The 57,671-nt window shown below is 41.5% G+C and carries 56 protein-coding genes and 2 pseudogenes (1 of these 58 running past the window's edge); 5 read left to right on the forward strand and 53 right to left on the reverse strand.

Annotation, left to right across the window (positions count from 1 at the left end):
* Window positions 1–131 precede the first annotated feature (131 nt).
* From ABLT31_RS25095 to ABLT31_RS25125, 7 genes are all read right to left on the reverse strand, one after another.
* Window positions 132–296 (reverse strand): tryptophan RNA-binding attenuation protein, encoded by a 165-nt coding sequence (locus ABLT31_RS25095; RefSeq protein WP_367756948.1) that lies wholly within the window; start codon window positions 294–296, stop codon window positions 132–134.
* A 154-nt stretch (window positions 297–450) separates the two neighbouring features.
* On the reverse strand, window positions 451–972 hold the full coding sequence (locus tag ABLT31_RS25100; RefSeq protein ID WP_367756950.1) for a hypothetical protein: 522 nt from the start codon (window positions 970–972) through the stop codon (window positions 451–453).
* Between the two features lie 169 nt (window positions 973–1,141).
* Entirely contained in the window at window positions 1,142–1,696 is a 555-nt protein-coding gene (locus ABLT31_RS25105; protein WP_367756952.1) for a hypothetical protein, read from the reverse strand.
* A gap of 105 nt (window positions 1,697–1,801) precedes the next feature.
* Window positions 1,802–2,161, reverse strand: a complete 360-nt coding sequence (locus tag ABLT31_RS25110) for a hypothetical protein (RefSeq protein ID WP_367756954.1) — start codon at window positions 2,159–2,161, stop codon at window positions 1,802–1,804.
* Window positions 2,162–2,313: 152 nt separating this feature from the next.
* On the reverse strand, window positions 2,314–2,778 hold the full coding sequence (locus ABLT31_RS25115) for a hypothetical protein (protein ID WP_367756956.1): 465 nt from the start codon (window positions 2,776–2,778) through the stop codon (window positions 2,314–2,316).
* Between the two features lie 169 nt (window positions 2,779–2,947).
* Window positions 2,948–3,340, reverse strand: a complete 393-nt coding sequence (locus tag ABLT31_RS25120) for an MFS transporter (RefSeq protein WP_367756958.1) — start codon at window positions 3,338–3,340, stop codon at window positions 2,948–2,950.
* Between the two features lie 325 nt (window positions 3,341–3,665).
* A complete protein-coding gene (locus tag ABLT31_RS25125) occupies window positions 3,666–5,027 on the reverse strand; it encodes an MFS transporter (RefSeq protein ID WP_367756960.1) in 1,362 nt (453 codons plus the stop codon).
* Between the two features lie 286 nt (window positions 5,028–5,313).
* Here ABLT31_RS25125 and ABLT31_RS25130 point away from each other — a divergent pair, with 286 nt between their 5' ends.
* Genes ABLT31_RS25130 through ABLT31_RS25140 form a run of 3 tightly spaced genes read left to right on the forward strand, consistent with a single transcriptional unit; the run spans window position 5,314 to window position 7,894 of the window.
* Complete coding sequence (locus ABLT31_RS25130; RefSeq protein WP_367756962.1) at window positions 5,314–6,258, forward strand: fumarylacetoacetate hydrolase family protein; 945 nt, start codon at window positions 5,314–5,316, stop codon at window positions 6,256–6,258.
* A 2-nt stretch (window positions 6,259–6,260) separates the two neighbouring features.
* Complete coding sequence (locus ABLT31_RS25135; RefSeq protein ID WP_367756964.1) at window positions 6,261–6,758, forward strand: DinB family protein; 498 nt, start codon at window positions 6,261–6,263, stop codon at window positions 6,756–6,758.
* Window positions 6,759–6,775: 17 nt separating this feature from the next.
* Window positions 6,776–7,894, forward strand: a complete 1,119-nt coding sequence (locus tag ABLT31_RS25140; protein ID WP_367756966.1) for a cupin domain-containing protein — start codon at window positions 6,776–6,778, stop codon at window positions 7,892–7,894.
* Between the two features lie 64 nt (window positions 7,895–7,958).
* Here ABLT31_RS25140 and ABLT31_RS25145 read toward each other — a convergent pair whose 3' ends face one another.
* The 5 genes from ABLT31_RS25145 to ABLT31_RS25165 all read right to left on the reverse strand — a co-directional run bounded on the left by ABLT31_RS25145 (window position 7,959) and on the right by ABLT31_RS25165 (window position 11,751).
* A complete protein-coding gene (locus ABLT31_RS25145) occupies window positions 7,959–8,756 on the reverse strand; it encodes an IclR family transcriptional regulator (RefSeq protein ID WP_367756968.1) in 798 nt (265 codons plus the stop codon).
* Between the two features lie 155 nt (window positions 8,757–8,911).
* Window positions 8,912–9,202 (reverse strand): hypothetical protein, encoded by a 291-nt coding sequence (locus tag ABLT31_RS25150; RefSeq protein WP_367756970.1) that lies wholly within the window; start codon window positions 9,200–9,202, stop codon window positions 8,912–8,914.
* A 26-nt stretch (window positions 9,203–9,228) separates the two neighbouring features.
* Window positions 9,229–9,627 (reverse strand): riboflavin kinase, encoded by a 399-nt coding sequence (locus tag ABLT31_RS25155; protein WP_367756972.1) that lies wholly within the window; start codon window positions 9,625–9,627, stop codon window positions 9,229–9,231.
* A gap of 10 nt (window positions 9,628–9,637) precedes the next feature.
* The gene (locus ABLT31_RS25160; RefSeq protein ID WP_367756974.1) at window positions 9,638–10,597 is read right to left on the reverse strand and encodes a 3,4-dihydroxy-2-butanone-4-phosphate synthase; all 960 of its coding nucleotides are present in this window, start codon (window positions 10,595–10,597) and stop codon (window positions 9,638–9,640) included.
* Window positions 10,598–10,677: 80 nt separating this feature from the next.
* On the reverse strand, window positions 10,678–11,751 hold the full coding sequence (locus tag ABLT31_RS25165; RefSeq protein ID WP_367756976.1) for an LLM class flavin-dependent oxidoreductase: 1,074 nt from the start codon (window positions 11,749–11,751) through the stop codon (window positions 10,678–10,680).
* Between the two features lie 327 nt (window positions 11,752–12,078).
* Between ABLT31_RS25165 and ABLT31_RS25170 the strand changes: the two genes are divergently transcribed.
* A complete protein-coding gene (locus tag ABLT31_RS25170; protein ID WP_367756978.1) occupies window positions 12,079–12,531 on the forward strand; it encodes a PNPOx family protein in 453 nt (150 codons plus the stop codon).
* A gap of 175 nt (window positions 12,532–12,706) precedes the next feature.
* On the opposite strand, the gene ABLT31_RS25175 is transcribed toward ABLT31_RS25170, so the two are convergent.
* The 7 genes from ABLT31_RS25175 to ABLT31_RS25205 form a co-directional block, all read right to left on the reverse strand.
* Window positions 12,707–12,991, reverse strand: coding sequence for a hypothetical protein (locus ABLT31_RS25175; protein ID WP_367756980.1), 285 nt, complete (start codon window positions 12,989–12,991; stop codon window positions 12,707–12,709).
* Window positions 12,992–13,138: 147 nt separating this feature from the next.
* Window positions 13,139–13,846, reverse strand: coding sequence for a DNA alkylation repair protein (locus ABLT31_RS25180; RefSeq protein ID WP_367756982.1), 708 nt, complete (start codon window positions 13,844–13,846; stop codon window positions 13,139–13,141).
* A 139-nt stretch (window positions 13,847–13,985) separates the two neighbouring features.
* Complete coding sequence (locus ABLT31_RS25185) at window positions 13,986–14,828, reverse strand: tyrosine-type recombinase/integrase (RefSeq protein ID WP_367756984.1); 843 nt, start codon at window positions 14,826–14,828, stop codon at window positions 13,986–13,988.
* 636 nt (window positions 14,829–15,464) lie between these two features.
* Entirely contained in the window at window positions 15,465–16,955 is a 1,491-nt protein-coding gene (locus tag ABLT31_RS25190; protein WP_367756986.1) for a tripartite tricarboxylate transporter permease, read from the reverse strand.
* A 31-nt stretch (window positions 16,956–16,986) separates the two neighbouring features.
* Window positions 16,987–17,388 carry a tripartite tricarboxylate transporter TctB family protein gene (locus tag ABLT31_RS25195; protein WP_367757133.1) on the reverse strand — a complete coding sequence of 134 codons (402 nt, stop codon included), beginning with the start codon at window positions 17,386–17,388 and terminating at the stop codon, window positions 16,987–16,989.
* 114 nt (window positions 17,389–17,502) lie between these two features.
* On the reverse strand, window positions 17,503–18,522 hold the full coding sequence (locus tag ABLT31_RS25200) for a Bug family tripartite tricarboxylate transporter substrate binding protein (RefSeq protein WP_367756988.1): 1,020 nt from the start codon (window positions 18,520–18,522) through the stop codon (window positions 17,503–17,505).
* Window positions 18,519–19,400, reverse strand: coding sequence for a prolyl oligopeptidase family serine peptidase (locus ABLT31_RS25205; RefSeq protein WP_367756990.1), 882 nt, complete (start codon window positions 19,398–19,400; stop codon window positions 18,519–18,521). Before ABLT31_RS25205 ends, ABLT31_RS25200 begins: the two co-directional genes overlap by 4 nt.
* Before the next feature lie 285 nt (window positions 19,401–19,685).
* On the opposite strand from ABLT31_RS25205, the gene ABLT31_RS25210 reads away from it, so the two are divergent.
* Window positions 19,686–20,669 (forward strand): LysR family transcriptional regulator, encoded by a 984-nt coding sequence (locus ABLT31_RS25210; protein WP_367756992.1) that lies wholly within the window; start codon window positions 19,686–19,688, stop codon window positions 20,667–20,669.
* 322 nt (window positions 20,670–20,991) lie between these two features.
* Here the strand turns inward: ABLT31_RS25210 and ABLT31_RS25215 are convergent, their stop codons facing one another.
* From ABLT31_RS25215 to ABLT31_RS25380, 34 genes and pseudogenes are all read right to left on the reverse strand, one after another.
* Window positions 20,992–22,407 (reverse strand): Na+/H+ antiporter NhaC family protein, encoded by a 1,416-nt coding sequence (locus tag ABLT31_RS25215; RefSeq protein WP_367756994.1) that lies wholly within the window; start codon window positions 22,405–22,407, stop codon window positions 20,992–20,994.
* Window positions 22,408–22,683: 276 nt separating this feature from the next.
* The gene (locus ABLT31_RS25220) at window positions 22,684–23,154 is read right to left on the reverse strand and encodes a CBO0543 family protein (protein WP_367756996.1); all 471 of its coding nucleotides are present in this window, start codon (window positions 23,152–23,154) and stop codon (window positions 22,684–22,686) included.
* A 4-nt stretch (window positions 23,155–23,158) separates the two neighbouring features.
* Window positions 23,159–23,326 (reverse strand): AbrB/MazE/SpoVT family DNA-binding domain-containing protein, encoded by a 168-nt coding sequence (locus tag ABLT31_RS25225; protein WP_367756998.1) that lies wholly within the window; start codon window positions 23,324–23,326, stop codon window positions 23,159–23,161.
* A 582-nt stretch (window positions 23,327–23,908) separates the two neighbouring features.
* Window positions 23,909–25,194: pseudogene (locus ABLT31_RS25230) on the reverse strand (IS110 family RNA-guided transposase).
* A 311-nt stretch (window positions 25,195–25,505) separates the two neighbouring features.
* A complete protein-coding gene (locus ABLT31_RS25235) occupies window positions 25,506–25,964 on the reverse strand; it encodes a CBO0543 family protein (protein ID WP_367757000.1) in 459 nt (152 codons plus the stop codon).
* 68 nt (window positions 25,965–26,032) lie between these two features.
* Window positions 26,033–26,182: a hypothetical protein gene (locus ABLT31_RS25240; RefSeq protein WP_367757002.1), complete on the reverse strand. Its 150-nt coding sequence runs from the start codon at window positions 26,180–26,182 to the stop codon at window positions 26,033–26,035.
* A gap of 355 nt (window positions 26,183–26,537) precedes the next feature.
* Window positions 26,538–27,629 (reverse strand): tyrosine-type recombinase/integrase, encoded by a 1,092-nt coding sequence (locus ABLT31_RS25245; RefSeq protein ID WP_367757004.1) that lies wholly within the window; start codon window positions 27,627–27,629, stop codon window positions 26,538–26,540.
* A 159-nt stretch (window positions 27,630–27,788) separates the two neighbouring features.
* Entirely contained in the window at window positions 27,789–28,625 is an 837-nt protein-coding gene (locus ABLT31_RS25250; protein WP_367757006.1) for a hypothetical protein, read from the reverse strand.
* Window positions 28,626–29,159: 534 nt separating this feature from the next.
* Window positions 29,160–30,902: a phosphoenolpyruvate--protein phosphotransferase gene (ptsP, locus tag ABLT31_RS25255; protein ID WP_367757008.1), complete on the reverse strand. Its 1,743-nt coding sequence runs from the start codon at window positions 30,900–30,902 to the stop codon at window positions 29,160–29,162.
* Window positions 30,903–31,206: 304 nt separating this feature from the next.
* Window positions 31,207–31,980: a Cof-type HAD-IIB family hydrolase gene (locus ABLT31_RS25260; protein ID WP_367757135.1), complete on the reverse strand. Its 774-nt coding sequence runs from the start codon at window positions 31,978–31,980 to the stop codon at window positions 31,207–31,209.
* 24 nt (window positions 31,981–32,004) lie between these two features.
* Window positions 32,005–32,754 carry an SDR family NAD(P)-dependent oxidoreductase gene (locus ABLT31_RS25265; protein WP_367757010.1) on the reverse strand — a complete coding sequence of 250 codons (750 nt, stop codon included), beginning with the start codon at window positions 32,752–32,754 and terminating at the stop codon, window positions 32,005–32,007.
* A 23-nt stretch (window positions 32,755–32,777) separates the two neighbouring features.
* A complete protein-coding gene (locus ABLT31_RS25270; RefSeq protein WP_367757012.1) occupies window positions 32,778–33,536 on the reverse strand; it encodes an SDR family NAD(P)-dependent oxidoreductase in 759 nt (252 codons plus the stop codon).
* A gap of 28 nt (window positions 33,537–33,564) precedes the next feature.
* Window positions 33,565–34,590, reverse strand: coding sequence for a zinc-dependent dehydrogenase (locus tag ABLT31_RS25275; protein ID WP_367757014.1), 1,026 nt, complete (start codon window positions 34,588–34,590; stop codon window positions 33,565–33,567).
* Between the two features lie 43 nt (window positions 34,591–34,633).
* Window positions 34,634–35,065: a hypothetical protein gene (locus ABLT31_RS25280; protein ID WP_367757016.1), complete on the reverse strand. Its 432-nt coding sequence runs from the start codon at window positions 35,063–35,065 to the stop codon at window positions 34,634–34,636.
* An 84-nt stretch (window positions 35,066–35,149) separates the two neighbouring features.
* Window positions 35,150–35,437 (reverse strand): PTS sugar transporter subunit IIB, encoded by a 288-nt coding sequence (locus ABLT31_RS25285; protein WP_367757018.1) that lies wholly within the window; start codon window positions 35,435–35,437, stop codon window positions 35,150–35,152.
* 103 nt (window positions 35,438–35,540) lie between these two features.
* Window positions 35,541–35,828, reverse strand: a complete 288-nt coding sequence (locus tag ABLT31_RS25290; protein ID WP_367757018.1) for a PTS sugar transporter subunit IIB — start codon at window positions 35,826–35,828, stop codon at window positions 35,541–35,543.
* Between the two features lie 41 nt (window positions 35,829–35,869).
* Window positions 35,870–37,273, reverse strand: coding sequence for a PTS galactitol transporter subunit IIC (locus ABLT31_RS25295; protein ID WP_367757020.1), 1,404 nt, complete (start codon window positions 37,271–37,273; stop codon window positions 35,870–35,872).
* Window positions 37,274–37,301: 28 nt separating this feature from the next.
* Window positions 37,302–37,790 (reverse strand): PTS sugar transporter subunit IIA, encoded by a 489-nt coding sequence (locus ABLT31_RS25300; protein ID WP_367757022.1) that lies wholly within the window; start codon window positions 37,788–37,790, stop codon window positions 37,302–37,304.
* 2,039 nt (window positions 37,791–39,829) lie between these two features.
* Window positions 39,830–41,209, reverse strand: a complete 1,380-nt coding sequence (lpdA, locus tag ABLT31_RS25305; RefSeq protein WP_367757024.1) for a dihydrolipoyl dehydrogenase — start codon at window positions 41,207–41,209, stop codon at window positions 39,830–39,832.
* Between the two features lie 15 nt (window positions 41,210–41,224).
* Window positions 41,225–42,550 (reverse strand): dihydrolipoamide acetyltransferase family protein, encoded by a 1,326-nt coding sequence (locus tag ABLT31_RS25310; protein ID WP_367757026.1) that lies wholly within the window; start codon window positions 42,548–42,550, stop codon window positions 41,225–41,227.
* A gap of 14 nt (window positions 42,551–42,564) precedes the next feature.
* Entirely contained in the window at window positions 42,565–43,548 is a 984-nt protein-coding gene (locus tag ABLT31_RS25315; RefSeq protein ID WP_367757029.1) for an alpha-ketoacid dehydrogenase subunit beta, read from the reverse strand.
* Between the two features lie 55 nt (window positions 43,549–43,603).
* Window positions 43,604–44,590, reverse strand: coding sequence for a thiamine pyrophosphate-dependent dehydrogenase E1 component subunit alpha (locus ABLT31_RS25320; RefSeq protein WP_367757031.1), 987 nt, complete (start codon window positions 44,588–44,590; stop codon window positions 43,604–43,606).
* Between the two features lie 61 nt (window positions 44,591–44,651).
* Window positions 44,652–47,807 (reverse strand): HPr family phosphocarrier protein, encoded by a 3,156-nt coding sequence (locus ABLT31_RS25325; protein WP_367757033.1) that lies wholly within the window; start codon window positions 47,805–47,807, stop codon window positions 44,652–44,654.
* 321 nt (window positions 47,808–48,128) lie between these two features.
* Window positions 48,129–48,305, reverse strand: coding sequence for a hypothetical protein (locus ABLT31_RS25330; protein WP_367757035.1), 177 nt, complete (start codon window positions 48,303–48,305; stop codon window positions 48,129–48,131).
* A gap of 122 nt (window positions 48,306–48,427) precedes the next feature.
* Window positions 48,428–48,556 (reverse strand): PDDEXK family nuclease, encoded by a 129-nt coding sequence (locus tag ABLT31_RS25335; RefSeq protein WP_367757037.1) that lies wholly within the window; start codon window positions 48,554–48,556, stop codon window positions 48,428–48,430.
* A 120-nt stretch (window positions 48,557–48,676) separates the two neighbouring features.
* A pseudogene (ribB, locus tag ABLT31_RS25340) lies at window positions 48,677–49,264 on the reverse strand (3,4-dihydroxy-2-butanone-4-phosphate synthase); the annotation flags it as partial.
* Window positions 49,265–49,299: 35 nt separating this feature from the next.
* Entirely contained in the window at window positions 49,300–50,073 is a 774-nt protein-coding gene (locus ABLT31_RS25345) for an SDR family NAD(P)-dependent oxidoreductase (RefSeq protein WP_367757039.1), read from the reverse strand.
* Between the two features lie 55 nt (window positions 50,074–50,128).
* The gene (gene lpdA / locus ABLT31_RS25350; protein WP_367757042.1) at window positions 50,129–51,508 is read right to left on the reverse strand and encodes a dihydrolipoyl dehydrogenase; all 1,380 of its coding nucleotides are present in this window, start codon (window positions 51,506–51,508) and stop codon (window positions 50,129–50,131) included.
* Between the two features lie 15 nt (window positions 51,509–51,523).
* Entirely contained in the window at window positions 51,524–52,849 is a 1,326-nt protein-coding gene (locus ABLT31_RS25355; RefSeq protein ID WP_367757044.1) for a dihydrolipoamide acetyltransferase family protein, read from the reverse strand.
* A 14-nt stretch (window positions 52,850–52,863) separates the two neighbouring features.
* Window positions 52,864–53,847 (reverse strand): alpha-ketoacid dehydrogenase subunit beta, encoded by a 984-nt coding sequence (locus tag ABLT31_RS25360; RefSeq protein WP_367757046.1) that lies wholly within the window; start codon window positions 53,845–53,847, stop codon window positions 52,864–52,866.
* A gap of 56 nt (window positions 53,848–53,903) precedes the next feature.
* Window positions 53,904–54,890: a thiamine pyrophosphate-dependent dehydrogenase E1 component subunit alpha gene (locus tag ABLT31_RS25365; protein WP_367757048.1), complete on the reverse strand. Its 987-nt coding sequence runs from the start codon at window positions 54,888–54,890 to the stop codon at window positions 53,904–53,906.
* Between the two features lie 69 nt (window positions 54,891–54,959).
* Window positions 54,960–55,943: an ABC transporter permease gene (locus tag ABLT31_RS25370; protein WP_367757050.1), complete on the reverse strand. Its 984-nt coding sequence runs from the start codon at window positions 55,941–55,943 to the stop codon at window positions 54,960–54,962.
* Between the two features lie 22 nt (window positions 55,944–55,965).
* Window positions 55,966–57,456, reverse strand: coding sequence for a sugar ABC transporter ATP-binding protein (locus ABLT31_RS25375; RefSeq protein WP_367757052.1), 1,491 nt, complete (start codon window positions 57,454–57,456; stop codon window positions 55,966–55,968).
* Between the two features lie 78 nt (window positions 57,457–57,534).
* Window positions 57,535–57,671: the final stretch of a sugar ABC transporter substrate-binding protein gene (locus tag ABLT31_RS25380; protein WP_367757054.1), read on the reverse strand. The gene runs 955 nt beyond the window's last position; 137 of the gene's 1,092 nt are visible here — the last part of the coding sequence; the start codon falls outside the window, past its right edge — the gene reads right to left on this strand; the stop codon is at window positions 57,535–57,537.

A 57,671-nucleotide genomic window follows, 5' to 3' on the forward strand; every position in this document is an offset into this window, starting at 1 on the left:
ACTGTCTGTCTGCTAGTGTTTCCGGCCGTCGGCACACACGGGACTTGAACCCGATTAGTAAGATGCGCTGCCAAGCGCACAAAAAAAGACCTCTTGATGAGGTCTGCACAGAGTGTTGATTTATGAATTTTTCATTTTTCTAAATACCTCTTAAAAAAGTCTAACAATGTTTGACCTAAAGCAGTAGCAATATATCCTTTACCATCGCATTTGGGACAAGCTTCTTCGCTTATCTTGCCTTTCCCATTACATTCCCAACACTGCTGTTCCAAATCGTCCATTGCAATGATACTCATTATAGATCTACACCTCAGTTAATGTTTTTCTTAATATATCATAAATTTTACACCATCGTTTTCTCACTATCCTTCTCTTTAGAGCAATAAAAAAGCAGGGAAGAGATGCCCATCTCGTTCTCCGCTATCGAGTCCCGTTAGCACAATAACCATTTTATCTAATTACTATTTCGGCAGGAGTGAAGGCTTCCCACTCGTTGTATTTCGTTGTAATTTCGGTTATATACCAGTGGGGTGTAATTCGATTTGGATTCTTTTCCACTGTAATAACCTTTTGTCCTTTTTTATCCCATTTCCAATTAGAGGTTAACAAATCGTATTCGATTGTATATTTTACCTTGTTATCGCTAATCTTTTCTTCTTTAATGATACGGACATTATCAACCCATGGACTTGATTGACCCGTACCCCAAGATCTTTTCTCAAATTGATATCTTGTTTTTTGTTTTAAATTTGGTGATAGCGTTGCGTATTGAACAGCACCACTACGATTTTTAACGCCTAGAATCCATAGTTCAACAGCTTGTTTTGGTGTCTCGGCTTCTAATCCAGATAGAAATGAATCAACCATTGACGCTTGTTCGCGCTTCGGGGGAGTTTCTGGTGCAGCATAAACATCACTTACTGAAAACAGACATAAAGTGAGAAGTAAGAGGCAAATAATGATCCTGAACATTGTTAACCCTCCGATTTATTTTTCTCTGGAGGATATTCTTCCCGTAATCATATAATACGAATCGTTTCTTACGTTAAACTACGCATTAGGGCTGCATCCAAGTGCTGCCGGATGCAGCCCGATTTTTCGAACTATCGATCTCCGTTAGCAACAAGACCTACTTCTTTACCTACTTCTTTATATACTCCATCAAATGCATTCCGTTAATTTCAACTTCTAATTCCTTTGAATTTTTGAAGTCATCTTTATGAATGAAGATCGCTACTTCATTATCTTTAATGCCTTTACCTTCCATTAATCTCTGACCGTTTTCATCATTAACCTTGATATCTACATCCGATGAGATAACTCTTGAAACATTTTCTTCCGTTTTAAACTCATATGGACTTAAAAATTTCCCTTTCATTGAATCAATGTTACTTTTTAATTTAATAATTACAAGTACGTCCTTTTCCCTAACATACAATTTATTTAATATTACATCTGTATCTTCAAGCTTTCTAATAAATTGATTGACTTCTATTTCTCTTTCTTCTTCCAAAGGGAAGTCCTTAGTCTGAATTGTGAAATCTATACTATCTTTGTACTCTTCTGGTGTGACAATAAATGATTTATTCCCTTGAAATTTTGTAATTTCACTGTCTTGGTCATTTGTACAAGCTGATATAAAAAGCGTTAGAAATAACAAGCAAATTATTGAAAAAGATTGTTTTTTTATGCACATCTCAATTCCACCTCTCCTCTCGTTGTATTTTACCATATATCCCCTAATACCTTGGATAAAGTAAAGGTTTATACACGTTTATTGAGCTATCCTCCTGCCCGATACTTAAACAAAAAAAGCGGAGGAGAAGTACCTCCTTCGCTCTCCATATTCATATTCATCTAATAACCATTCTTTTTCAGAGGGTAATCGTCCGAATGATATTCTATTGGGCAAATCCTTATCTTTAAATTTCTCATAGAGACTTCCTATATCGTCTGTTACATTTTCTCTTGTCATAATCATGCCACCGATTGTTGATTGAATTGTTTTTAGGTCTTTTTCGTCCAGTTGGGATAACTCGGTCAAAGAGAATTCTATTTGTTTGCCAAAATACTTTTCGAGTGCAATAGATAGGGAATCTTTATCCTTATCAGATAACCGTTCAAATTCAGTAATCACTTCTTTTGCTTTCTCAAACTGCATTAGAATATCCTCCCTGATTACGACTAAATTTACCTAAATTTTAACACAAACATACCACTGAATATGAGTTTATTTAATTTCACTAACCTGCCCAATAGCGGAATGACTAATAAAGGCTGCCGAAGCAGCCTTTATGGAGCTAACGATCCCCGTTAGTAATTATGTACCTCATTAGTTTTCCAGTTCACTAGCTTTGTTTCTCCATTCACCTCGTCAATGTGAATTGACCAATGACCTTGCATTTCTTGATCTTTAAAGCCTAGTCTGAATTGGAAAGCTTCCGCCTCAGGGAATAAAAGCTTCACTTTTTCAAAAACTTCTCTTGCTTGATCGCTTGTGACTTCGTTGAATCCTTTTACATTGAATCCGATTGTAACCACGCGCGTTAATCCTTTGTGTTCCTCGTTATCGCTAATCCCTTTAACAAGGTTCATACTTCCTTCCACTTCTAAACCAACAGTAGAAACGATAGCAGAAATTTCATCCGCATACTCGTTTAACTCTATGAAGTTTTTTCCAGCTTCCGCATGTTTGGGGTCATCGTTTCCACCAAAGTAAGCAAATCCACCAAAAGCCAAAATTCCAACAGCTAATGTGGTTATCATTATTTTCTTCAATTTCTAACACCTCCTTATATATTGACGCTTCGCTTGCAAGAAGGTTGTATTTTTTCCAGTCCTTAACAATTTTTTTACGATTACTTACCTGTATAAAATCATTCAACAATCAAAAATGAATCCACTATTCTCCCCAATACTTCAATAAGACCCAATTGTATGGACAACATTAAGTGCTGCTGGAGCAAAAGTGGAAGCGCAAATCCTTGAAGAGAGCTCTAAGTATAATAATCATATAAACACTTTCAGTAAAACTAATAGCCAACGTAACGATGGATAATGCGCCTAACCCGTATACAATAACCTGCCATCTTCCCCATCGATCCGATAAAGGTCCAAAAGCAAGAAAGCCAATGGAGTAAAATAACGTAAAGGAACTTGTAGCCCAACTCAGGGTTACTTTGGAGACTTGAAACTGGACAGCGAGATCTTCTATGATGGGTATCATAGTATACACATTACAGACAACAATAAATCCACAAAAAGAAAGAGCCAATCTTACTAAAAAAAAGTTAAATTGAAGTCCAGTACTCGGCCTATCTTCTTGAACTTTTAATACCATTCATTATCCTCTTCCCATTTCTCTATATATTGCATTTATCCACACTGTTCCACCAGATCTTTGATCATTTGGTTGGGTCTTTCCGTGTGGAACCGTATTCAATTGGTTTGTCCGTTAACGTAAAATATCATATTTTCATCTGTGATCTCTTCTGGAGGTTCACAATTAGTAAATAATATTTATTTATTATTTACGATATTTACTTTAGCAAACGCCTTCCCTTTTTGTAAATAGTGATATTACAGATCTTACAAAAAAATCAATTTGATCCAAATAATAAAACCGCAGATCTCCTAAAAAGCAGATTTGCGGTTTATATGCCAATCTAGTTAGCTAATGAATCGATGTTAGAACCATTTTTTTCAGTAGGATCTTCAACCATTGTTAGAGCAGCATATTTTTCCTGAACAAACCCAATTGTAATGGCGGCCAGAATTCCTGGAATCGCAAACGCAAGGAAATTCAGATGTAAGGGTAAATTCAAGGTAAGCAAAACGCCACCCATCATTGGACCTATAATGGCACCCGTCCGCCCTACTCCCAAGGCCCATCCGATCCCGGTTGAACGCATTTCGGTCGGATAATATTGAGAGACATACGCATTGGCAATAATCTGTGTCCCGATCGTCGCACCTCCCGCAATGGCAACGAGCACATATAGAATCAAAGTATTGGCCTTAAAACCCAATAAGGTTAAGGATACCCCAGCCATAATGTAAAATAGGATCAACACTTTCTTAGCATTCCAGTGATCTGCTGCCCAGCCTCCGAATACAGCCCCAAAAATAGCCCCTAAATTTAACACCAATAGGAACATGAGGCTTGATCCCAGAGGATATCCGGCTTGGGCCATTAATTTGGGCAACCATGTATTTAATCCATAAACCATTAACAAACACATAAAGAAGGAAATCCAGAACATGACCGTACTTAAAGCGCGACCTTTTTCAAATAGCTTTACAACCGCAATCCCTGCTTTTTTAGGAAGCACAATTTCATAATGATCATTTTTCTGAGGTCTATATGCCGGGTCAATTGTAGCCAGCAGTTGCCCCATTTTCTCCTGTTGGTTTCTCACCAAAAGAAAACCCGGGGAATCCGGTAACCATTTGTACATGAGCGGCAAGCTAAGTAGTGGCAAGGCGCCCACAAAAAAGACAGACTGCCATCCAAATCGAGGGATCAGCACAATGCCAAGTCCGGCAGAAAGCATTCCCCCTACGGAATAGCCGCTAAACATGATCGAAACTAAGGTACTCTTCATTTTTCTTGGGGAGTACTCTGTCATTAATGCCACCGTGTTTGGCATAACTCCGCCTAACCCCAGTCCCGCCAAGAAACGATAGATTCCAAATTCAGTAGGCCCTTGAGCCATTCCGATGAGTGCGGTAAACACGCTGAAAATCGCAACACATGCCATAATGACATTTTTGCGCCCCAGCTTGTCTGCCAATGGACCAAAAATGAGTGCGCCCAGCATCATCCCAAATAAGGCATAGCTTCCAAGAGTACCTGCCTGAATCGGTGTTAAGGACCACTCTTTCATCAATACAGGTACGACCGAGCCATATACAACTAAATCAAAGCCGTCAAAGACAATAATAAATGCACACCAAAATAGTACCATTGCATGAAAGCGGTTAAATTTTGATTCATCAATTACTTGGTTAACGTTGATAGAGCGCATACGTATCCCCCTTATCCCCTTGAGACTAGAACAAAACCCGATAAATGAACCCAGCTAAATTATTGTCTCTCTACTTCACCTCTTCATATTATTCACAATTAATAAACATCATTTATCAATTGTTTGTATTGTTAATATACCGAACTGAACTTTTTTTGTAAATAGTTTCTTTTCTAAAGATTTAATTAAAATTAGCTATTTACAGCTCACAATATAATTGGTATATTTTCATTGTAAACAATAAATAAATTATATTTATCAATAGTGAACAAAGGAGAGAATTTAAATGCATTTAGTAACCTATCTTCATGCTGGTGAAAGTCGAATCGGGGCCGTAGTAGATCAACAAGTGGTTGATTTAAACTACGCTTACCGTGCTTTATTGGACTCCAAGGGTTCGCTGCGTGCGAAACCTATTTCGGATGCTTTTATTCCAACTAATATGGTGGAGTTTCTCCAAGGTGGAGATGAAAGCCTTTCCTACGCTAAGGAAGCTATCGAATTTGTGTTAAATTCTTCAAATACTTTTTCATATCCTATCTTCCATGCATGTTTAGATGTGAAATTACAAGCGCCGCTTTTAAATCCTGGAAAAATGATCTGTGTAGGCCATAACTATCGGGAACATATTTTGGAAATGGGAAGAGAATTGCCTACCATTCCGGTTGTATTTGCAAAGTTCAGCAATACGATACTCGGACCTCAAGACGATATTCCTTTTTTCCCTATTTCTGATCAACTGGACTACGAGGCAGAATTTGCGTTTGTAATCGGAAAAAGAGCAAGAAATGTATCTAAAGAGCAGGCTCTGGATTATGTGGCAGGCTATACGATCGTAAATGATGTAACCTATCGTGATCTTCAACGGAGAACCATTGAATGGCTTCAAGGAAAAACGGTAGAAGGAACGGCACCGATGGGTCCGTGGTTAGTAACCACAGATGAAATCACGAATCCTTCTGGTTTAGAAGTGGTCTTAACGGTAAATGGAGAAGAACGTCAACGTTCCAATACGGAGAATCTTGTTTTCACCGTTCCCTATTTAGTAGAGTTTCTATCCACTCTGATGACGCTTGAACCAGGCGATATCATTTTGACAGGAACACCAGGCGGTGTAGGGGTGGCGCGCAATCCTCAAGTATTCCTGAAGGATGGGGATGTCGTCCGCATAGAAATCGACCGGATTGGTGCACTGGAAAACAAAGTAAGAAAAAACAATGAGGGGATTTAATTATGAACAACATTCAAGAGGCTATTCAATCGATCCATCAGACGACAGATCAGATCATTGAAGCTGTACAACCACTCGAGGCGAATCTGATTGAATGGAAACCAGCTGACGAGGTGTGGTCGATCATGGAGGTCCTTTGCCATGTGGAGGAAGCCACACCCTATTGGTTAAACGAGATTAAGCAAGTGGCGAAAACACCAGGAGTCGAATGGGGACGCGGGTTGCAGCATGAGGGAAGGCTAGCAGCCGTAGCGAGTGCCCCTCATCGATCATTGGACGCGGTACTAGAGGGGATTCGGAATTCAAAAGAAATGGTACAGAACGTGTTAGGCTCATTAGAAGAACAAGATCTCACCACAGAGTCTCCCAGTCGGAATCCACGCTTCGGAACAAAACCATTAATCTTTATAATAGAACATTTACTGGTGGAGCACCTAGATAAGCATTTAAAGCAAATTGAGAGAAATATTCATCAATATAGTATGAAACAAACGTCTTAGAGGGGGAGTGAAAAGAAATGGCTGAAAAAAACGATTATTTTTTGAGTAAAGAGGTTCAGGATTTTAATCGGGAGATCCAAAAGTATCACTTAGGTCCCCTATGGAATGCTATCCCTGATTTAATGCACATGCAGCCTACCCCTCAGGCCGTTCCTTATCTATGGAAATGGGAAACCTTATCCAAAAAGCTGATGGAAGCCACGGAAATTTTCACACCGGACCGCGGTGGGGAAAGACGTGCGATATATTTGCAAAATCCTGGGTTAACCGATAGAAAGCCTTGGGGTTGGGCCTCCACGACACAGACCCTTTATGCTGCCGTTCAGTTAATTTTACCGGGTGAGACTGCCCCATCACACCGACATACCCAGAGTGCTCTTCGTTTTATTAACCAAGGACACGGTGCCTATACGATCGTCCAAGGTGAAAGGATCTATATGGAGGAAGGGGATTTTCTGACTACCCCTAAAGGGCTGTGGCATGGGCACGCCCACCCTGGAAAAGAACCAATGATTTGGATGGATTGTTTAGATATCCCGACGATCTACGCCATTGGAGGTACCTTTTTTGAGCCCTACCCGGAAAGGATTGAACAGCCGACTGTTCCGGACAATTTCGGAGCCCAGCGGTATACTGGCGGCATGGTACGACCGATTTCAGATCGACAACCTAAAGTTGCACCCCTTGGAGCTTTCAAATGGTCGCAGACTCTAGCAGCGCTTGAAGGATTAAGCAAATTGGAGCCAGATCCTTATGATGGATATGCGGTAGAGTATATCAACCCGTCTAATGGAAAAACAGCGAATCCTAGCATTGCTTCCTGGATGCAAAAATTGCCCAGCGGCTTCCGCTCCAAGTCTCACCGCCATACCCATGCAACGATTTACCACGTCCATAAAGGATCTGGTTATTCAATCATTGACGGTGTAAGGTTTGACTGGTCACAGGGAGATTATTTTGTTGTTCCGAATTGGGCTTGGCATGAACATCATGTATCAACTGCCGGTGATGCTTATTTGTTCTCTTGCAGTGACCTTCCCATTATGGAAAAATTCGAGGTGCAAAGAGAAGAAGTATTTGAATTGAATCAGGGACACCAACCCATACTCAGTGAATTTGTTCCGCTTCTCCCATAGTAATAGCAAAACCGCTTTCCATTTTTTAGGGAAGCGGTTTTATCCTTGCCTGAACATTGCCATTCTAAACCGGCTTTAGAAGAGACTTGGTACTTTCCCCGTTCCACCCAAGAGCCTTCGATAATTCCTGGGACTTCTCCTGGAGCATTTTAATGTCTTGGGAATCTTCCGTCGTGTCTAACATCCCAATCAAGCCTACAATCGTAAGGGCAGCTGTTAGGTCACCATTTTGATTCCATATCGGACAGCTGATCGCAGCAACGCCTGGCAATAGTCGGCCATTCGTCACAGCATAGCCACGTTTTCTGATACTCACCATCTCATCACTTATCCACTCTTTGTTTTCACGTGCAGATAGAGTTGTTTCTTCATTCATCAAGCCTTCGATCCGATCTTCAGGAAGATACGAAGCAAATATCATTCCGGTAGCACTCCCTGTCAAACTAAGTTGACTGCCAACTTTAATTCCAACATTAATGGGCCGATTGCTCTCTTCCCAACGAATAAAGAAAGGGCCTTTTTCTCCCCAAACGGCTAAGCCGACAGACTGGTTTAGCTTTTCCTTCAGTTCGATTAAATAAGGGGCAGCAACCTCCTTTACATTAATCTGCTCAGAAGCCTTAAGGCCCAGTAAATACAAGTCCGTACCCAGGGTATACCTTAGGTCCTCACTCTTATTCAAGAAACCCACTCGGATGAAACTCGTTAAATAACGATGCAGTTTACTTTTAGACATATCACATAAATTTGCTATTTCCGTAATATTTAAAGGTCGACCTGCTCGAGCAATTCTCTTTAATATATCAATGCCTAATTCTACCGATTGGATCCCGTTCCCCTTTTGATCATCATTGCCTGTCATACCTTTACACCCTCTATTAGTTTTTTCTACATGAATCTTATCACTGATTGGGTTATTATCCAAGTCACTAGTGAATATAAAAAACCTCCATTTCCAGACCGTAGAAATGGAGCTTCAATATATACCTTTGGCTTTGGAATTCAGATTTTTTGTCATCATGAAGTTAAAGACAAATACTTTTGATTCATCATAAATTCATTTAATTTAGGAACAAGTCCGCCGTGACCAAACCGAAGCTTACCGCTTTTCAGGGCTTCTTTTCGTGATAACTCAAGAAAATGTATGATGGTTTTTCTCCTCTCTAAAATATCCACATACCCCTTGTCATAGAACCAGGACTCAATGGTATTATAAATTCCCTTATTTATCCCGTACTGATTTTCGCAAAACGTTATAAACAATAAGTCCGGAAAATGAATCACGTGATCTTCCTTATTGGCTTTCATAGTCAAGCACCCTACCTTTTCTTTCATTATAATGCCATTTTATACCTATGGAATTCAAACTTCTCTTTCGTATAGTGAACATCTTGCTTGATTTGACTTACCAAATGGTCTATACCGGAAAAGGCTGTCTCTTCTCTAATGAAGAAACAGACCTCAACATGAAGGAGTTGATTATAAATGTCTTGGTTGAAATTGAATATATGAACTTCAAAACTAGTATGAAAACCATCATCAAATGTTGGTCTATTCCCGATATTCATAATACCATCGTACCATTTGCCATCTGTTAAGACCCTTACTCCATAGACCCCATGAGGAAGTGAACAGGTTGCTTGAATAGGCTCTATATTTGCGGTTGGAAAACCGATTGTCCTTCCTAACTGTCTACCCTTCACTACATTTCCTCTTAAAAGATTAGATATCATATTTCCACTCCTATACCAAAACGGTTTCTACGCTATCCTTACTCCATAATTCCTCAACCATTTTCTCTAATTGATTCTTAATTAGCATGAATTGGTTTTCTTTAACTGGAGACTGGGGGTGAATGTGGTGATGGATCAAACAAGAACTAAGATTATGAGATATTTTCTGAAGAACATCAGCAAAATGTTCCTTGCACGAGCACATGTGGGAGACTCCCAATACATCCCCCCATTTGCAGGTTTCATAATAGATGAAAGGTTTAGCAACGAGAGCATTGCGATTCAAGAAGACCGTAAAACTAGAGGAGAACAATCGGTTTTCAAATTCATATACCTGAATCGTTTGATTGGAGAGCATTTGTTCCGAGTGGCCAATTCGTTTTAACCAGTTGATATTTTCATACTTCATGTCCACTAATTCACTTAATAATATGATTCTTACATCATGAAGTTTAGCTATTTGGTTAACTTCTTCAAGGTTAGCCACTTCCCCGTATGCAGTCAAAATCTCACACATATATCCAGCAGAGTTGCCCGATATTAACTTAGATAACTCCATTACTCCTTCTACAATCCCTATTTTTTCGAGCAAACCGTTAGTTTCACCTACTAAGGGAAACATGTGGCCAGGCTTCCTAAAATCAGCGGCTCTTGTACTTTCCTCGGTGAATGCTTTAATGGTATCCGCTCGCTCAAAGGCTGAAATTCCTGTTGTATTGGTTTTAAAGTCAACTGAAATGGTGAAATTTTGATGCATTTCCTGATGTTGATCGTTAGTCATGGGGAGTAACTCTAAATGTTTAGCCTGTTCTTTAGTGATACATACATAGACTAACCCTTTGCCTTCTTTAATCATGAAGTTTACGGCTTCGGCAGTAACATCCTTGGCTGCTCCTATGAAATAACCTGTATTCGTATGGATATCATCAAAAATGACCATCAGCTTACCCGGAGATATAGAGCCAATCATACTTGAACACCTCATCAATCATCAAAGTTAGCAGGTTTGGGAATCCGTTTAAAGATTCCCAAACCCGTTGCAATCCAACTTTACCCCTGTAAAGATACCTCTTTCTTAAAGTGAGGCATAACGCGAGTAGCAAAGCGTTCCATGGCTACAATTGTTTCTTTGTGCGAAAGACCACCAAAATCAAAATATAGGATAATTTCATCAAGACCTGCGGCTTCGCAGCGCTTTAAGGCTTCCGTTACGTATTCCGCATCGCCTACGATAATGCTCTTATCACTAAGGTCATCTGTCTTCATGTTCTTCAGCTTTTCAACGATATCAACAAAATAGCGAATATGAGGCGGGGCTGTCGTTGGATCGGATGGGAAGGCAGGAACCAAACCAGTAAAATAACGCAGCATTCTTTGTTTTGTTTTTTCTGTTTCTTCTGGGCTGTCTGTCACATTAATGAAATAGGAGCAGGATGCTTTCTTCCCTTTAAATCCAGCCTTATTAGATAACTGATTAAAATGGGAGACAGCGCCTTCAAGACTTCCAAAAACCATATTGGCAGCAAACGGAGCAAAGATAATATGTTCACCCATTTCGGCAGCCTTTTGAATGGATGGTTCACTGAATGCGGCTACATAAATAGGCGGATGCGGATCCTGTACTGGACGCGGAGTTAACTCAATCTCAGGGAATTGATAAAATTTCCCTTCGTAGGAGAACGCTTTTTCGGTCCAAGCTTTCTTGACAATATCGAGTCCTTCGAAGAAGATCTCGCGACTCTGATTAAAGTCAGCACCAAACACATCGTATTCCCGCTTGTCATAGCCACGGCCGGCGGAAAAAATCGCTCTTCCATTACTCAACAAATCCAATAAGGCATATTCCTCGGCAATGCGAACAGGGTGGCTAGCTGGAAGTAAAACGGTTGCAGGAGCGAGTTTGATTTTTTTCGTCTTTGCTGCAACATGCGATAAAAACATAGAAGGTGAAGGAAGAACCCCCAGAACGCTGAAATGATGCTCTGGAACCCAAACAGAATCATATCCTAATTCCTCAGCGTAAACAGACTGCTCGACCAAATCTAAAATCATTTGGTTTGGATCTTTTCGGTTCGGTGCGTATTCAATGGGATTGTCGGTTAGAGTAAAATATCCTATTTTCATTTATAATTCCCTCCAATAATTTTGTTCACAATCAGTAAATATTATTTATCGATTGTTTATATTGATAATATAGCAAGTAAAAATCATTTTGTAAATGCAAATCTTCAAAATTTTTATATGGTGGAATTACTGGAAGAATCCCTTCCTATATATCCCCCTTCACTGATGGGCATGTGCACATTGTTTTAGGGATCATTCATATTTACATGGTTAAAGCTTTCTGGTATATTAATATTACTAATTAGTAAATATCATTTATTAATAGTGAATACTTATGAAGACTTGTTGTCCTAATTTTTAATCTATTCATTTTCTTAGGGGGTTTATATGAAATCCACAGGAGTTACTTTATCTCAAGAAGTCGTTGGGCAATTACAAGGGGAAAAACTGTTATTCATAATCAGCAGCAATACCAGTGGGGAAACTTATACAACAGCTATATCCTGGTTGGCAGCGGTAAATGAGAGTCTAATCCGATTCGCCATTTCGCCCAAATCTCCACTTCTTGCAAACATCAAGGAACTTCCAGAAGTTGAAATCATCGTCATCATTCCAGGGAATGTCTTATCAGTAAGGGGTACAGCTAAAGTTAATGAGGAACTCATCACCGATTTGCCTTTCCCTATGAGCTGTGTAGAAGTGGAAGTTAGTCGTGTTGATGACATCATGTTTTACGGTGGTTTAGTTACAGAGGAGCCTCGTTACGAAAAAACCTATCCTGCTGATCTATCGAAGAAGTTAGATACCGCAATCTATAGATCGTTACGAGAGCCCATTTAATAAAGGAATACTTCGAGGATGATCAAAAACACTCTTCGGTACTCTTACCTATATTAGCGCCCATGACAAGGCGAAAACTGAAACAAGCACCCTTCCTATTAGGGTGCTTGTTAATAATATTTTTCCTTTCCTTGCCTCATCTTCCAATTCCAAAGGGTTGCTAACTCGGCTCAAGTTATGTCAGTCTCCACTTTAAGTTTCTAGGCTGTGAAGGTTCCGTGTCTTCATAACCTTTTGCTATTTTTATCGCTGTTTCTTTATCAAATTTAGGTTCAACGGTTGGGGTATCTAAGCATATAACAACTTGCTCCAATTGCCATTTGTGTTTGAAAGGTGTAGAATTTTCACTATTTGAACATCCTGCAAAGGTGGTAATCTCAAACCAAAAGAAATTTACTAACGATGCAATACCACCGAATATTATCCCTAGAGTTGCGAAGATAATTAAATTTTTTTTCATTTACGCCCCCCCCCTCCTCATATTACCCATCTTTTACCTTACCATAAGATTCCTTATTCTTGAACTATCCTGTCCGTTAGTTCAGTAACTTCAACAAAAAAGAGCGTCAATCCTTCTTGGATTAACACCTCGATGCGAAGCTAATTTTTAACATCTTACATATTTACGTTTGAAACCAATCCTCCCCCTATCAATTTCTTTTTGAATACTTTCGTAAGCGTTTAGGAAACTGCTTTTTTTCTTGTCCCGTTTGACTTCTACTGTACCTACTTCCTTAGCGGTCTCAACTGCCTTTTCATGTAGCGGCAAATATGAAATCCCTACAGTGTATAGAAAATTATTCATAGCGGATTTCGTTCGTTCTGGCGAATCATGAATCGTATTTTTCACAATATCAAGCATATTGGAAATCTTACTTTCGGAAAATTCATTGTCTAGGCGATTCCCTAAAAGCCAGCAGTAGCAACTCCAGCCTGCTGACATTCTCAGCTCGTCACCTCTTGCAATCCATTTATCAGCAATGTCTTGTGCAATATCTGACTCTGATAAAGTTACTGCCACCACAAAATCGGACAGCATATAAAAATACGCTCCATCCATCCATCGATTAAAATCCGACTCAGTCATGGCTTTTGGGTCTGCAATAATGCCTGCAAAGTACATTGCATCATAGTTACCTGTGGCATAAAGTTCTTCAGCTAAACGTTGATTTATTTTTATTTTCTTTACGATTGGTTTCATAGCACCTGTAGCTACGCCAAAAAGCGGCTCGTGCGCACCATTGGAAATGTAAATTTTCTTAATTCGTTCCTTGCCGAGGGCTTCAAGCTCCTGCATAACTGTTTCGAACTCCATTTTTTGCACTCCCTTCCTTAATATTAATACCCATTTAATTGTAACCAACTAGTTTATATACTTTATCAAGTCTTCTATACTTCCTAATTTTACAATTATATGATTCAAGTATTCTGACCTATCGAGAGTCTCTAAGCTCTTAAAAAAATCGTTTATATAGTTCTCTTCTGCGCTCTCCACGTAACTGGGCATATATTTGGGTTGTTGATGCCTTTTCATGTCCTAACATCCCCTGAATAAAATCTAATGGAGCGCCGTTATCAAGCAACTGGCAAGCGTAGGTGTGTCGAAAGCGATGAGGATAAACATTAACAGGAATCCGGCCACGGGCTGCAATCAATTTAACAGCGTAACGGAGGGTCGGGATCGTCATCCTACGAATCGGGTTACGCCCGGTTACAAATAATGCCTCACAATTATCTTCCCGGCTATCTAGATACTTTCTAAGCCATACTTTGCATTCTGTCGTAAAATAAACCTCACGTTGTTTAGAACCCTTCCCATTAACAATAGCAGACCCATTTTCCCAATTGATATCCTCTATGTTTAATCGATGAACCTCTCCCACACGACAACCAGTGGAGTACAAGAATTGTAACAGTGCATGATCTCGGAGGGACTGACACGATATTTTAAGATGAATCACATCTTCTTCGATAAGAAATTTTGGGATTCTCTTATCTGACTTTGGTTCCTTTAATTTGAGGGTTGGATTACGGGGTACATAGCCTTCTTCGAAAGCATACCGAAAAAGGGATCTGATGAATCGAATACGATGACCTAAACTACTGGGCTTGAGACGTTCGGACTGTTTAGCCAAATATTCTTTTAGTAATGGCAAGGTAACGTCTTCTAGTTTCAGATCACCTATTTCACGTGTGAGGACATTCAATTGAAGAGAATAAGCCTTCAATGTGTGAGGACTAAACCCCAGAATCCGTTTATCAGCCTTATATAAATTCCACAATTCACTTAGATACAAGACGAACCCCTCCCAAGGATTTTTCTTCTTGAATCCAGCATTACTGGAATGAGAGGGGGTTAATCATTTTATGTTATTCAGGTAGCGAAACCCGTCTTTAGTTGAACAACTACTCCAAATTAAGTTTTCTCTTGGTTTCCCTCTTACTCTTATGCTCCAAGCTTTTTCCTTGGAAGAGATCATTTATGAATCAGAGTGTTTTTACTTTAAGGACAGGACACGCAAGTCGTTTTTTAAACCCTTCACCTTTCGCAATTTCCATGCCAATTAAGTGCACCTTTATTTTATAGCAATTTGAAGATACAGACTGTTCCGGAATGGAACAGCTGCTCTCCTTTCTAAATGGAACAAGTTCTATTAATTCATTCTAGAGATAAAAATAAGAATTATAGTAGTATAGAAGAGAGCCCCGCCTTGGAAACGAAGCTTTTATCCCGGTAGTTTTGCAAATATGATATACAGTAGGAATTCTGGATACCTCTTAATGAGTTTTTGTCAATTATATTGTTCTGTTTGTCATTGTAATTGAAATACAAGTTTTAGTTCCCCTAAAATCGACTGATCTAAAGAAACACTTACACTGAGTGGAAATTTCACTTCCACAATAATCGATCTCCTTGCGGGATCAATAATTTTTTATAGATGATCCTTTACATCACTAGAACCAGCAGCTCTCTCATTCCATGTTCGACGAATAGAAAACCCAATAACAATTAAGATTAGGATAATTAAGACAATACTATAGATGCTAGTGTAAAAAACACTGTAATCCCCTTGAGATAACATCAATGAGCGGCGGAAATATTCCTCCGACATCGGACCAAATATTAATGCCAATACAAACACAGCAGGTGCGAAATCCAGTTTTATTAACACGAAAGTAATAATTCCAGCTATAAGAACAATCCATAGATCAAATTCGTTCCCATGAGCAGCATACGCACCAATTAAGGAGATAAAAAGGATACCGGGAGCAAGCCTATAGTTGGGTATCATTAACATTCTGGCCATTATCGAAGTCGTATATCTTCCAAAAAAATAAGACAAAATAGTAGCTCCTAGGAAACCCCAAAAGATCGCGGCAATTAAATCAAAATTGGTTTCAAAGATCCTTGGTCCCGGTTGGATCCCATGAATTAAAAATGCGCTTAATACAATGGCCATTGTAGCTGAACCGGGGATCCCGAGACTTAGTAGAGGAACAAGCGCCCCACCAACAGCTGCGTTGTTAGCGGCATCCGGTGCTACAATTCCACCTGGTTCACCCTTCCCAAAGTTCTCTGGATTTTTTGAACTTCTTTTGGCATCCATATAAGCGAACCAGGAAGCTGCACTTGCTCCCAAACCCGGAAGAATTCCTATAAAGGTACCTATGACTGAGCTTCTCACTATATATTTTTTTACGTCGGTGAACTCTTTCCAAGTAATGCCTGTCTTTAAATTTTTTATATCCGTAACATACTTCTTATTCAAATCTGTTGAAACCATATTCAGCACTTCAGCAATGGCAAACATACCTATCAATAAAGCTATGGCACTAAGACCATCCATTAGATGTATACTTCCAAAGGTAAATCGGCTTTGTCCAGTTAAAGTATCTAACCCAATCGTGCTCACCAACAATCCTAACAGAATGGAAATAATGCTCTTCGGAAGATCTTTTGTACCTAAACTACCGACACATAACAAGGCCAATACCGAGATTAAAAACATTTCAGGATCGGAGAAGCCCATCGCAAAGCTAGAAATTGGCTTGGCCAGGAACATTAAAGCAAGAACACCAACTACTCCTCCAACTAAGGACCCCGTCATGGAGTAACCCAATGCTTTTCCAGGGAACCCTTGTTTAGCCATCGTATTTCCGTCCATAATAGTTGGTACTGCAGCCGGAGTACCTGGAACTCCCATGAGAATGGCTGTAACAGAATTTCCATACTCCGAAGCCTGATACACGGTTACAAGCAATAAAATAGCTGCCACGGGTGACAAAGAGAAGGTTACAGGAACAAGAAGAGCAATCGCTATTGCTGCACCCAATCCAGGTATAGCACCCACTACAAGCCCTACTAAAACACCAAAAATAATAACAAATAAGTTTTCTAACGTAAATAATAGGGATAAAAGCAAAGAATTCCACGCTGTACCTCCTTCTAGAATACTACAATGATATCTTCAATAATTGATCAAACACTAGATAAACAAAAAAAGTCAGGATTAGGGAGAAAGCTAAAGATCCCCCCACTTTTTTAAAAGAGTGTTGTGCTGGGTTGTAAACATATGCCAAAATGGATATAAACAGGACGGAAACAATATAAAATAGGCCAATATATATCCAAGCCAAAATGAACAGGAATATAAAACCAATGGTATATCCTATATACCGAAGGTTTGGTAAATCAATATGTTGGTCACTTTGTCTTCTGGTCTTAATGATACTGATCAAACAAGAAATGACCAGCAGAACGCTAAGGATTTGCGGAAACGTCTCCGGACCCACATATTGTGATAAGGAAGAGGAAAAATTCAAAGAAGCCGTAAAAAATAATATTGCTATACCCATGATAACTATCAAAGATATATAGGTCGCTGTCTTGTAACTCAACTTTTTCACCTCACTACATTCATTCTTTGTGATGAACGGGTTGGCTTTCACCAACCCTTCTCTGGAGATCCATTACTTTTTGCTTTCTAATTTTCCAAACATTTCTTTTCCTAATTCATAGGATTTACTAAAAATCTCCTCAAATTCCTTATCGGTTTTAAAATATTGTTCTTCACCCGTTGTTTCTAGATATTTTATCCATTCCGGGTCTTCGTTCACTTGTTTTACAATCTGATTAAATTGATCGATTACTTCTTGAGGAGTACCCGGTTTAACTCCAAACCCCCTGTATGTGAAATCGTTGGTTTTTACGATCCCTAATTCGCTAAAAAGAGGAACATCAGGGTATTTTTCCATTCGCTTGTCTCCTCCAATGGCTAGAAAGCGCATGGATCCTTCATCCACCATGGCATAAGCACCTGAGACATTGGCAACGCCGGCATCACCATTTCCGCTTATTAAAGCTTTAGTTGCTTCACCAGCATTTTTGTAGGGAATATACTGCCCTTCAATTCCCAATTCATCCATAATAGCTAATGCTGTTAAATGATTATTATTAAAGGTACCAGCTGAAATCATCTGCGCCTTTCCTGGATTTTCAAGTCCGTATTTCTTAAAGTCTTCAAATGTTTTGAAAGGACCATTTGCTGAAGCAAACACAGATGATCTGCCTGAAACTAAAGAGGTGATGGGCTTAATATCTTCCATTGTGTTTGGAATATCACCATGTGCAATGGCGTATGGTTCCGATTGAGTAATGCCGAGAATGGTATGGCCATCGGCCTCACGATTCTTCATTTCATTAATTGCCAACGCACTTGCGCTACCTGCTTTATTTTCCACAATAATCGGTTCATCTACATATTTTTCAGCTATCCTTGCAAAAGTTCTATAAAATGTATCTCCTCCTCCCCCTGCTGCATACGGAATGACAATGCTAATTCTCTTGCTTGGATAATCTACTGTCTTTTGATCTCCGGAACCTTGTGATATGGTTTCCGTTCCATTTGATTCCTGTTTGCCAGTACTACATCCTGTAAGCAATCCAAACACTAACACAATCGAACTGAATAGAACACCCGTTTTCCTCATTTCACAATCTCCTTCTTCTCATTAGTTAAAAGATTAAGACCAAGATGCCTATTAAAAAATTCAAAGACAATAGAGAGTGCATCTGTTCTAGTAGAAAATTGGAGAAAGCTATGTTCTCCACCTTCAACTACAAAGTACTCAACCTCTTTATCCTTTTCTTTTAAAGCTTGATACAGCAGTTCACTTTGTAATAATGGAACCACTTTATCGGAATCGCCATGCATAATCAAAAATGGAGGGGTATGTTCATCAATATGTGTAATTGGATTTGCATTCTTCGCTTTTTCTAATTCTTCAGTAACCGGTCCGCCTATAAATAAAGAGGAATAAGAATCTGAACGGGTATCCGGCATTTTTAGCATATCAATGACACCATACCAATTTACTACAGCTTTCACCTCACTGGAAACATTCAAATATTCTCCTTTTCCTTCAAATTCAGGGTTTCTATTCGTTGTTCCTAATAATGAAGCTAAATTTCCGCCCGCGGAATTGCCCCAAACACCAATATTATCGGGATCGATATTATATTGATTTGCATGAGCCCGAAAATAACGAACGGCTGCCTTTACATCATAAAGCTGACTAGGAAATTTTGCTTCATTGCTTGTTCTGTACTCAATGCTGGCAATAGCAAATCCCTTTTGAGCAAACGAAATCAGTTGCGGCAGATATTTTGACTTAAACATGTTTACAAATCCGCCGCCTTTAATGAAAATGATTAAGGGAGTACTCCTATCCGTTTTAGGCTGCAGAAAATCAAATTTTAGTTGTTTGTTCCCAGGCAATGGACTATTATTTTCAAACTGCCGAAAAACAATATTAGTATAAAGCTCTACGAAATAATTTGACGGTATATTTTGTTTTAACTTGTACATTTCTCCACCCTTTAAGTTCTTGATTATTAACCCATACATAAGTGATAAATTTCGATAACAAAGTTTCATATCAAACAAAAGAAAAACTCTAATGAAATACATTCCCTAATACCGTCATTTAATTCCCGTTTACTCCCCCATTCACATAGAATATTTTAAATTTACAATATGTTAACGCTTTATTTCTTGTATTAGTTATACCATAGGCTATACTATATATGATAATATTGATATCACAATAAATAGTATAGGTTTTTATCTATATCTCTTGAAGGAGCTGATGCAATGAATTTCCGCCACTTAAAATACATCCTCGCGGTCGCTGAAGAAAAAAGTTTTTCGAAGGCGGCTGAAAAATTATTTATTGCACAGCCATCGTTGAGTCAATTTATCAAAAAGGTAGAAAGTGATTTGCAAGTCAATATTTTCGATCGTTCAAAAAATCCAATTGTATTAACAAAAGAAGGAAAAATTTTTGTTGAAAGTGCAATGAAAATACTGGCCATCTATGAGGAAACAAAACAAGAAATACAGAATTTATCCAATGGTACATTAAACAGGATTACTATAGGCTCCACTTTTACATTGAGTAACATTCTTTTGCCAGATCTCTTAAATGATTTTAAAGAGGCTGCACCACCTATTGAGGTTACCCCAATTGAGTCATTTTCTAAAGAACTTGAGGAACTAATGGAAAAAGAACAAATTGATTTTTCCATTGTATCCGTCTCCTCTAATAACTACAATTTGCATTACGAGCCCATAGTTTCTGAACCATTTATTTTTGCAATTCCTCGAAATCACTCTCTTATAGAAAATGAAGATGTATCTTTTCTAGCAAAAAACATCCGGATAGCCAGACTTAATGATCTTCCGCTAATATTGCCTAAAAGTGGGGGAATGCGCACTGTATTAGACCGCTACTTTACAAAGAACAATATCGAACCAAACATTGTTATGGAAAGTCAAAGTTTAGACACCATTCTTTCCCTTGTAAGCGCTGGCTTAGGAATAAGTATTGTCCCTAAAATGTTAATCGGCAGTGTAGGAAAGTGGAAATCCTTTAAAATTGACTATGCCTTTTTTAAAGACAACCCGCCTACTATTACATTAGGTATTGTTTATAAGAAAAATATAACATTGTCTCCGTTAGTTGAAAGATCCATTCAGATTACTAAAAGGAATTTACTGAAGAAATTTGCTGTGATTGAGAAAGAAAGTTATTATACGAATTCGGTATCCCACACTGAAGGAATGGACAACCCGTGAATGGAGAATACACTTATCTGCTATATGCCTTATTCCGCGTTCCTGCCCAATACTTCAATAACAAAAAAGAGCAGCGATGGCACACTGCTCTTCTTCAACTATCGATTTCTGTTAGCAGAACAACAAAAAAGATGCCGAAGCAACCTTGTCAGGTAACATCTCCATCCTTAATATTTGAAAGTTATCGCATTAATACTTCTGTAAAAATGGTCATTGTAGCCACTTCCTTACTCTAGCCTAAATTTAGTGTTTTCTTCTATCGGCCTTTCGCCGGCTAGATTAAGGGAACCGGATACTGATTAACTTTTTTCATCCGATAGGCTTATAACCATAACCCTACGAGAATATAAGCTGCTATGGAGATGGCTGCACCAATCAAAGATATTTTAAGCTTATATTTTGCATATTCAATGATGGACATTTCCATGATCGATGCCGTGGTAATCGTAGTATCACCTATTGGCGATGCAAATGCACCAAAGGTCCCGCTGGCAAATACGGCGCCAACCGTCATGGGAATACTTGCCCCCGTTGCTGCTGCCAAAGCCACTCCCAATGGCATGAATAATCCCCAAGTTCCCCAGGAGGTGCCGATAAAGTATGAAACAAGTGAGCCCAGAGTAAACACAATAGCAGGAACCGTAAAACCAGGCAAAAAAGTGCCTAACGTCGAAGAAACAAACTGTGAAAAACCCAGATCCTCAGCGGCCAAGGAAAGTGACCATACAAGGATTAGAAGCAAAATGGCCGTCATCAGTTGATTGCCTCCATCAAAAAAATGAAACATGATTTCCGGCAATTTTTCTTTCCGCAAAAGGTAAAATAGAAAGGTGAACAAGAGAGTGATAAAGATGGCCAACAACATCACAAAGGTGGCATCCGCTACTGCAAAGGCTTCTAATAATGTTTCTCCCCCTCTCCTTTGTCCATCTTCCCACAATAAAAACAACGTAAGCGATAAAAGCAAAATTAAGGGAACGATGAGGTTCCAAGGCTTAGCATCTACTAAGGAGAGCTCTTTCTTGATGCCGGACCGGTGCAGCTCATTTCCCTCTCCGTTCTTAGATTCGCCGGCTGATTCCTGTTTCACCGTTGATGTGGAACGAAAGGTTGTGAAAAGGCCAATAATAAGCATGATAATAGCATAAAAATTAAAGACGATGCTGAATAGAAAAACCTGGTAAGCGGAACCGGAAATGGCATTTTGCTGCATAGCTCCACTGACAACAGAGACCATGAAACCGACAAACGCGGTAGCAACCGGGAGCATGACGATGATGGGTTCTGTTGAGACATCCAGAGCATAGCCCACCCTCATCTTGCTCATATTGATACGCTCAGACAATGACTTCAGAACGGGTCCAATCATCATGATCCGAAACATCGGAGTCATGAAGGTAAATGGAATGGTAAGCCAAATCAGCAGCACCACCCCTCGTTCAGAACGTACCTTTGAGCCAATCCATTGGGAAAATCCCTTTATTCCCCCGGATATCTGCATTGCGCCAATAAGTCCCCCAAAAAGATAGAGAAACGAAATGATTTTGATATTATCCGAGTTGGCCATGGTCTGAATGATATATTGTATAGATTTTTTTAGACCTCCTATTATGGTTGGATCTAAACTGAATGATCCGATGAGCAGCCCTATAATCAAACCAGGCATAATTTCCTTCAACCATATGGCGATGGGAATAACAACTAAAAAAGGTAACACAGAAAGCCAGGAATATTCCATGATGTACTCCTCCTTTATTCGTGTTACCAGCTTGACCAATTTTCCGTCTCACTAAAATCCAATCACCATTACAGACGTAAATGAAAACAGACGACCTTAATTGTCGCCTGTTTGTCACGCTATCGAATCCCGATAACTTAATAACTTTTTCTTTCCACGGATGTAAAAAGCCTCTCTAGGTTACATTCCGAAGGGCTTAAACATGACTAATCTTCTCTTTGTAATTAAAAGGTTAATAACCAATATGGTAAACGGAAACCAGTATTTGTGCATGTTTCAATTGGTCCCTGTATTATCCGATAATTTATTAAACCTTAAAATTTTATGGTATTTATAAAACAACCAAAACAAAAACCAATCAGCGGCATATGAATGCCATAACTTCCACCATTTAATGTGTTCGATATGTTTTGTCATAAGAAAAATAGTCTCTATGGAAATGGCTATCGCTGTCCAATAAAAAAAGTATCGTATCATCCGCCAAAATGATTTTTTTTCAGGTAGCCATTGTATAAAAAGATAAACTACGACCACATAAATACCAAAATCATCAAGCATATAAGGCATTAGTGTTTCTTTACCGTTTGCTTTATATTCCCAAACTGGGTAATAGGTCACAATAGTATCTGTTGTTGCACCTAAAAATCCTGCAAAAGTACAAACAGGGATTATTTCTCTCCACCGTTTTTTATCAGCAAAGATAAACCATACAACCCATGAAATAACAAACCAACCTATAAAGAACACAGGACTATTCCTCTATGGCAGATTTTAATTTTTCTATATCTACTTTTCGGATAGAAATTTTACCATCCTCAAAAACAAAGGCAAGTTTGTCACCTTCCGAAAGATATAGGACTTCACGAACGAACTTCGGTATCGTTATCTGCCCTTTTGAACTGATCTTGGCTACTTGCACCCTTACTTCACCTCGAAATTCTTTATCTTTCCTTACATTTCCCATCAAATGGGAAATTAATTCTTTTAACCGAATCGTAGCTTTGTATTGAAGTATTCTGCCCGTCCCTCGGTATTAAGGGTTTTTCTCACGTATGCTCACTGATTCGCAGGATTTCATCACCTTAGCAGACATTGATCGGTTGGATCATAGGCTGAGAGAACCGATGATCTCGGTTTTTGGGCATGCGGGAATAGAAGAAACATTGGAATATTTCTCCAATAGGTAATCTTCTGCACGCATTCCACTAAATCCTTGGAGGTTCACCATCCCATGTCTCAACGGGTCTAAGCCCTTACATTCCATCGTTATACCTGACCAAGGTGTGGAGACCGATAGCGTTTAGCGAACGGGTCTAGGCCCTTCTTGGGCAGAAACTCGGTTCTCCGTGCTTTCTTTGTTAAATCCTGCGAATGAGTCAATCTACGTTGGGTACAGTAACTGTTCTAAAGGTATAATGACGGTTCTAATCCGGGTAGTAGAGGATGTAGCTCCGTAGTGAACCTGACCGAAGGGAAGGTGAACTAGGAGAACATCTTTATTCTATGCAGCCTGATCATAGATAGGAGTAGCTTTATCTGGAGAAAATCTTTCCCCTCGTTGAACGATTCCGATTAGGATTCGTGCTAGTTTTCCTAGCAGCTTTAATACGGACTTTTGCTTCTTCATATGCTTGTCTTGAACGTTTCTTTCATGTAACTCTCGAAAGACAGGATTATTTGCTATAAGTTGGAGAGTAGCGAGATACAAATACTTTCGTAAAGTGGCATCCCCTCGTTTCGAGATCACAATTTGCCCTTTTCGTTTACCCGACATGCTTTCGGCTAGATTTAAGCCCGCCTTACGTAGTAGCTGACGTCCATGGGCGTATTGTTTAAGATCGCCTGCTCCCGCCAAAATTGTTGCTATAAAGATAGGACCAAGACCTTTAATGGTTCGAAGTTGACCGGCCACTGGAATATCTTCGAGCAATTCTATGACTTGTGCTTCCATACTCTCCAGTATTTGAACGACACGCTCGTATTCATCAATTAACCGCTTAAAATCCTGCTTAGCCTCATGAAGGCCGTTCTGTCACCTACACTCCGATTCGCTTGAAAGAGAAGCTCAGCGGCTTTTTGTTTACCCGTAATGCCTCCTGCTCTTTGCATATGCTTCCTCCACCTTGTAATCACTTCCTCTACCGATTGAGAAGTAAGATCCTGCGGGGTTGGAAACTCTTTGAGGGTCGCCATCGAACGTTTACAGGTCCAATCCTTAAAAACCGACGTATACTCAGGAAAACGAATATCCAACCAGCGGATAATTCGGTTTTGCAACCGGACACTATGGGTAACCCAAAATTCACGATCACTCATCATCGTACGAAGCCGTTGAAAGACAGTGGCTTGCTGGGTATAGTCGTAATAATAGCCGCGGCTTACAACGTCTGCAATGACGAGGGCATCCTTCGGATCACTTTTAGAAGGGCAGTTGTCGCGGTTCTCCTTATTTCTTTTGGTAGTAGCCGGATTGACTAACACGACTTGTATGTCCTTGTTTGTAAGCCAATTCGCCAAGTTCCACCAATAGTGACCCGTAGGTTCCATTCCAATGATGAGGCTCTTCAATCGGTGCTTTTGCAGTAAACCATCCATCCACCGCTGTAGTTTTTCAAATCCTTCAATGGAGTTACTAAACGATAAATGCCGATTCGTGAGAACAATCCCTCGATAATTCGTAGCTTGTGCTACATGAGTCTCTTTTGCCATATCGATACCCACAACGAGATGAGAAGTGGTAATTCGTTCAATTCGTTGATTTTGAACATCAGATTTCTTATACTTCATAATAAGAGCGCCTCCTTGATGGTGTTGAGTTTATTAACTCGTCGACAAACCCATCATACCGAGGCGCTCCTTTTTTGGCAAAGGCTATTTCTTAGTCTCTACAGGAATGTTTAACACAGTAAATAGAAAGACGGATGCCTCAAGCAGCCGTCCGTCATACATTATCGATTCTCGTTAGTTCAGTTAGCTCATGTCTTTTTTCGTTATACTGCGCCTTTACTTGAGCAAAACAAAAAGGGATCGAGTAGCTGTGTAAAGCAATCGAATCCCGATTGTTAAGTTAACAGGGTTAATAGCGAAAAAATCCATAATCACTTTGATGATTTGGATAGTCGTCTTATGAGCATAAAATTCCAATAAAGAATAGTTACAATAACTGGATACAACAATAATGAATACCATATATTCCATTTACCGTAGTGTAGAAACTCCCCTATGTTTACCGCCCCCCACTCATAGAAAGTAAGAAATAAACTCCATAATGCGATATATGTAATTTTCTTTGAGTAGCGGGCATCCAAAGGGAAAAAGTTTAAAACCATGATATTTATCGCTGGATATGTACCAAAAAATACAATTAAACTAATCCAGTCCACTTCCTTATTAAAATACCAATACAATAGATATTTGTGTTCCAAAAATAAATCAATTAAATTTGCGAAGAACAAAGCAAAAATGGATGTTGCATACATTTCTAGTTTTGTTATTCTTTTAGGAATGAAATATGCAACCACATTAAATATCACAACGGAAACAACAAGGTAAATCATTTTTTATCCCCATTCGGCTTTTTTAGCTGAAAACCCCTTATGAAATTGATGTTTTAAAATATGAATCTTTAACCTCCTCGTTTCATTTGGTCATAAGCTTCACGAATTAAATTTTCAACAATTTGTTTTACAGATTGACCACTTTTTTGCTTTATTTCTTCCACCATTGCCTTTACTTCTGGGTCAGCGTCAATCACGATTCTAGCAGTAGTTTTCACTCTAACAACCTCCACTGAATAGCTAATTTCAAGTATGGTCAAACGTACGAACGTACATACATATTTCGAATGCTCTATTCAGGAATGCTGCCCGTTAGCTTAGTAAGTATCGAGTTTTCACCAGAAATATTGGCATGACTTTTGCTATCTATATAAAAAATCCTTATATAAAAGACTAATCTCTTTGAGTTTTAAGTAACTCGGCTTACTAGTAACGCCGAGTCATATTGACGTCTGCATGTCCGGCCAGTTCGGCAACCGTGAAAATATCCACGCCGGCGGGCAACCATTTCACACACCCCACTTCCTTCTTTGAAAAAAACATCTTCTACAAAGGACTGATTTTTTCCTCTCTTTAAAGTTCCTCCACTATCTTCGCCGCTACTTCCGATGGCGGATTCGTATAGGTTTCCAGATAACGCTCATTACGGTGGATCAATTCACGCTGCAGGATCGTTCGGTCCCCCTGGGTAGCCTGAGACAAAAGAAACGCATAAGTATGGCGTAAATCATGAGGTCGTAACGGCGAAATCTGCCGGTCCGGCTGGAGTTGCTCGGCATCATGCCATTCACCAATCTGCTCCAAGATCCGGTTAATAGACCGGACGTGCAATCGACCACCCGTCTTACGATCCGGAACCCCCAGGGCTGTCAGAAATAACGCTTGAGAATCCGGATCCACATCTTGAGGGCGCTCGAATTCTAAATAGTCGGCCAGTGCCAGTCGTGCGTCTTCATTCAAGTATTTGACCGCCTCCGTTCTCCCCTTCCCCCGAACACGTACCAGCCTGGCACGGCGAGCGACTCGCAACTTTTCTGGATCATTGGGCTGCAGTTGGTCTACGTTCAGGTTGACCAGCATTTCCCGACGGATACCGGTAGAGAGTAAGAGGAACACAATGGCCCGATCCCGTTTTGGCCGCGCCTGTTTTTTCAATGGGGGAATCTGTCCTTTCCAGCGACGTCCCTTCAGTTGATGGAACCGTTCGAGCCGGTCGCAAATGTTTTTGAGGGATCGAACCTGCTCCTCCGTTAGGGCACGCGGCTCCGGTGCCGGAAGCAAAATATCCTTGAGTCCTTTGCCCTTAGTCGGATCTTCCGGCAGCAAATGTGGTACCTGCTGATGGAGCCAGCCCATAAAGAGTGACAAATGCGCTTTATGATTGTTCACCGTGGCCGCTGCCAATCCCAGACCATTTTCCTCGTCATACAAAAAGTCCATCCAGGCTTTCACATCTCGTTTCACCACAGCACTCACTCGATCATGTCCGTATCGTTCTTGAAAAAAATCGATGAAGCGCTGCAGCTGCAGCTCAATTTTTTTCTCGGTATCTGGAGACCGATCCCCCCGGATCTCCGATTCCAAAAACCGGTCTTTCCAAACGGAAAGATGGTCCTCTTCCGGATCGTAAGCGGTTATTACCTTCCGTGACGTGTTTTGTTTCACTTATGGTCCCTCCTAAAGTATGTATTACCCCTATTCTAGCATATTTCACATCACAGAAGGGACATTCTGTGACGTTTTTTAAGTGCGCTCATATTCTTCGCTCTAAAGCAAAAACCGATGGTGCTTTACCATCGGTTTACTGTAGGATATTCCGTCAACTTATTCCGGTTTTTGATCGTTCTCTCCAGAAATCATATTTCCCCCTAATTCCACGGAATCCGAATAATCATAATATCCTTTCCCCACTTTCTTAATTTGCATATTAATTTGGCAATAGTAATGCAACTTGTTCCATGGATTATTTCCCCATGGTATAGTATCTATGGCATTCACCAATTCTTTAGCTTTCATCTTGCCGTTTTCCCGTAAATATTGAGCAACTAAATCCGCCTGTTCTGGAACTGTCATCCTGATCACTTGATTATTCTCGTTATCAGGTATCTCAACTTCCTCGATTTCTAGGTTAGACCCCTTTTTAGCCGACTCCTGTTTTCTTTTATTAAATAGCTGTTCAGAGAGGGGTTCCACCGTTTCTTCTGTTTCTGTACGTTCAATTTTTCCAGTTATGGATGGATTGATAATCAAAGATAATTTCCTAGGCCACGGTTCATTATCTTCTTTATCCCTATTAGATTCTCTATTCAAATTCATATCAACAGCCTGTTGTTGCTGATCTATCTGCTCCATAAATTGACGTATCTTAACCGCAGCAACCTCTAATACTTCCGCCAATTTCTTTTCAACGGCTTGCTCTACTACAACTGCCAGCCTACTATCGATAGCGTTTTCAATACTATTGGTAAAAAGCTTTGAAAAAACCTGTAGTCCCTCATGAGTAAAGACGGCTGCTGCCTCCTCTAAACGTCCTTCCTTCATGAGACTCTCTTTTCCAGGTAGTTCCTCACGGTTTCTTTGAAGTGAAGCTTGTCCAAGAACATGTGTGTCAGATTCTCGCTTTCTCAACTTAGCATTAAAATTTCCAATGGACTTCTTCATATTTCACTCTCCAACATTACATTCTCATATTGTATATTTTCGAATGAACACCCCATATTTTGTCTTAGAAGATTGTATCATACAAAAATAATCAGAGAACTATGTTCGTCAAAGGTTATCACAGAACGACATTCTTTTCTTTGGTACCTAGTTTATGTAAGGAACGGACAGCAAACACTAGATGGCCGATTGAAATAATATATTGATTTTTCTAGTACTTGTCGAGAGAATTAGAGCAGAACAAGAGTGGGGGCTAAATTATTTATACACTCATTTATTACCGTTACAAGGTTTTGTTACGGTTTTATATAATCTTATCAAACTCGAATTTTACGAGATTATGTAGGGTTGCGAGAACACCTTTCCTACCATCTACCTACACCCCCTCAGTAATGAGAATTAAATAACCCCGCTGTTCCAAGAAAGTATCTAAGCAATAACACCCCGGTTGGCAGCCAACGCAGCTGCATTTCCCTTACCTCCTCAACATGTAACAGAGGCCGAGTTACACTCCAGCCCCTGTTTATACTTTTCTTATTTAACCGTTACTAAATTCTGTTTGAATACGTTTTCTTCTATATAAGCTTTAATTTCCTCGCCACTCTCCAACGACAGAACATATTGAGTCACTTCTTTCAATCGGCTAGAATCTAGTTGCTTGATTAAATGGCGAGCGCGAAGGATTGATGTGGCACTCATGCTGAATTCATCTAATCCCAATCCAAGCAAGATCGGAATGGCCGTTTCTTCTCCAGCCATCTCTCCACACATCCCAACCCACTTTCCTTCTTGATGAGCTGCTTGAATGACCTGGCGAATGAGGCGCAAGATAGCCGGGTGGTATGGTTCATATAAATAGGAAACTTGTTCGTTCATTCGATCCGCGGCCATCGTGTATTGGATCAAATCGTTTGTGCCAATACTGAAAAAATCAGCTTCCTTAGCTAATTGATCAGCAATCATGGCAGCAGCCGGGACTTCAATCATGATGCCCACTTCGATTTCTTCATTAAAAGCAATGCTAGAGCAGCGAAGATTCTCCTTGACCTGTTCCAAAAGCTGATTAGCCTTTCTCAATTCGGAGAGTGTCGCAATCATCGGATACATGATTTTGATATTTCCAAAAGCGCTTGCACGCAATAACGCTCGCAATTGAACTTTGAATAATTCCGGATTTCCAAGACATAGTCGAATTGCACGATAACCGAGAAACGGATTTAATTCCTTTTGCAAAGAAAGGTAAGACAGCTCTTTATCTCCGCCAATATCTAATGTTCGGATGACGACAGGACGCTCTTGACCCATCGTTAAGGCAACTGATTTATAAGCTTCGAATTGCTCCTCTTCAGTAGGGAATTGATCTCTCTCCATATACAGGAACTCCGTCCGGAACAAACCGACTCCTTCTGCTCCCTGATCAAGAGCCTGAATAGCATCCTGCGGTGTTCCAATATTAGCAGCCAATTCCACGCGATGACCATCCGCCGTTACGGTCGGTTGCTGGACTAATTTCGTCCATTCTTCTTTCTGTTTGAGATAATTCTTGTCTTTCTCTTCATAGGTTTTGATCAACTCGCCATCAGGGCGTATGTGTACTTCTCCAGTAAACCCGTCGATGATCACCATATCCCCTGTTCGCAGTTCGCTCGTAATGGTAGATAGTCCGACAACGGCTGGGATCTCCATCGTACGAGCCATGATCGCGGAATGGGAAGTACGGCCGCCAATATTGGTCGCAAAACCTTTTACTTTGTCCTTATCCAACTGTGCGGTATCCGAAGGAGTCAAATCATGTGCCACTAAAATGATAGGTTCGTTCGCGCCTTCCGGCATTTCATCATTGATGCCCAACAGTTTCTTTAAGAGTCGCTGGCACACATCCCGCAAGTCAGCGGCTCTTTCCCTCATGTACTCATTATCCATACTTTCAAAAATGGCAACTAATTGATCCTTCACATCCTCCAGGGCAGCTTCTGCATTAATCTTCTCGCTGGCAATTTTTCCTTCCATCTCTCCGACGACCTCTGGATCTTGCAAAAACATTAGATGGGCCTCGAAGATTTGTGCCTCTTCTTCCCCGATTTCCCGCTTGACTTTTTGTTTGATGGCTTCTAGCTCTTTTTCTGCTGCTTGCACACTTTGCTTCAAGCGTTGTACTTCAGCCTCCACGTTTTCCTGTGATATCGGTTGGCGAGAAAAGGTGATCTGATTTTCTGCTTTGACAAACGCGCGACCCATAGCAAATCCTGGCGCAGCGGCAATTCCATTGCGTAACATATGAACAACTCCTCTTCGGAAAAAAGTATGGTGTAAAACTGCAATTTTTGGGAAGAGACGGGTCTTACTTCGAAAAGACACTCTCCTTGGATAAACTAAATCCTGCCTTAATCTTAAGAAAGACCATGTGGTGTAACATAGAAGGAACCAGGCAACGCCTCCGCTGGCGCTTCCGTAAAGTAAATGGATATGTGTCAGATTGACAACACATTTATGGTACGCACTGAACCTAGGCTATTACCTGGTATTCTTGGTTAACCACTACCAATCGTTCACCGGTAGCAATCGATGTTTTGTATCCTTCCTAAATCAGTCCGATCTCCTGCAATCCGTACCGGATACCACCTTCATTCACCGGCTTGGTAATAAAGTCAGCGAACGGCTTCAGTTCTTGATGGGCATTCCCCATGGCAATGCCCATGCCGACATACGAAAGCATCTCTCTATCATTCAATGCGTCACCGAATGCCACCGCTTCCTGCGGAGATATTTCCAGGTGCTGCAAGACGGCCTCTATCCCTTTTGCTTTAGAACCACCAGCAGGTATAACATCCAACGAAACACGATGCCATCGAACAAAATTGAGCCCTAAAAAGCCTTTTAGATAATACTCTTCCTCAAAATCTTGGCATTTCAACATCGCCTGGTAGACTTTTGCTTCTTTCCAATAATGAGGATGGTAGCTTGGTATAGTAACTCTCAAAGATTCAAAGGATTCCTTTACATGAGGATGCAGATGATTGCTTGTATGGCATTCTATATTACTAAAATACACTATCGGATGTTTCTTTTTATAAGCACATGCGTCCAATAATTCGAGGGTCGATGCATTAATTGGCCGCTCGAGGATGGTTTCTCCTTTATAAACTACATAGGATCCGTTGAAACTGACAAAAGAGTCAATACCTAGATCCTCGGCAATCGGCTTCAGATGAAAAGGACCTCTTCCTGTCGCAATAACGACCTGTACATTTCGTTCTTTCAATTGTTGAATGGCCTGTTTGGTATCACTGGGAATCTTTTTATCTTCATTAACTAGAGTTCCATCTATATCAAAAAAAACAATTTTATATGCCATGGTTTCTCCTTTTATCATGACCCGCTATTGAGCACTGTAGGTCCTTCCTCCATCACATAAAATCACCTGGCCGTGTATATAATCGGATTGTTCAGAACTTAGGAATTGAACCGTATTGGAAATATCTCCTAGTGTCCCAAGACGTTTGACAGGGATTGTATCCTTTAAAGCTTCCAAGTCAGAAGGGTCAGGGTACAGACGCGTTAACATTTCTGATTCAATGACACGTGGAGCCACTGTGTTAATTCTGATACCGAAAGCCCCTAATTCCCCGGCTAGACTTCTCATCAAACCAAAAGCACCTCCTTTGGAGGTTGCATAATGTACTCCCCCACCTGAACCCGTGATTGCAGAACCGGAACCAATGATAACGATTTTTCCAGATCTATGCTCCATCATCGAGGGAACAACTGCCTTGACAGCATAAAATAGACCAGTCAAATTGACCGAGATGGTTTTTTTCCACTCATCCCAACCTAAATCATCGAAATTTACTCGCCGAGTAATACCCGCCGAATATACAAGCACATCTATTCGTTCCATTTCAGCAAGGGTTTCCTGGATGGCTTGATTCATATGATCCCAAGAACTAACATTTGCCTGAAAAAAAGAAACTTGTCCTCCTTGTTGAACTAATTCGGCAACTAAACGTTCTCCAGCCTCTATATTTAAATCTAGTATAGCAACTCGATCCCCTTGGCGAACCATATCCATCACGATTTGCTTACCAATGCCTGCTGCTCCACCAACGACAACGACGTTTCTCCGTGTCAAGTTTATCACCTTTTCCCGATTATCTATGCAAACATTCTACCGCCATCTAACACGATCGTTTCTCCACTTAAATACCCAGCAAAGGGAGAACAAAGAACTGCTGTCATGTATGCGACTTCTTCCGGTGTACCCAAACGACCGACTGGAATCCGTGCAGCCATCTTTTTACGGCTCAGCTCATCTGAGATCCTTTCCATAAAAAAATCAGATTCAATCATAGCCGGTGCCAAACCGTTTACACGGATTCCTCGTGAAGCATATTCACGAGCTAGAGCCCTTGTCATGGAATCCAATCCGCTTTTGGAAGCCGCATAGTGGGCACCACCACCACCTGTCATAGCGCTAGTTGAAGATATATTGACAACTACACCATACCCTTCATTAACCATAGTAGGAAGTACTTCTTTACAACACAGGAAAGGGCCATCCAAATTAACATTCAACACTCTGTCCCACTGTTCCGTTGTCAATTCCAAAATGGATTGAAAAGATGTCACTTCAGCATTATTAACTAAAATATCAATGCGATCTTCTCGGTTCAGAATCGAATCTACCATTTCTCTTACTTGATCTGGTTGAGAAATATCGGACCGGAAAACATTTGCTGACCCACCTGAAGAACGGATATCTGCACAAACCTTATCCGCTTCGTTTTCACTATGGGTATACTGGATCCAAACCGTAGCCCCTGCTTGGGCAAGCGTTCGGCAAATAGATGCTCCAATGCCACGTTCACCACCTGTTACTAGAGCCACCTGACCGCTTAAATCTATATGAATCATGGAAATGTCTCCTATTCTTCTCTATTAATTAAGGAACGATCATCACTTTCAATACTTTCTCATTGGGGTTATGAGCACATTCAATCGCCTCATGTAGCTCGGATAACGTATAGCGGTGTGTAACCATTTTTTCCACGTCAATGATTCCCTTTTTCAAGAGCTCAAGTGCAGGCAGATAGTTATATGGAGTAGAGGAATACGCACCAACTATACGAATTTCATCATTAAAGAAACGGTAAGCTGGTATGGATATGGGTTCCTGATGGAAAGGGGCAAACACGAGGATGGTTCCTCCACGTGCTACGCACTCCATCGCTTGGCTGAGCAAAGCGCCAATCCCCGCTGAAATAATGACAATATCGGCTCCACGACCATCCGTTAGTTCTTTTACCCGTTCGACTATGTTCTCCCGATTACTATTAATGACGGTATCGACTCCCAATTCTTTTGCCTTTTCCAATCGGTACTCATTCACATCGCTTATCATCACGGTACTGGCCATGAAATGGCGAGCGATTTGAGCTTGGATGCATCCGATTTGTCCAGCCCCCATGATGAGGACACTATCCCCAGATTTCATATCGATCGAATCAAAGCCATGCAAACAACAAGCAACGGGTTCCACCATGGCTCCCTGTTCAAAGCTCAAGGTGTCAGGAATTTTCCCCATGGTATGTTTCACATGTAGGGCTGGGACGCGAATATATTCGGAAAAACCGCCCGGATCTAAGTTCGTTTTTGAAAATTGAGGACAAAGCGAATAAAAACCACGTTGACAGTAATGGCATGTAAAGCACGGAACATGGTGTGCGACAAAGACTCGATCACCCGGTTGAAATTGGGTCACTTGTTTCCCAACGTGAATCACTATACCTGCCACCTCATGGCCAAGGACCGTCGGCGTAGGTACTGTTTTTTCAATCGCTTTATGAATATCGGTACCACACAAACCGCAAGCCTTCATTTGTATAAGAACTTCATCCTCCCTTATTTCCGGATAAGCTCTTTCCTCATATCGAAAATCCCCAATATCATAAAAAACAGATGATTTCATTTTTCTCCTCCTGAAAAAAAGTATTTATTTCAATGAATTGAAGCTAATTATTAGGAGTAGACTCAGCCCGTTTAGATAACAATGGAACCAATTCTTCATAGCCTTCCATTTGATTTGTAACCCAATAACGACCTCCAAATATTTGCGGTTTATCAATGCGAATCAAGGTTTTCCCAATGAAAGGATATTGGTTAATTTTCAAATAATTGATATCATTCCACTTGTATTCATGCTTCATCCCAAAAAAATGAAAACAAATGGATGATTCAGATAATTGCACAGAGGTCGGGTTATGAATTCCCTTAAAGGTTGATAATATAAGGATTGGCATGGTGATTATAGCCAATTTGTAATAGAGAAGTGGCCCTTGTTGCCACATTCCATATACTGCCCAAACAAATATCCCTAAAAGGATGGACGCCGGAAGCAAAAATGAGACATAGTAGGTTGATTGACGGTAAGAATAGATTTTCACTGAAATCCCCTCCATCTTTCTAGCTGTAAAGACCAACCAAAGGGATGATTGGCCTTTATCTTCTGCTCTTTAACCGAATAGATCTTACTCCAAACCTAAGGCTGACATAATCTTTTTGACATCTTGATCAACACCCACCCCGGATAGGAACGATAGCGTACGGATGACTGGCGTTGACCCCATATCTGCTACGGGGGTTGTCGTAACCACTAAGTCAAAGCTCGCTGCCTTTGAAGGCGCTTCCGCTGCTTTGCATTGTTCTACGGTAACTTCATGCCCGCGCTGTTTCATCATATCCTCAATCTTTTTTGCTACCACTGTTGATGTTGCAATTGCTGTACCACATGCGACAAGGATCCGTTTTTTAGCCATTTTGATTTCCTCCTGTATATTTCATGATTGTTATTTCTGATTAATAATTGCTATACAAATCGAGTTGGATGCTGATTAACCTCAGAACAACTGGACTACGGTCTTACTCCAAACCTAAGGCTGACATAATCTTTTTGACATCTTGATCAACACCCACCCCGGATAGGAACGATAGCGTACGGATGACTGGCGTTGACCCCATATCTGCTACGGGGGTTGTCGTAACCACTAAGTCAAAGCTCGCTGCCTTTGAAGGCGCTTCCGCTGCTTTGCATTGTTCTACGGTAACTTCATGCCCGCGCTGTTTCATCATATCCTCAATCTTTTTTGCTACCACTGTTGATGTTGCAATTGCTGTACCACATGCGACAAGGATTCGTTTTTTAGCCATTTTTGATTTTACCTCCTGTATATTTCATGGTTAATTATGGATTAGACAGCCTTCGATGAAGAAGAGCTTCCTTCTGTTGTTACTTCTTCCAAACCCATTTCTTTAGCATACTGCTTACGAATGTCATTTCGTACCCAGAACCAAAGGAGGGCATATAGAACACCGGCACCTAGTGCAGCGAAAAACATCGGGTTAGTCGGATCTAACAATCGTATGATAATCCATGGGATCACGTGTGATCCTAAATCAATGCCCGAAATCTGTGCAGCTCCTTCGGGAAAATCGAACCCTACTGCTTTCCCCATTGTGGTAGCTAACGGAGCAATGTCTGTTGCAATAAATAGAACAATTGCTACTGTAACGATACTGTTAAATAATCCTCGAATAATATTTCCTCTGGAAGCGGCAACAGCCCAAACCACTGTAAATGGAAGAACAGCTAAGTCTGCAAAAGGAAGCATGCGATTATAAGGCAAAACGAAAGCCAATACCAGCGTGATTGGAACCATTATAAGGGCAACCGCTAAGTTTGCCGGGTGACCGATTAGTATGGCAGTATCTAATCCGATGTAAACATCCTTACCAGGAAATCTACTGTGTACAAATTCACGTGCACCCTCAGAGATTGGGATAAGTCCTTCCATTAATAAAGCAACCATTTTCGGCATTAATACAAGAACAGAGGCCATTTGTATCCCTAACGTTAATACGCCTTTCACATCATAGCGCCCCATAATGCCGATTAACATCCCCAGAATGAGCCCCATCATAAGCGGTTCTCCAAAAATTCCAAAACGACGGCTTAAAGTTTCAGGACTAGCATTCAATTTATTCCATCCCGGAATCTTATCCTGAATCCGGTTAAGCGCATACGTAATGGGTGCAAAATTTACGGTTTCTGCGTGGGCAGAAGAAACGCCAGGGACTCCAAAGTGATGTTCAATTGCTGGGGCTGTCCAGTCTGCCAACTTAAGTGTGACCGCTACGACAATTGCGCCCACTAAAAGGGCCAAAAGCATATTATCATAAGCATAATAAGTCACTGAAGCGGCAAAGATATAATGCCAAAAATTCCATATATCCACGTTTAATGTTTTTGTAAAGTTAACGGCAACAAGAACTACATTCAATACAATTCCAACCAAGATCATCAATGGTGCTACTGGTGTTCCGAAAGATATAGCCGCTCCAATCGGCCAACCGACATCAAGAATATCAAGCTTTAGGCCTAATGTTTGTACCATAGCTTTAGCGGCGGGACCCAATGAATCCATCAACAGCGTAATGACAAGCCCAATTCCTACGAATCCAATACCAATGGTGAGCCCTGCACGAAAAGATTTTTTAAACCCCTGTTTAAAAACCATTCCAAGCAATGTCATAATAATAGGTAGCATCACGGCAGCGCCTAATCCGAGAACAAAATCTACCACTTGTTTAATCATAAAAATCCCCCTTCTATCCTTTGGTTTTCTATACTACTTCAGTAGCTATACTCAACTTCATTTCTCTTTCAATGATGATCTTTGCTTCCGAGGATGAAGATGCATGCCGTAATGAATCCATGACTTCTTCATTCTGAAACATGTTCATTAAACTTTCTAACATAGATATTTGTTCACTTGGTTCCTTAATGGCTAGAAGAAAGACCATGTCTACCGAAACGTCTGTTTCCTGACTTCCCATCATTTGAAATTGAATCGGTTTGGTTAAGACGGCAACGGCCATGGCAGGCTCATTCACATGAACAGCATCCGTATGAGGGATAGCCACACCGTACTTTTGTAGCGGTAGGCCTGTTGGATAAACCTGCTCCCTACTTAGAATAGCGTTTAAAAATGTCTCTTTTACATATCCATGTTCTTCAAGACGTCCTGCAAGAATTCCAATGACATCTTCTTTTTCTTCCCTATCAACATCTATGAAGATTAAATTTTCATCCAAATTTAGCTTTTTTGTCATCTATAAGATTCCTTCCCATCGTTATTTTATAAAGTGTGGCCCTTTGACTTATGAACATCTCATAGTAATTACGATATTGATACAGGAAAACATTCTCACATCATATAATTTTGTAAAACGCATTCAAATTTATTAACCTTATTGGGTTCTGTGGATCCTTTAATCGGTTACCTCATTACTTTTGTAATGAATCCGTACTGATAACCATAACCGCATGTCCACTCCGTAAGCATCACTCCTTTTTGGATCATTAACATTAGTTTCTTTTAGAAAGCTTGTTTAGGTTTGTCTAAAAACATTTCTACAACCTATCCATAGGTACAGGCTTTCGTTATTACTTAAAAAATGAAGCAAATTTTTAAGTAACGGCTCAGTTAAATTATGATTTGCACCATTGAGATCAAGATGGTGAAGTCGCTTTCATGAACTGAGTTAGCCCTCGTTTTTTCTGCAAAGACCTTATCTTAGGATAATGGAGAAACGAATTTAAGTAACCTATTTGCATATAAATATATGCAATACTTATGCCAATGTTTTGGTTTTTTTTGTGGTTCTAATGTTTAGGTCTTTTATCTCGTTAAAAATCGATTGATTTATTATTTAAAATTTTTTTGATTCACGAAACGAACCACAAAATTAACCGATTTATAAAGTGGATGATTTTGTTCTATCCACAAAAAATACTAAAATGATAAATGTGTAGTTTTTTGTGGTAAAGTAACGAGGAGTACGTAGAAGGAAAATTTCGGTCATCGTCTGGAAAAGACAGAAGAAATACTTCGGTTGAAGAATACCTATAAAGACCTCGAAGTATGATCTTGCGAGTTTAAAAGGGCTGGGTCAATCATTTGCACCAGAAAAGAGAGTTTTAAGGAATCCATACTTAAGGTTCGAAATGCCTTAAATCAATTCCGAAAGAATTTAACTTTTCATTGCATAGTAAACATCCTCTTCAATTATCTATTAATTTTCAATGGTATTTTAAGATTAGGGGTAAAGAATTCGAGTAGTCCTTGAAGATAACGATCATGCAATCTCACTGCGATCATACTGGAAATACTTCGTTGCCGAATTTGCAAATTCCATCGAGATGACGTTGTGCTTGGAAAAAATAGGCCTACGCATCAATATTGCCAATCCTCCTTCCACTGTTTGTCTCAAGGATGAGAATGAATTCATATCTTACTATATGTTGAAAGGGCTAGGGCTGATATGGGCAAGGGAGAATGTACGGGTGTCTTAGGTTAGGTAGAATGTTCTTAACTCTTCTTTAGGGCAAAAAAAATCACCTGGGTTGCTCATACCAGGCAAGGAGAAGGGGGAGATTATTGTAAAAATGGTTGAATCATGAATGTTAGGAACATTATTTTTCTTTATTATTTCTTTTCTTGTAAACATAAGATCGAAGCCCGTGCACTTCCTTATATAGCCGGAAGGGTTTTGTTACAAATCTAGAGGGTAAAGAAGTGATGGTTTTAATTAGACCACCCTCAATTTCATGTTTCATTCTTTCTGGTTTGGAAAATACTCTACGGATGTACTTTTCAGTAATCTTATCGGCCAAATTTGGATTTATGATATTTTCCTGATTACAATCATCGCATTTTACACTAAATATTATGTCATTAATATAAACAATGGTTTGGATTGAATCTGTAAAACATTTACTACAGAATAGTTCACATCTCACTTCTTTCATGTTCACAATTTCCATCCCCTTGTTTTCAATTATGGGTTGACAGTTTGAGTAATCTTTATTTTTGTATAATAAACTTTGATGTTTGTATAAATAGTATAATATATCTTTTGTGATTTAACTAATCATGAATTTGAATTTTTTAGGATATTGAGTATAAGTTTCTTTGGGCAGTGGGTTCATCGATCACAAGTGAAGTGAAGTAACTACCTTTAAACACATTATGCCTCTGCTTTTTTATTCCTGAGGCTACAGCAACGATATTAATTTTACGAACCGATTTTTACATGCAGAATTGAAAAAATAACCTGGGCAAAGTTAGTATCCCAGGTTGTTTTTTATATTACGAATGAATTCCCTTACCTAACCAACTTGCCGCTACTTCCATCATCGTTTCGGAAACAGCAGGGTGAGGATAGATCATGTTTGCCATTTCTTCTACGGTTCCTTCCAGATGCATGAAGGCGGATGGAGCAGCGATCATTTCCGTGACATGGGCCCCTACTAAAAGTACACCGAGAATCTCGCCATATTTTTGATCGGCAATAATTTTCACAAATCCGTCGGTATGATCGATCGCCATCGCTTTCCCGTTCGCCGCATGCTTGTAGACTTCCACTTTCACCGAGTATCCCTTTTTCCGGGCTTCTTCTTCGGTAAGACCAACGCTGGAAATCTCTGGTTGGGTATACACACAACGAGGAACAACGCGATAATTGATCGGGGTGCGCTGTCCTGCTGCATTGAGGGCCGCTACGGTTCCTTCCGCACTGGCCACATGGGCCAATTGCCATCCGCCAATCAAATCACCGACCGCATAAATGCCGGGGATACTGGTTTCCATATAATCGTTCACTTCAACGAAAGGCCCATTCATCTTTAGTCCTAGATCAGCAATGCCCGATACGTTCGGCCTGCGGCCGACAGCAATGAGGATTTCCGAGCAGTGAAGTTCTCCGCTGTTGCCAGAAGGATCGATAATGTTCACCACATTTCCGTTTTGACCGGCAGCTAGGGATTCCACTTTAGTTTCAGTCAGGATGGATATGTTCTTTTTCTGCAACGCTTTGCGAAGAGCAGCAGAAGCATCCGGATCTTCCATCGTTACCAGACGGTCAGCCATTTCTACTACGGTTACTTGGGTACCTAAGCTTTCAAAGATGCAGGCAAATTCGACTCCAATCACTCCGCCCCCAATGATGACGATCGAATCCGGAATTTGAGTAATCCCAAAAATCGTATCACTGGTATGGTAAGAGACTTGATCCGTTCCAGGAATAGGGGGAACAAAGGGTGCCGAACCGGTGGCGAGGATGATAGACTCAGCCTTGATGGTCTGATCTTCGGTACCGGAAATAATAATACTCTTATCCGCTTGAACAGTGCCTATCCCTTGGTAAACATCGACTTTTCCTGCCTTCAAAAGAGCGCCAATGCCTCCTCTCAACCGCTTGATCACTTGGTCTTTGCGAGCCATCATCTTATCCAGGGAAAGGGTGAGTGGACCCGTCTCGATTCCCCAGCTTTTCGCTGCTTTAATATCTTCAATGACTTCGGCATGGCGAAGAAGCGTTTTGGAGGGAATACACCCCCGATTCAGGCAAGTGCCGCCTAAATGATCCGCTTCAATTAAGGCCACGCTTTTTCCTTCTTTCGCCGCACGAATGGCGGCTACGTAACCGCCAGGACCGCCGCCGACGACTGCAATATTGTAGGTTTTCATCGCTATTTTTCCTCTCTACACCATCAATTGATATGGATTTTCAAGTGCTTCTTTCACGGTTTGTAGGAACTCAGCAGCTGGTGCCCCATCGATCACACGATGGTCGAAAGAAAGGCTGAGGGTCATCATCGGACGAAGGACGATTTGTCCGCTTACGCCAACCGGTTTCTCATTAATGCGGCCAACACCCAAAATCGCGGTTTCCGGCTGGTTAATGATCGGGGTGAACACATCAATCGGGTACATGCCCAGATTACTGATCGTAAAGGTACCACCGGACATATGGGCAGGCAATAATTTTCCTTCTCTGGCTAGTTTAGCAAATTGTTTGCAGTCAGCGGTCAGATCAGCCAATCCTTTATGTTCGGTTTGCTTCACAACTGGAACAACTAAGCCATTCGGAACGGCAACGGCTAAACCGATATTGACGTTCGGATTGGAGATAATATAGTCTCCCTGTAGAGAAGTATTGACTTTCGGATGCAGGACCAGGGCGTGAGAGACTGCTTTCATAATAATTTCCGTATAGGATACACGATGCCCCGTCTTCTTCTCAATGAGAGGGAGGAGGGATTTTCTCATTTCCATCGAACCGCTCATGTCGACTTCGGTTGTTATGGTGACATGAGGAGCTGAGGTCACGCTTTGAACCATCCGTTGAGCGATGACTTTGCGCATGCCTTCCAATTTCACTTTTTCCGTTTCTGCGGGAACGTCAGATGAAGCCGGTTTGATGCTATTTAGGACATCATCTTTACGCACTTTGCCTTGAACGCCTGTACCATGGATAGTGTCGAGAGCAATTCCTTCGGCATCGGCTATCTTTTTGGCTAAAGGAGTCGCCTTGACCGCGTTAGCTGGCGTATAGATTTCCACGTCGTTTTTATGCACACGGCCGTTTGGACCGGATCCAATCACTTGGTGAAGGGAAATGCCTTTGTCTTTCGCCGCTTTTCGTGCTGCAGGAGTTGCACGCACTTTATCTGAATCGCTTTGAGTTTCCGCTGCTTCATGTTCAGGTGCTTCAATACTGGCAGTTGCAGCGACCTCTTCATGAGCATTGCCTCCATCGACACTTGGAGGGACGTCAGGAACGTTTTCATTCTCTTCACCGATGTACCCGATGATTTGGTTCACGGGTACGACTTCGTCGGCACCAAAGTAAACCTTGAGCAGTTTCCCCGTAGCATAGGATTCCACTTCAATATTGATCTTGTCGGTCAAGACCTCCAAAAGGAGGTCGCCTTCTTTTACATCATCGCCAACCTGTTTGTACCACTGCAGGATGGTTCCGGTTTCCATCGTCATACTCAGTTTGGGCATGAATACGCCTGTTGCCATCGTTTCTTTCCCTCCTAGACCCGGTTTAATGTCTCTTTGACAGCGGCAATGATATCTGGTTCTTGTGGAATTGCTGCTTTTTCGAGGATTGGGTTATAAGGCATGGGGATTGCCAATCCGCCTAAGCGCTTAATGGGAGCGTCCAAATAATCGAAAGCTTCGCTTTCCGCGATCATGCTAGCAATTTCTCCGCCGATTCCGCAACGCTTCACCGCTTCATGAACGACCACTAAACGACCTGTTTTCTTCACGGATTGAATAATGGTTTCTTCATCTAAAGGAACGATTGTGCGAGGATCGATAATTTCCACGCTAATGCCTTCCTTCTCCAGTTCCACAGCCGCTTGGAGAGCCTTATGAACCATGATGGCAGTTGCCACAATGGTGACATCGGTTCCTTCACGCTTGATGTCAGCCTTACCAATAGGAATCGAATAGGAACCCTCCGGAACGTGTCCTTTGGTCCGGTAAAGCAACTTATGCTCATAAAAAATAACGGGGTTATCATCGTCGATGGCAGCCTTTAAAAGACCTTTTGCGTCATATGCTGTAGAAGGTTGAATGACCTTCAATCCTGGGATATGGGCCATCCAGGCTTCCAAGCTTTGCGTATGCTGGGCAGCCGCACCGGTTCCCGAGCCAGATGGTGTACGAACGACCATCGGTGTTTTTCCCTTGCCTCCGAACATATAACGGTTCTTTGCTGCCTGGTTGACCAATTGATCCATGGCAATAGTGATAAAATCAGAGAACTGAAGTTCCATGATCGGGCGCATACCGGTCATGGCCGCTCCAACCGCTGCACCCGCAATGGCGGCTTCGGAAATGGGGGTGTTTCGAACACGCTCAGGTCCGAACTCTTCAATCATGCCGCGGGTCACACCAAACGCTCCGCCGTACACCCCGATGTCTTCCCCCATAATGAATACATCCGAATTGGCTCTCATCTCTTCCTGCATCGCTTCGCGTACCGCTTCCAAATACGTAATCTCTCTCATCCTTCTGTTGCTCCTTCCCAATTACAAAGTTTAGTAGGAATACTATGATCTATTTTTAGGCAAATACGTCTTCTTCCAATGTTTCGAGGGCAGGCATGGGGCTCTTCTCAGCAAAGACGACTGCTTCTTCGATTTCTTTTTTCGCTTGTAATTCAATCGCTTTGGCTTGCTCTTCGGTTAAGATACCTTCTTCTATAAGAACTTTTTTATAACGTGCGATAGGATCCCGGTTGGTTCTCCAATCCATTTCTTCTTCACGTGTACGGTATTTTTTCGCGTCACTCTTGGAGTGTCCCTTAAAGCGGTAGGTCTTCGCTTCGATCAAGGTTGGACCTTCTCCTTTTTTGGCCCGTTCAATGGCAGCGGCCATGACCTCAATCACCGCAAACAAATCGTTTCCATCGACGACTACTCCCGGGATGCCGTAGGAACCTGCGCGATCCGCGATGTTTTCAATATTGATCATTTCTTTTACCGGACCGGACATGCCGTATTGGTTGTTCTCGCAGAAGAAGATAACGGGGAGTTTCCAGATGGATGCCATATTCAATGCTTCATGGAAACTTCCTTCGTTGGTTGCACCGTCGCCAAAGAACGATACCGTAACATAACTCAGGTTTTTCATTTTGGAAGTTAACGCGGAACCAACCGCAATAGGGATTCCTCCGCCGACGATTCCATTTGCTCCCAAGTTTCCTTTATCTAAGTCGGCAATGTGCATGGATCCGCCTTTCCCTTTGCAATAGCCAGTTTCACGTCCGAACAACTCAGCCATCATACGATCCACTTCAGTCCCTTTGGCAATACAGTGTCCATGGCCACGGTGCGTACTAGTGATTTTATCTTCATTCGTTAGCAGGGCACAAGCTCCAGCCGCAGTAGCTTCTTGTCCGACCGCAAGGTGAGTCGTTCCGTGGATAAGACCTTTTGCAAAGAACTCATCTACCTTTTCATCGAAGAAACGAATCAGCCACATCTGGTGAAGCAGATGGACTAATTTTTCTTTGGTAATCGCCGATGGTAATTTTAGATCAGTTAACATTCCAAATTCCTCCTCTAATTGGTTCAAGTTTATAAATAACTCAGAATCAAAAACCAAACTACTATTCCTCTCCAAACTTATTCTCAATCAAACCAATAAGTGCCTCTAAGGCCTCCGTTTCATCACTTCCCATTGCCCCTATAGTAAGCGCCGTTCCTTGTTTAGCCCCAAGAGACATGACACCAATGATGCTCTTCCCATTCACTTGCTTGTTTTCTATTTTCAACAAGATGTCTGACTTAAATTTTGAGGCTGTTTTAACAAACTCGGAAGCCGGACGAGCATGCAATCCTGTTTTATTTTGAATAACGACTTGTTTTTCCATGGTTAAACCTCCATTCAATTCGTGTGTCCTATAATCGTACTGACAATCCGGAGCAGTAATGTACTTGTACAATTCCTCGACTGCTGGCTGGCATTTTTCATTAATCGCTAACATAAATATGTTCTGAATCCACACACCCGGCTCCCACTCCACCGGATCCTTGAGTATAGCCACGGCGATGGCTGGCTTCCTAGTTTGCGAAGGATCTGCATGCGGAATAGCCGCAATCTCCGCAATGAGGGTAGGGCTCAAGTTTTCTCTTTCCCATACCTTCTCCTCAAAACCACTCTGAACATAACCTAACTTCACAAGTGCATCCGATAATTTCTCGATTACCTCTGCTTTGGACTTAGCCTCCATAGAGCCAAAGGTTAGCTCAGAAGAAAGAAGGTCCTGCAAGCGTAAAGGTCTGTCTTTTTCCACTCCGAAATCTAAACGTTCCTGAGTAAGCAATAATCTTTTCAAAAATACTAGCCCTGTTTCGTCAACAATCTCATTAAATGAAATAAACGGAATCCCTTCTAACATGGGATCGACGGTACCTACTACAGCTAAAATATGATATGTTTCAACCCATTCTTTGTATTGGTTTCGGATAGACATGGAACTTCCATACAAGTAAGTCAGTTGCTCTCCCTTTTCTCCAAGGCTTTCCTGCACAAGGCAACCGAGACTACGAGCGGAACCCTCCCCGGTAAGACAAATGCATATAATTGCTTTTGGCTTAGAAACCAATGAACGGGAAAAGATAACCGACTCATGCTTTCGTTGACCTACATCAACTGAAAGCTGATGGATAGGTAGATCTGTATAGAGACATTTTCTCAATACCTCCACTACAAGCGAAGTCGTTACGAACGAAATCACTTTCGTATGGACACCAAATCTCTTTCCCCACTCTTCATCTTCTAAAAAATGTGTCCCCATGTCAGTTAGAAGAATGACGCCTGCTCCTTGATCAGCCTTTTGCAACGCTAGTCCAATACGCTCAATGGCATGTTCAATTTCATCGTCCCAAGACAGTTCTACCGAAACAGCATGTTTTTTTTCAAACAAGCGGTGAGCTACATTTACCATACTCTTGGCAATCTGACCATACGAAGCCACGACAACACCAATAAACTTCTTGGAATCAACGAGCGTACTGCATTGCCTTAAATACGTAGCAATGAGGCCAATTTCATGAAGCGGTATCTGAATTTCCCATGTGGTAAAAATCACTTTACTCATCTCTTCAGCCACTTTATACTCAATGGAATCTAAGTTAATCTCACTCTCAGTATCAGAACCCAATCCGTTACCTGTCCGATATCGTTCAAGCAATCCTTTTAAGTGAATCGCCAAAACATAAGATATTTTGTCATAGTCCAGAACCAAATGTTTTTCCGCAATCCACAACATCTGTTCGACGGTTTGAACGATTTCTTTGCCCACTAATTTGGCCAGTCGCTGAAGCCGTGCTTCTAATTTGACCTGATCTTCTGCCTCATCTACATGTAGACGGGAATTTAGCTCTTTGCTAATAATCAACTGAATCAATTCATCTTTTTGTCTTTCTTCCTTCAAGTTTTGATAACGCTTAACAATCCAATCGTAAAGTAGAGGCTCAGTTTCTATTCTCTCATTACTTTCTACTGAGATCGACGACTGCTGACCAGGGATAAATAGATATTGATCCTTCTTAAGCACCTTCGTATTCGTTTGCATGTCTTGTGAAGAATAGCTATTCATGACATGCAGAGGTAAATCTTGAAATTCCACATGTACATGATCCTGCTCCACCTGGCTCAAATGTTTGAGAAATCCCTTGGCAAATAATACACGGATATCACTATGCAGTTGACCGGTATTCCCTGGACAGTCATAAGACATCAGGGAGGAGATAACTTCTCTTTCAACAATGACCTCTTTACGGATCCTATTCGTTTCTTCATTAAAAAAGTGAAAAATCAAGGAAAGTCTCTCTTTATGTGACCAGTTAGAAAGAGACGGGATTTCAATCGCCATAGGAATTCTACGACGAAGAGTTATTAACAAACTTGATTCGGGACTTTCTGTGGTAGCACCAATAATAAGAACTTCTGCATTGCGCTGAAAACCAACTTCCCCTAATCTACGATAAACACCTTTATCTATCAGATAAAATAAGTTCTCTTGTCCCTCCGGTGGAAGTCGATGGATCTCATCCAGAAACAAGATACCTCCATCTGCGCGATCTACAAGACCGTCCTTCTCTTGATCTGCCCCGGTAAAAGCTCCCTTGATGTACCCAAAAAGTTGGGAAAGTAATAACTGAGGGTTTTTCGCGTAATCGGCACAGTTGAATACAACAAAAGGGGCATTTTTCCTCATCACCTCATTCTCTACAGCAAATTGGTACATGGCTTCCGCCATTTTACTTTTCCCAACCCCTGTTTGACCAAAAAATAGGGTGTGAAGACCATGAGGCGGATATAGAACCGCTGCTTGAGCTTGTTGTATGGCTGTTTTTAAAGTTCCTTGGGAACCAATCATCGAAGAAAAGGCCGACATTTTATGGATAGTATTTTTACTGTTTTCTTGAGAAGGCACAGCTTTAAGTGTGCTCTCATCTGATAACGCTTGCACCTCTTCCCTAATGTTGCTTACTGTAGATCTTGAAACATCAATTCCTTTCTCTTGTAATTTGTTCGTGAGTTCCCTATTAGAAATTTTGGGGAATTGCTTGAGAAGATTCGCAATTTCTTTTTTTAGTACTGGAATACGCCGCTTTCTAGAATCAGGAATTTTCAATTCATGACGAATTAATGTCACTTCATCCCGTCTCATTCCTAGTTGTCTAGCAATTTGTTCATCTGCTAGCGGATTATTTGGATCTTCTTTACTGATAATCTGCTTGATACGATCCTTCATGAACTTTCCCCCCACGCTTAATTTTAATTGCAATATCTATGCCAATTATATTGATCTTTTTGTAAACGCTTATTTATTAATATATTTAGTATAATTCTTTTCTACAAAAAAATCACTTTCGTCTCAATGGTAGTTTCTGTGGCAGATATATCGCACAAAAAAGTCCACAAATATATATTGTATATTCAACCGACCTCAGTGAGCCACACAGTGCAAAACGCTATAGAGAGGGGAACTGGGGGGCTATGGCGAAAAAATGCGGAAAACCCCTTTTAATCTCTTGAGTAGAAGTCCAATAGGCCATCCGTGTGATCGTTATCCTCAAATAAACATAAAAGCCCCAGTCAAATTGACCGAGGCTTTATCTATTCTTTTCAATGGTTGGCTTGTTGTACTAGAGTGGATGTCTACACCCAAAATCTTTTTAAGATCCTCGATAGATACAACATAGCTAACCTTTTCTCGTTGTTCTCCTGGAAGTAATTCTTCTTGAACCATGTTCGATACCGCTCGATTATCGGACGTTAGGAAGATGGTACTACACGATTTAGAAAATCTATGACATAAAGGGATGTTCTTGGTTCAGCAATATTCAGTCTTGATGTGATCGCGAATTTGAATCAGTTTAAATCTCTTCCCTTCCCTAGTTGCTTATCGGAGCAAAAATGTTGTTGTCCATCATATTCAATAGGCACTACTAATTTTTCTCCTGTTTTATCAAATACAGCAAAATCGATCGGCAAGGGCATCGATATCAAAAAAACGATCTAGTAGGACATTTGTCCCCACCTTCTCTAAGGTGTACTGTAATTTAATCCTAAAACCTAGTCTACTACACTTTAATGGGAGCGGCTAACTTCTTTCGTCAGATATAGAATGAGATCGGCAATTGTGATCATCTTCAAACCATAGCTTTTCCTGAACAAAAACAAATCCGGTACTCGAGCCATTGTTCCGTCTTCCTTGATAATCTCGCAAATAATCCCTGATGGATGGGCACCACACAGTTTAGCCAAATCGATCGCCGCTTCCGTATGTCCTGCTCGTTCCAAAACGCCTCCCTCTTCCGCAATTAAAGGAAAGATATGCCCTGGCCTACGAAAGTCAGATTTTTTCGTCACGCGGTTCACAAGTGCACGAATTGTATCCGCACGTTCATAAGCAGAAATACCTGTTGTATTGGTAATATGATCAATAGATACAGTGAAAGCAGTCTGATGGCGATCGGAATTTTGCTGTACCATCAAACTGAGATCAAGTTCTTCGGCACGACTTTTCGTAATGGGACAACAAACTAGTCCCTTCCCATTTTTGATCATAAAATTAATCATCTCGGGTGAAACCTTTTCAGCTAAAGCCACAAGATCTCCCTCATTTTCGCGATCTTCATTATCGACTACTATAATCATCTTTCCTTGCTTCAGATCTTCAACCGCTTCCTTGATGGAATCGAACATTCTATCAAACCCCTTTGTGGCAGTTAAGCCAGATTCTATATGGTATATCCTCCATCTATTACAAAGACACCGCCCGTAGCAAAAGAAGAGGCATCTGAAGCCAGATATACGGCTAGGCCTCCCAATTCCTCGGGAACCCCCGGCCTTTTCATCGGTGTTAAATCCAACCAACTCTCCGTCATTGCACTATTGCCTTCAAAAAACGGTCTGGTTAGCTCCGTTTTCATAAACCCTGGTGCGATCGTATTCACTCTAATATTATGCTGCGCCCATTCAAAGGCTAAACTTTTCGTAAGCATGATAACACCTGCTTTTGAAGCATTATAGGCTACTTGGCATTGTGGAATCGGAACAATCACTCCTGTCATGGAAGAAATATTGATAATGTTACCCTGATTCTGCCTGATCATGACTTTCCCTACTGCCTTAGATACAAGGAAGACACTATTAAGATTGACATTCATAATTTTATTCCAATCCTCATAACTCATTTCCTCTGCCTTGACATGTTGGCATATCCCTGCATTATTAAATAGAACATCGATCTTATCGAACTTCCTTAACACGGCCTCAACCATTTCATCCACTTGTCGCTCATTGGTAACATCAACCTGAACAGCTAACGTCTCTACTCCTTGTTCACGAAGTTCATTAGCTGTTTGTTGGGCTCCCTCAAGATTCATATCCGCTATGACAATATGGGATCCAGCTTGTGCCAAAGCGGTAGCCATGGCTTTCCCTAACCCTATCGCACCACCTGTCACAACTGAAACCTTATTCTTTAGACTGAACTTATCCATGATATTCAAAGAAATACCCCCTCTGTAGTTTTGTTGTGATAAACCCCATTTTTAATGGTTTATCTTAGGAATGAACACCTTTTCCAAGCCAGCTCGCCGCTACTTCCATCATGGTTTCGGAAACAGCAGGGTGAGGATAGATCATATTAGCCATTTCCTCTACGGTTCCTTCCAAATGCATAAAGGCGGATGGGGCAGCGATCATTTCTGTAACATGGGCTCCGACGAGAAGCACACCGAGAATCTCTCCATATTTTTGATCGGCAATGATCTTTATAAATCCATCCGTGTGATCAATGGCCATCGCTTTTCCGTTTGCCGCATGCTTATAGACTTCCACCTTCACCGAGTATCCCTTTTTCCGGGCTTCTTCTTCGGTCAGGCCAACGCTGGCAATCTCTGGTTGGGTATACACACAACGAGGAACGACGCGATAATTGATCGGGGTCCGCTGTCCTGCTGCATTGAGGGCCGCAACCGTTCCTTCCGCACTGGCCACATGGGCCAACTGCCATCCGCCAATTAGGTCACCGACCGCATAGATGCCAGGGATGCTGGTTTCCATATAATCGTTCACTTCAACGAATGGACCATTCATCTTTAATCCTAAATCGGCAATGCCAGATACGTTCGGCCTGCGACCGACAGCAATGAGGATTTCGGAGCAATGAAGTTCCGCAGGATTGCCAGAAGGATCAGTAATTTTCACCACATTTCCGTTTTGACCGGTAGCTAAGGATTCCACTTTGGTTTCAGTTAGGATGGATATGTTCTTTCTCTGCAACGCTTTTCGAAGAGCGGCAGAGGCATCCGGATCTTCCATTGGTACAAGTCGATCGGCCATTTCCACCACCGTTACTTGGGTACCTAAGCTTTCGAAAATGCAAGCAAATTCGACTCCAATCACTCCGCCCCCAATGATGACGATCGAATCCGGAATTTGAGTAATCCCAAAAATCGTATCACTGGTATGGTAAGAGACTTGATCCGTTCCAGGAATAGGGGGAACAAAGGGTGCCGAACCGGTGGCGAGGATGATAGACTCAGCCTTGATGGTCTGATCTTCGGTACCGGAAATAATAATACTCTTATCCGCTTGAACAGTGCCTATCCCTTGGTAAACATCGACTTTTCCTGCCTTCAAAAGAGCGCCAATGCCTCCTCTCAACCGCTTGATCACTTGGTCTTTGCGAGCCATCATCTTATCCAGGGAAAGGGTGAGTGGACCCGTCTCGATTCCCCAGCTTTTCGCTGCTTTAATATCTTCAATGACTTCGGCATGGCGAAGAAGCGTTTTGGAGGGAATACACCCCCGATTCAGGCAAGTGCCGCCTAAATGATCCGCTTCAATTAAGGCCACGCTTTTTCCTTCTTTCGCCGCACGAATGGCGGCTACGTAACCGCCAGGACCGCCGCCGACGACTGCAATATTGTAGGTTTTCATCGCTATTTTTCCTCTCTACACCATCAATTGATATGGATTTTCAAGTGCTTCTTTCACGGTTTGTAGGAACTCAGCAGCTGGTGCCCCATCGATCACACGATGGTCGAAAGAAAGGCTGAGGGTCATCATCGGACGAAGGACAATTTGTCCGCTTACGCCAACCGGTTTCTCATTAATGCGGCCGACACCCAAAATCGCGGTTTCCGGTTGGTTAATGATCGGGGTGAACACATCGATCGGGTACATGCCCAGATTACTGATGGTGAAGGTTCCACCTGACATATGGGCAGGCAATAATTTACCTTCTCTCGCTAATTTGGCAAATTGTTTGCAGTCAGCGGTCAGATCAGCCAAGCCTTTTTGCTCGGTTTGCTTCACGACGGGAACGACTAATCCGTTCGGAACGGCAACGGCTAAACCGATATTGACGTGCGGATTGGAGATAATATAGTCTCCTTGCAGAGAAGCATTGACCTTTGGATGCAGGACCAGGGCATGAGAAACAGCTTTCATGATAATTTCCGTATAAGAGACACGCAGGCCTGTTTTCTTTTCAATGAGAGGGAGAAGGGCTTTCCTCATTTCCATCGATCCGGTCATATCCACTTCAGTTGAAAGAGTGACGTGCGGTGCCGTAGTCACGCTTTGTACCATCCTTTGAGCGATAACCTTGCGCATGCCTTCCAATTTCACTTTTTCCGCTTCGGCTGGAGCCTCATTGGATGCGGATTTGATGCTGTTCAATACATCATCCTTGCGCACTTTGCCCTGTACACCAGTACCTTGGATGGTGTCAAGCGCAATGCCCTCAGCATCGGCAATCTTCTTGGCCAAAGGAGTAGCCTTGACGGCATTTGCAGGTGTATAGATTTCGACATCCGTTTTATGGACACGACCATTGGGACCGGATCCATTCACTTGGTGAAGGGAGATGCCTTTGTCTTTCGCTGCTTTCCGTGCTGCAGGAGTTGCACGCACTTTTTCTGAGTCAGATTGATTTTCTGTTGCTTCTTGAACGGGTGCTTCCACACTGGCAGTGGCAGCCACCTCTTCCTGAGCATTGCCTCCATCGACAGCAGGAGGGACGTCAGGAACGATCTCATTCTCTTCGCCAATGTACCCGATGATTTGGTTCACAGGAACCACTTCATCGGCACCAAAATAAACCTTAAGTAGTTTCCCCGTAGCATACGATTCCACTTCAATATTGATTTTGTCGGTCAAGACCTCCAAAAGGAGGTCTCCTTCTTTCACATCGTCCCCGACTTGTTTGTACCACTGCAGGATGGTACCTGTTTCCATCGTCATACTCAGTTTGGGCATGAATACGCCTGTTGCCATCGTCGCTTTCCCTCCTAGACTCGGTTTAATGTCTCTTTGACAGCGGCAATAATATCTTGTTCTTGAGGAATCGCGGCTTTTTCGAGGATCGGGTTATAGGGCATCGGAATCGCCAATCCGCCTAAGCGCTTGATGGGAGCATCCAAATAATCGAAAGCTTCGCTTTCAGCGATCATACTGGCGATTTCTCCGCCGATTCCGCAGCGCTTCACCGCTTCATGGACGACCACCAAACGACCGGTCTTCTTCACGGATTCGATAATGGTTTCTTCATCTAAAGGAACGATCGTGCGGGGATCGACAATTTCTACGCTGATGCCTTCTTTTTCTAATTCAACGGCTGCTTGAAGCGCCTTGTGAACCATGATGGCAGTTGCCACAATGGTAACATCGGTTCCTTCGCGTTTAATATCGGCTTTACCGATCGGGATTGAATAGGAACCTTCCGGAACATGCCCTTTGGTACGATACAATAATTTATGTTCATAGAAAATGACCGGGTTATCGTCGTCGATGGCGGCCTTTAAAAGACCTTTGGCATCATAGGCGGTAGAAGGCTGAATGACTTTCAGTCCTGGGATATGGGCCATCCAAGCTTCCAAACTCTGGGTATGCTGGGCAGCAGCCCCCGTTCCTGAGCCAGATGGGGTACGAACGACCATCGGAGTTTTTCCTTTCCCTCCGAACATATAACGATTCTTTGCTGCTTGGTTGACCAATTGATCCATGGCAATCGTGATAAAATCAGAGAACTGAAGTTCCATGATCGGGCGCATGCCAGTCATGGCCGCTCCAACCGCAGCACCCGCAATGGCGGCTTCGGAAATCGGGGTATTTCTGACACGTTCAGGTCCGAATTCTTCGATCATTCCGCGGGTCACACCGAACGCTCCGCCGTACACCCCGATGTCTTCCCCCATAATAAATACATCCGGATTGGCTCTCATTTCTTCTTGCATCGCTTCGCGAACCGCTTCTAAATACGTAATCTCTCTCATCCTTTAGTTGCTCCTTCTCATTTCCAAGGTTTATATAGGAATACTTCGATCTATTTTTACGAGAATACGTCTTCTTCCAATGTTTCGAGGCCAGGCATTGGGCTCTTCTCGGCAAAGACGACCGCGTCTTCGATTTCTTTTTTCGCTTGTTGTTCAATCGCTTGGGCTTGCTCTTCAGTCAAGATGCCTTCATCAATGAGGCGATTTTTGTAAAGAGCGATGGGATCACGGTTATTTCTCCAATCCATTTCCTCTTCACGCGTCCGGTATTTTTTCGCGTCACTTTTGGAGTGACCTTTGAAGCGGTAAGTCTTTGCTTCAATTAACGTAGGGCCTTCGCCCTTTTTCGCACGCTCAATGGCTTGAGCCATGACTTCGATCACGGCAAACAAGTCGTTTCCATCGACGACGACTCCAGGAATGCCGTAAGAACCTGCACGATCGGCGATGTTTTCAATATTGACCATTTCTTTGACAGGTCCGGACATGCCGTATTGGTTATTTTCACAGAAGAAGATCACCGGAAGTTTCCAAATGGAAGCCATATTCAATGCTTCATGGAAGCTCCCCTCATTGGTTGCCCCATCGCCAAAGAAGGATACCGTCACATAACCAAGGTTTTTCATTTTGGAAGTCAAGGCAGATCCAACAGCAATGGGGATTCCTCCGCCAACGATCCCGTTGGCTCCCAAGTTTCCTTTATCTAAGTCAGCGATATGCATGGATCCGCCTTTTCCTTTGCAATAGCCAGTTTCACGACCGAACAATTCCGCCATCATGCGGTCTACCTGTGCACCCTTGGCAATACAGTGGCCGTGTCCGCGGTGCGTACTGGTGATTTTATCTTCGTCCGTTAAAAGGGCACAAGCTCCAGCAGCAGTGGCTTCCTGGCCGACAGCTAAGTGGGTCGTCCCATGAATGAGACCCTTCGCAAAGAACTCATCTACTTTTTCATCGAAGAAACGGATGAGCCACATTTGATGAAGCAAATCAGTCAATTTTTCCTTTGTAAATGGGGAAGGTAATTTTAAGTCTGTTAACATCTCCACTCCTCCTTCTTTCGTTTAGATCCTAAAATTTGATTTAATTTCAATTTATTTTAGATAAAACTCTTAGAAAAACTTCAGATCATTCTTTCTTGCCGCAAATGCGATAGCTCCAACCATAATGATCCCCTTGGCAATGTCTTGGACATAGAATGGAAGTCCCAGCAGGTTTAGTCCATTATTAATAACTCCAATTAACATAACACCGACTATGGTCCCCATCACATTGGGCTGGCCAACCTTAATGGTGGTCATCCCTAAAAATACGGCAGCCAGAGCGTCCATAAGGAATGATGCCCCTGCGGTAGGCTGTCCGCTTCCCAGTCTTGAGGCTAGCACGATTCCAGCAATTGCAGCACCTGAACCACTAAAGATCAATCCCAACGTACGATACTTTAATGTATTGATCCCAGATAATTTGGCAGCGACTGCGTTCCCACCTACTGCATAGATGTAACGCCCAGCTGTAGTTTTATTCAATAGAATATAAGTTGCTAAACCAAGGATAAGCATAATGATAATCGGTGTTGGTAGGCCAAAAGCATTCCCTCGACCGAAAAATGTAAAGGATTGCGGTAATCCCCCATAGATAGCTCTTCCATCTGTATACATAAAGATAATTCCAGTTGCGACAGACGAAGTCCCTAATGTAACAATAATAGATGGTATTCCAATTTTAGTAGTCACCGCACCGTTTAATAAACCAAATACAATACCCACACCAATGGCGCAAAGCAAAGCAACAGGTAAAGAAATTCCCTTAGTAAGCAAACCAGTAACAATAACCCCGGACAATCCGGCAACGGCTCCTACCGAAAGGTCAAAGTCTCCTGCAGCCATCGCAATAGTCAAACCATAGGCTACAATGGCAAGAGTAGAAACTTGACGAACAACGTTGACCAGGTTCGAAGCATCCAAAAAACGATCAGCAATCACTGAAAAAACAATGAACACAAGCAGAAGCGCACCGATGGTCGCGTAATTGGAAAAATAGTAGCCGAAATCGGTTCGTTTAGTATCTAACTTAGATTCTAATGCGATATTAGACATGTGATATCCTCTCCTTTTGTTATTAAACCCCTAATGATGATTCAATCAAGCGTTCGTGCGAATGGTCGTGCTTATGCACCTCATCCACAATTTGACCGTTTCTCATCACATAAATTCGGTCAGAAAGGCCCAAGACCTCCGAAATGTCAGAGGAAATTAGCAAAATCCCAGCCCCTTCTTCAAGCAAAGAAACCATGATATTATACATTTCCGCGCGGGCGCCGATATCTACACCCTCTGTGGGCTCATCAAATATATACACCGTCGGCTTGTTATCATCTGACATGGTTCTTTTTCCAAAGCAAACCTTTTGTTTGTTCCCCCCGCTTAACGTACTAATTTTCGTGGTTATTTCCGGCGTTTTGATATTAAGCTTCTTCACCGCATCTTTAACCTTTGATACCTCTTTTTTGGGAAGAAGCCAACCCATGATGGACATCTCTTTCAAGAAGGAAATTGTTAAGTTGGATTTAACTGAATCGTTCAGGATTAATCCTTTACGCAAGCGGTCTTCGGGGATAAGAGCGATCCCATTCTTCATGGCATCGGCAACATTGCGGATTTTTACCTTTTTCCCCTCAATATGGATTTCGCCCGTTTTCCTCGGAACAGCTCCAAAGATCATTTCAGCAAGTTCTGTTCTTCCAGCTCCAACAGTACCGAATATTCCGACTATTTCTCCCCTCCTGATAGTTAAACTAGCAGAAAACACCCGTTCACCATCCGATAAATCTTTCACATCTAGTAAAACATCACCAACTTTATGATGTTTTTCTGGATATTCTTCATGGTGATCCTTGTCAATCATCAATTTGATAATCTCATCTTGCGTCGTGTTTTCCGTTACCCTGGTACCTACATGCATGCCATTTCGTAGGACCGTAATCCGGTCAGACATGAGAAACACCTCATCCATGTAGTGGGTAATAAAAATGATTCCTATCCCATCATTTTTTAACTTGTTCATGACCGCAAATAACTGTTTCCGCTCTTTGTCTGAAAGAGCAGCTGTTGGCTCATCTAAAATCAAAACCTTTGGTTTAAGATACAGAATCTTCATGATTTCTATTAATTTTCGTTGAGCCGGGTTTAAATCTTTCACTTGCTTATGGAGATCAATTGTTACCCCTAATGATGCCATCAACTCTTTGGCTTTTTCGAATAATGCTTTCGTATGGATAAATCCATTACGATTAATTTCATTGCCTAAAAAAATATTTTCAATAGAATTGAAATTCGGAATCAGACTGCCTTCCTGCGTAACAATACCTATCCCTTTTTCAATGGCATCTCTCGTGTTTCGAAATACCACTTTCTCACCTTCTAAGAGAATATTCCCCTTTTCAGGTATATACGTTCCAGTGATTACCTTTACGAACGTGGATTTACCCGCCCCATTATGACCCACCAAAGCATGGATTTCGCCTCGTTCCAGCTGGAACTGAACATTTTGTAACGCTTTTACTCCCGGAAAACTTTTTTCAACATCATGAACGTTTAATAGAGCAACCACTCTCGCAACCTCCTTTTTAAGATGTAAGAAAGGAAAGGGTGTTACAGGCTGACCCATACACCCTTTCATATAACTTTCTTACTTGGCGTTATAAAGATCTGGTGCTTTATATGCCGGAACCCCTTCTCCAGGTAGGTTGGCATCCGTAATCAAAGGAGTGTCTACATAAACAGTTGTAGATGTAATGACTTCACTCTTTGGTTTTCCATTAACAT

The organism is Ammoniphilus soli, assembly GCF_040813775.1.

What these genes read in the sequence shown, in the direction of transcription:
- ABLT31_RS25095 (WP_367756948.1), bottom strand. Translation starts at nt 296, where the DNA reads ATGAGTATCATTGCAATGGACGATTTGGAACAGCAGTGTTGGGAATGT.
- ABLT31_RS25100 (WP_367756950.1), bottom strand. Translation starts at nt 972, where the DNA reads ATGTTCAGGATCATTATTTGCCTCTTACTTCTCACTTTATGTCTGTTT.
- ABLT31_RS25105 (WP_367756952.1), bottom strand. Translation starts at nt 1,696, where the DNA reads ATGTGCATAAAAAAACAATCTTTTTCAATAATTTGCTTGTTATTTCTA.
- ABLT31_RS25110 (WP_367756954.1), bottom strand. Translation starts at nt 2,161, where the DNA reads ATGCAGTTTGAGAAAGCAAAAGAAGTGATTACTGAATTTGAACGGTTA.
- ABLT31_RS25120 (WP_367756958.1), bottom strand. Translation starts at nt 3,340, where the DNA reads ATGGTATTAAAAGTTCAAGAAGATAGGCCGAGTACTGGACTTCAATTT.
- ABLT31_RS25125 (WP_367756960.1), bottom strand. Translation starts at nt 5,027, where the DNA reads ATGCGCTCTATCAACGTTAACCAAGTAATTGATGAATCAAAATTTAAC.
- ABLT31_RS25130 (WP_367756962.1), top strand. Translation starts at nt 5,314, where the DNA reads ATGCATTTAGTAACCTATCTTCATGCTGGTGAAAGTCGAATCGGGGCC.
- ABLT31_RS25135 (WP_367756964.1), top strand. Translation starts at nt 6,261, where the DNA reads ATGAACAACATTCAAGAGGCTATTCAATCGATCCATCAGACGACAGAT.
- ABLT31_RS25140 (WP_367756966.1), top strand. Translation starts at nt 6,776, where the DNA reads ATGGCTGAAAAAAACGATTATTTTTTGAGTAAAGAGGTTCAGGATTTT.
- ABLT31_RS25145 (WP_367756968.1), bottom strand. Translation starts at nt 8,756, where the DNA reads ATGACAGGCAATGATGATCAAAAGGGGAACGGGATCCAATCGGTAGAA.
- ABLT31_RS25150 (WP_367756970.1), bottom strand. Translation starts at nt 9,202, where the DNA reads ATGAAAGCCAATAAGGAAGATCACGTGATTCATTTTCCGGACTTATTG.
- ABLT31_RS25155 (WP_367756972.1), bottom strand. Translation starts at nt 9,627, where the DNA reads ATGATATCTAATCTTTTAAGAGGAAATGTAGTGAAGGGTAGACAGTTA.
- ABLT31_RS25160 (WP_367756974.1), bottom strand. Translation starts at nt 10,597, where the DNA reads ATGATTGGCTCTATATCTCCGGGTAAGCTGATGGTCATTTTTGATGAT.
- ABLT31_RS25165 (WP_367756976.1), bottom strand. Translation starts at nt 11,751, where the DNA reads ATGAAAATAGGATATTTTACTCTAACCGACAATCCCATTGAATACGCA.
- ABLT31_RS25170 (WP_367756978.1), top strand. Translation starts at nt 12,079, where the DNA reads ATGAAATCCACAGGAGTTACTTTATCTCAAGAAGTCGTTGGGCAATTA.
- ABLT31_RS25175 (WP_367756980.1), bottom strand. Translation starts at nt 12,991, where the DNA reads ATGAAAAAAAATTTAATTATCTTCGCAACTCTAGGGATAATATTCGGT.
- ABLT31_RS25180 (WP_367756982.1), bottom strand. Translation starts at nt 13,846, where the DNA reads ATGGAGTTCGAAACAGTTATGCAGGAGCTTGAAGCCCTCGGCAAGGAA.
- ABLT31_RS25195 (WP_367757133.1), bottom strand. Translation starts at nt 17,388, where the DNA reads ATGGGTATAGCAATATTATTTTTTACGGCTTCTTTGAATTTTTCCTCT.
- ABLT31_RS25200 (WP_367756988.1), bottom strand. Translation starts at nt 18,522, where the DNA reads ATGAGGAAAACGGGTGTTCTATTCAGTTCGATTGTGTTAGTGTTTGGA.
- ABLT31_RS25205 (WP_367756990.1), bottom strand. Translation starts at nt 19,400, where the DNA reads ATGTACAAGTTAAAACAAAATATACCGTCAAATTATTTCGTAGAGCTT.
- ABLT31_RS25210 (WP_367756992.1), top strand. Translation starts at nt 19,686, where the DNA reads ATGAATTTCCGCCACTTAAAATACATCCTCGCGGTCGCTGAAGAAAAA.
- ABLT31_RS25215 (WP_367756994.1), bottom strand. Translation starts at nt 22,407, where the DNA reads ATGGAATATTCCTGGCTTTCTGTGTTACCTTTTTTAGTTGTTATTCCC.
- ABLT31_RS25235 (WP_367757000.1), bottom strand. Translation starts at nt 25,964, where the DNA reads ATGATTTACCTTGTTGTTTCCGTTGTGATATTTAATGTGGTTGCATAT.
- ABLT31_RS25250 (WP_367757006.1), bottom strand. Translation starts at nt 28,625, where the DNA reads ATGAAGAAGTCCATTGGAAATTTTAATGCTAAGTTGAGAAAGCGAGAA.
- ptsP (WP_367757008.1), bottom strand. Translation starts at nt 30,902, where the DNA reads ATGTTACGCAATGGAATTGCCGCTGCGCCAGGATTTGCTATGGGTCGC.
- ABLT31_RS25260 (WP_367757135.1), bottom strand. Translation starts at nt 31,980, where the DNA reads ATGGCATATAAAATTGTTTTTTTTGATATAGATGGAACTCTAGTTAAT.
- ABLT31_RS25270 (WP_367757012.1), bottom strand. Translation starts at nt 33,536, where the DNA reads ATGATTCATATAGATTTAAGCGGTCAGGTGGCTCTAGTAACAGGTGGT.
- ABLT31_RS25275 (WP_367757014.1), bottom strand. Translation starts at nt 34,590, where the DNA reads ATGAAATCATCTGTTTTTTATGATATTGGGGATTTTCGATATGAGGAA.
- ABLT31_RS25285 (WP_367757018.1), bottom strand. Translation starts at nt 35,437, where the DNA reads ATGGCTAAAAAACGGATCCTTGTCGCATGTGGTACAGCAATTGCAACA.
- ABLT31_RS25290 (WP_367757018.1), bottom strand. Translation starts at nt 35,828, where the DNA reads ATGGCTAAAAAACGAATCCTTGTCGCATGTGGTACAGCAATTGCAACA.
- ABLT31_RS25295 (WP_367757020.1), bottom strand. Translation starts at nt 37,273, where the DNA reads ATGATTAAACAAGTGGTAGATTTTGTTCTCGGATTAGGCGCTGCCGTG.
- ABLT31_RS25300 (WP_367757022.1), bottom strand. Translation starts at nt 37,790, where the DNA reads ATGACAAAAAAGCTAAATTTGGATGAAAATTTAATCTTCATAGATGTT.
- lpdA (WP_367757024.1), bottom strand. Translation starts at nt 41,209, where the DNA reads ATGAAAACCTACAATATTGCAGTCGTCGGCGGCGGTCCTGGCGGTTAC.
- ABLT31_RS25310 (WP_367757026.1), bottom strand. Translation starts at nt 42,550, where the DNA reads ATGGCAACAGGCGTATTCATGCCCAAACTGAGTATGACGATGGAAACC.
- ABLT31_RS25315 (WP_367757029.1), bottom strand. Translation starts at nt 43,548, where the DNA reads ATGAGAGAGATTACGTATTTGGAAGCGGTACGCGAAGCGATGCAGGAA.
- ABLT31_RS25320 (WP_367757031.1), bottom strand. Translation starts at nt 44,590, where the DNA reads ATGTTAACTGATCTAAAATTACCATCGGCGATTACCAAAGAAAAATTA.
- ABLT31_RS25325 (WP_367757033.1), bottom strand. Translation starts at nt 47,807, where the DNA reads ATGAAGGATCGTATCAAGCAGATTATCAGTAAAGAAGATCCAAATAAT.
- ABLT31_RS25330 (WP_367757035.1), bottom strand. Translation starts at nt 48,305, where the DNA reads ATGGTTCAAGAAGAATTACTTCCAGGAGAACAACGAGAAAAGGTTAGC.
- ABLT31_RS25335 (WP_367757037.1), bottom strand. Translation starts at nt 48,556, where the DNA reads ATGCCCTTGCCGATCGATTTTGCTGTATTTGATAAAACAGGAGAAAAA.
- lpdA (WP_367757042.1), bottom strand. Translation starts at nt 51,508, where the DNA reads ATGAAAACCTACAATATTGCAGTCGTCGGCGGCGGTCCTGGCGGTTAC.
- ABLT31_RS25355 (WP_367757044.1), bottom strand. Translation starts at nt 52,849, where the DNA reads ATGGCAACAGGCGTATTCATGCCCAAACTGAGTATGACGATGGAAACA.
- ABLT31_RS25360 (WP_367757046.1), bottom strand. Translation starts at nt 53,847, where the DNA reads ATGAGAGAGATTACGTATTTAGAAGCGGTTCGCGAAGCGATGCAAGAA.
- ABLT31_RS25365 (WP_367757048.1), bottom strand. Translation starts at nt 54,890, where the DNA reads ATGTTAACAGACTTAAAATTACCTTCCCCATTTACAAAGGAAAAATTG.
- ABLT31_RS25370 (WP_367757050.1), bottom strand. Translation starts at nt 55,943, where the DNA reads ATGTCTAATATCGCATTAGAATCTAAGTTAGATACTAAACGAACCGAT.